The organism is Pseudonocardia abyssalis (assembly GCF_019263705.2).
Lineage (GTDB): Bacteria > Actinomycetota > Actinomycetes > Mycobacteriales > Pseudonocardiaceae > Pseudonocardia > Pseudonocardia abyssalis.
The window spans coordinates 1757174-1814104 of record NZ_JADQDK010000001.1 but is presented as its reverse complement, the minus strand read 5'-3'; the positions used below and the strand labels follow the sequence as shown (position 1 = coordinate 1814104).

The following is a 56931-nucleotide window of genomic DNA, read 5'->3' as shown; positions in this document are numbered from 1 at the left end:
TGCGGATACCGGCGACGACGTCCTCGCCCTGGGCGTTGGACAGGTAGTCGCCGTACACGCCGGGCTGGCCGCTGGCCGGGTCCCGGGTGAAGCAGACGCCGGTGCCGGAGGTCTCACCGAGGTTGCCGAACACCATCGCGCAGATGTTCACCGCGGTGCCGAGGTCGTGCTGGATCCGCTCACGGCGGCGGTAGAGCCGCGCGCGGTCGGTGTTCCAGGAGTTGAACACCGCGCGCATCGCGAGGTCGAGCTGCTCGCGGGGGTCCTGCGGGAAGTCCCGGCCGGTGGCGTCGTGGACGATGTGCTTGAACTCCTCCACCAGCTCGATCAGCGCCGGTACGGGGATCTCGACGTCGGTGGCGACGCCCGCCCGCGCCTTGACCGCGTCGAGCTCGTGCTCGAAGCGTTCCGCGGGGATGTCGAGCACGGTGCGGCCGAACATCTGGATGAGCCGCCGGTAGGAGTCCCAGGCGAAGCGCTCGTCCTGCGCGGCCTCGGCGAGCCCCTTCACGGAGTAGTCGTTGAGTCCGACGTTGAGGACGGTCTCCATCATCCCGGGCATCGAGTGCTTGGCGCCGGAGCGCACCGACACCAGCAGCGGGTCGACGACGTCGCCGAGGCGGCGGCCCAGGTCGTTCTCCAGCCGGCGCAGCGCCATCGTGATCTGCACGCGCAGCGACTGCGGCTCCTCGCCGCGCTCCAGGTAGTACCGGCAGGCCTCGGTGGTGACGGTGAACCCGGGCGGCACCGGCAGACCCAGCTTGGTCATCTCGGCGAGGTTGGCGCCCTTGCCGCCGAGCAGGTCGACCTGCGTCCGGTCGCCCTCGGAGAAGTCGAACACCAGCGGTGCCCGTTCGGGCTGCCTGGACCGGGCCCGACCGGATCCGGGTTGCTGCACCATCGTCACGACGCCTCCCACAGGGTCGACGCCGGGGGTGGCCCGGCGCACATCGGAGCGACGCTACGTGTGACGTGCGCGTCAGCTCAATGGCCCGCCCGGGCCGTGATCGATTCCGGATGTCCCGGTCGGGTCGGGTGTATCGATTCCGAACCGGACGGTGCCCGTGTCGGGGTGCGGACGCTAGGGTCGTCCCCGACGGAAGTGACGAGTCTCAGGAGGCACGGCGTGACGGTGCGCGTAGGCGTGAACGGGTTCGGTCGGATCGGGCGCAACTTCTGGCGCGCGGTGGACGCGCAGCGCAAGGCCGGAACCAGCGACATCGAGATCGTGGCGGTGAACGACATCACCGACAACGCCACGTTGGCGCACCTGCTCAAGTACGACTCGATCCTGGGCCGCCTGCCCTACACGGTGTCCTCCACCGACGACGAGATCCTCGTCGACGGCAAGGGCTTCAAGGGTCTCGCCGTGCGCGACCCGGCCGAGCTGCCCTGGAAGGACCTCGGCGTCGACGTCGTGGTCGAGTCCACCGGCATCTTCACCAGCCGCGACGGCGCGTCGAAGCACCTCGACGCCGGTGCCAAGAAGGTCGTCATCTCCGCCCCGGCCTCCGGGGAGGACATCACGATCGTCAAGGGCGTCAACGACGGCGACTACGACGGCAGCCAGAACATCATCTCGAACGCGAGCTGCACGACGAACTGCCTCGCCCCGATGGCCAAGGTGCTCGACGACCTGGTCGGGATCGAGAAGGGTCTGATGACCACGATCCACGCCTACACCCAGGACCAGAACCTGCAGGACGGCCCGCACAAGGACCTCCGCCGCGCCCGCGCCGCCGCGCTCAACATCGTGCCGACGTCCACCGGCGCCGCGAAGGCGATCTCGCTGGTCATGCCGCACCTCAAGGGCAAGCTCGACGGTTACGCGCTGCGCGTCCCGATCCCCACGGGCTCGGCCACCGACCTGACGGCGACCGTCGGCCGGGAGACCACCGCCGAGGAGGTCAACGCCGCGATGAAGGCCGCGGCCGAGGGTCCGCTCAAGGGTGTCCTGCTCTACACCGAGGACCCGATCGTGTCCTCCGACATCGTCACCGACCCGCACTCCTGCATCTTCGACGCGGGCCTGACCAAGGTCATCGGCAACCAGGTCAAGATCGTCGGCTGGTACGACAACGAGTGGGGCTACTCCAACCGCCTCGTCGACATCACCGGGCTGGTGGCCTCGAAGCTGTGAAGACTCTCGACGACCTCATCGACGAGGGCGTCGAGGGCCGTCCGGTCCTCGTGCGCTCCGACCTCAACGTCCCGCTCGACGACGCCGGTGAGATCACCGACGACGGCCGGATCCGGGCCTCGGTCCACACGATCTCCGAGCTCTCCGGGGCGGGTGCGCAGGTGATCATCGTCGCGCACCTCGGCCGTCCGAAGGGCGGGCCGGACCCGGCGCTGTCCCTGGCGCCGGCCGCCTCCCGGCTCGGCGAGCTGCTCGGCGCCCCGGTGCGGCTGATCAGCCAGAAGCACTGGGACGCCGGCCGCGGCGACCTCGGCATGGCGGCGGGCGACGTCGTGATGCTGGAGAACATCCGGTTCGACCCGCGCGAGACGTCGAAGAACGACGACGACCGGGCGGCGCTGGCCGACGAGCTGGTCGCCCTCACCGGCGACGACGGCGCGTTCGTCTCCGACGGCTTCGGCGTCGTGCACCGCAAGCAGGCGTCGGTCTACGACGTGGCGCAGGACCTCCCCGCCTACGCGGGCGGGCTCGTGCTGTCCGAGGTCGGGGTGCTCCGCGCGCTCACCGAGGCGCCGAAGCGTCCCTACGTCGTGGTGCTCGGCGGGTCGAAGGTCTCCGACAAGCTGGCCGTGATCGAGGCGCTGCTGCCGAAGGTCGACGCGCTGCTCGTCGGCGGCGGGATGTGCTTCACGTTCCTCGCCGCGCAGGGCTACGGCGTGGGGGACTCGCTGCTCGAGCGCGAGCAGATCGGCTCCTGCCGCACGCTGCTGGAGTCCGGGAAGATCGTGCTGCCCACCGACGTCGTGGTGGCCGACGACTTCTCGGCCGAGGCGAACACGCGGACCGTCGCGGCCGACGCGATCCCCGACGGCTGGAAGGGCCTCGACATCGGCCCCGAGTCCGTCGCGGCGTTCGCGGAGGTGCTCTCCGGGGCGGCCACGGTGTTCTGGAACGGGCCGATGGGCGTGTTCGAGCTGGCGCCGTTTGCCGAGGGCACCCGCGGGGTGGCGCAGGCGATCGTGGACTCGAGCGCCTTCTCCGTCGTCGGCGGTGGCGACTCGGCCGCGGCGGTACGCGCGCTGGGCCTGCCCGAGGACGGCTTCTCGCACATCTCGACCGGCGGCGGCGCGTCGCTGGAGTACCTGGAGGGCAAGACCCTCCCCGGCATCGCGGTACTGGAGCAGTAGATGGCACGCAAGCCGCTGATCGCCGGCAACTGGAAGATGAACCTCAACCACCTCGAGGCCCTCGCGCTGGTGCAGAAGTTGGCGTTCGCGCTGCCGGAGAAGTACTACGCGAAGGTCGAGGTGGCGGTGCTGCCGCCGTTCACCGACATCCGCTCGGTCCAGACGCTGATCGACGGCGACAAGCTGCTGATGGTGCACGGCGCGCAGGACCTCTCGCCGCACGACTCCGGTGCGTACACCGGCGACGTCTCCGGCGTCATGCTCGCGAAGCTGGGCTGCCGCTACGTCACCGTCGGGCACTCCGAGCGCCGCGAGATCCACGGTGAGGACGACGCGGCCGTCAACGCGAAGGTGCGGGCCGCGATCAAGCACGGCATCGTGCCGATCCTCTGCGTCGGCGAGGGCCTCGAGGTCCGGGAGTCGGGGGAGCACGTCGCGCACACCACGCGCCAGCTCACCGCCGCGCTGGTGGGCGTCGACGCCGGGCAGGCCGCCACGCTGGTGATCGCCTACGAACCGGTGTGGGCCATCGGCACCGGTCGAGTCGCGAGTGCGGCCGACGCGCAGGAGGTCTGCGCGGCCCTGCGCGAGGCGGTCGCGACGAAGTACGGGGCGGAGACCGCCGGGCAGGTCCGGGTGCTCTACGGCGGCTCGGTGAAGGCGAAGAACGTCGGCGAGATCGTGGCGGAGGCCGACGTCGACGGAGCGCTGGTCGGCGGAGCGAGCCTCGATGCCGACGAGTTCGCCCAGCTGTGCGCGATCGCGGCGGGCGGCCCGCTCCCGTAGCGTTCTCCGGGCCTTGTACCCTCGGTCAGGTCGTTCCGCGAGGTGAAGAGGATGGGATGAGGATCGCTCTCCAGATCGTGCTGATCGTCACCAGCGTTCTGCTGGTCACGTTCATCCTGTTCCAGCGGGGCAAGGGCGGTGGCCTGTCCAGCCTCTTCGGTGGCGGCGTGCAGTCGAGCCTGTCCGGTTCGACGATGGCGGACAAGAACATCCAGCGGATCACGTTGTTCACAGGGCTGGTCTGGGTGATCGCCATCGTCGGCACCGGCCTGCTGGTGAAGGTAGGGGTCTAGATGGCGATGTCCGGTGGCAACGCGATTCGCGGCACCCGGGTGGGTGCCGGTCCGATGGGGGAGTCCGAGCGCGGCGAGACCGCCCCGCGCGAGCACATCCCCTACTACTGCGCCAACGGCCACGTGACGACGCCGTCGTTCGCGTCCGAGGCGGAGATCCCCGACTCGTGGGACTGCCCGCGCTGCGGCCTGCCCGCCGGTCGCGACGGGCAGAACCCGCCCGCCGCCCCGCGCACCGAGCCGTACAAGACGCACCTCGCGTACGTGAAGGAGCGCCGCTCCGACGCCGACGGCGCGGCCATCCTCGACGAGGCACTCGGCCGCCTGCGCGCCTCCCGCGAGCTGTAGGACCGGCGATGGGCCTGCGCGCAGCGTTGCGCGCGAGGATCGTCAGCGCGGTCGACGAGGTCGTCGCCCGGCACCGGGCCGAGCAGAACGCCGAGCTGCGGGCCCAGATCGACGCGTCCGTCCGGGCCGAGGTCGACCGGATCGTCACCGAGATCCGCGACGTCGAGAACCGCGACCGGCGCGACACGATCGCCGCGGCCGAGCGCGAGGCCGTGAGGTCCACGGCCCGGTTCGTGCAGCAGACGATGCAGCAGGCGCGGTCCTTCCCGCACCCGGTGGCCACCCTGGAGCACGCGCTGACGCTCGCGCCGTCCGGCGGGCTCGCGCTGGAGTTCGGCGTGTTCACCGGCAGCACGCTGACGATCATCGCCGCGGCCCGCGACGGCGGCGTGTACGGCTTCGACTCCTTCGACGGCCTGCCGGAGAACTGGCGCTCGGGCTTCGACGCCGGCGCGTTCGCCGTCGACGGGCCGCCCGAGGTCCCCGGGGCCGAGATGGTGGTCGGCCTGTTCGCCGACACGCTCCCGGGTTTCCTCGCCGGGCACCCGGGCCCGGTCGACCTGCTGCACCTCGACGCCGACCTGCACAGCTCCACGGCCTGCGTGCTCGACGCCGTCGGCCCGCGGCTGCGGCCCGGCAGCGTCGTGGTCTTCGACGAGTTCTTCAACTACCCCGGCTGGGAGCAGCACGAGGCCCGGGCGTGGCGCGAGTACACCGCGGCCCACGACGTCGCGTTCCGGTACGAGGCGTTCACGCACGACAACGAGCAGGTCGTCGTCCGCGTCCTCTGATCGGCGGGCCGCGCACCTTTCGGACGTGCGCGGGCGGCGAACGGGTGCGCGCACCCGTCAGCGCGGACGGTCAGCCGACGAGCGTGAGCTGTGCGTCCAGGGCCGTCGCGAGTCGGTCGGCGGTGGTCGCCGCGGGCACCGCCGCGGCGGCGAGGGTCAGCAGGTCGCCGTCGCGCTCCGTCGCGGCGAACACGCCGCCACCGGGCAGCCCGCACACGAACCCGGTACCCGCCGGTGTCCGGCTGCCGGCGGTACACACCGCGGCGACGTCGTCGAGAGGGACGGCCGGCGCGATCTCGACGACCAGGAACTCCCCGCCGCCACCGTCGGCGTCGTAGATGCAGCGGGTGTCGCTCGCGGCGATCTCGTCCGGCGCCCAGGCGACGCCGGACGCCATGGTGAGGGCGTCGGCGTCGAGCAGGCACGCGGCGGGCGGGGCAGGGGGCTGCGTGGTGACCGGCGCCGCCTCGGGCGCGGGCGCGGCGGTGCAGCCGGCGAGGACGGCCGCACCGGCGAGCACCCCCAGGAGTCTCATTGCGGCAGGGCCGCCTCGACCGCCGCCACGACCTCGTCGGACCCGGGCTCGGTGCGCGGGCGGAACCGGCGCAGCACGGTGCCGTCGGTGCCGATGAGGAACTTCTCGAAGTTCCACAGCACGTCGCCCGCCGCGCCGGTGTCGTCGGGCAGCGTCGTCAGCTCGGCGAAGAGCGGGTGGCGGTCGGGCCCGTTGACGTCGACCTTCTCCGTCAGCGGGAAGCTCACGCCGTAGGTGGCCGAGCAGAACGTCGCGATCTCCTCGGGGGTGCCGGGCTCCTGCCCGCCGAACTGGTTGCACGGCACGCCGAGCACGGTCAGCCCGCGGTCGCCGAAGCGCTCCTGGAGCTGCTCGAGCCCGGTGTACTGCGGGGTGAGCCCGCACTTCGAGGCGACGTTCACGACGAGCACGACGCGCCCCTCCAGCGAGGGCAGCGGGGATCCGTCGAGGGCGGACAGGGGCGTGTCGAGCGGCGTGGGAAGGGCGGGTTCGGCCATGTCGTGCACCTTACGACCGCGATATCCTCCGCCGATGACGCGGTGGACGCTGCCCCCTGACGAGATCCCCGGCGCCTGGTTCAACGTGGTGCCGCACCTGGCGACACCCCCGCAGCCGCCGTTGCACCCCGGCACCCGCGAGCCCGTCGGCCCCGACGACCTGGCTCCGCTGTTCCCGATGGCGCTGATCGGCCAGGAGGTGAGTGCGGAGCCGTGGATCGACATCCCGGGCGAGGTGCTCGACATCCTCAAGCTGTGGCGGCCCACCCCGCTGGTCCGCGCGACCCGGCTGGAGAAGGAGCTGGGCACCCCGGCCCGGATCTACTTCAAGGACGAGTCGATCTCGCCGTCGGGCAGCCACAAGACCAACACGGCGGTGCCGCAGGCGTTCTACAACAAGGCCGAGGGCATCACCCGCCTGACGACGGAGACCGGTGCGGGTCAGTGGGGCACCGCGCTGGCGTTCGCGACCGCGCAGTTCGACCTCGACCTCAAGGTCTACATGGTCCGCGCCTCGTTCGACCAGAAGCCCTACCGGCGCATCGCGATCGAGACCTGGGGCGGGGAGGTCGTGCCGTCGCCGGTCGACGACCCGAGCCACCCCGGCTCGCTCGGCAGCGCCATCTCCGACGCCGTGCGCGACTGCGCCGGCCGTGCGGACACGCACTACTCGCTCGGCTCGGTGCTCAACCACGTGCTGCTGCACCAGACCGTGATCGGCCTCGAGGCGAAGGAGCAGCTGGGGCTGGCGGGGGAGGGGCTGCCGGACGTCGTCATCGCGCCGTGCGGCGGGGGGTCCAACCTCGGGGGCATCGCGTTCCCGTTCGTCCCCGACGCCGGCGTGCGGCTGCTCGCCGTCGAGCCGCTGTCGTGCCCCACGCTCACGCAGGGCGAGTTCGGCTACGACTTCGGCGACGTGGAGGGGCTCACGCCGCTGCTGCCGATGTACAGCCTCGGCGCGACGTTCATCCCACCGTCGATCCACGCGGGCGGGCTGCGCTACCACGGCGACTCCCCGCTGATCTCCCAGCTCGTCCGCGACGGCCGGATGGAGGCCGTCGCGTACCCGCAGGGGAAGGTGTTCGAGGCCGCGATCCAGTTCGCGCGCACCGAGGGCAAGATCCCGGCGCCGGAGTGCGCGCACGGCATCCGCGCCGCGATCGACGAGGCGCTCGCCGCGAAGGAGACCGGTGAGGAGAAGGTCATCCTGTTCAACTACTGCGGGCACGGCTTCCTCGACCTCGCCGCGTACGACGAGTACAACCACGGCCGGCTGCCCGACGAGCAGGGCTCCTGATCAGCATCCGCCCCGTCAGCATCCGCCCCGTCAGCATCCGCCCCGTCAACATCCGCCCCGTCAACATCCGCCCCGTCAACATCCGCAGGGTGCCGTGAGCGGGTCGGGCGCGCGCTCCACGCGCCCGGCCGCCGTCTCCACCGGGAACCCCTCACGGATCCAGTACTCGATCCCGCCCTGCATCTCGCGCACCGCGAACCCGCGCCGCGCGAGCGCGAGGCCGGCGCGGGTGGCGCCGTTGCACCCCGGTCCCCAGCAGTAGACGACGACGGGCGTGCCCGGGTCGAGCGGCCCGGGCAGCTCGGCCGTCGGCAGGTGGACCGCCCCCGGCACGCGGCCCTGGTCCCACGCGGTGCCGCTGCGGGTGTCGACGAGGACGAACCCGCCGTCGGGCAGGTCCCGGTGCACGTCGGAGACGTCGGTGAGGAACTCCAGGCGGGCGGCGAAGAAGGCTGCGGCATCGAGTGCCGAGGCGTCGATCATGGGGCCGATGCTAGGCGGCCTGTGCCCGTGCTGACAGACACGATCCACGGTAGATTCAGTGCGTGGCCATGGATTCCCTGGACGATACGGACTGGCGCCTGCTGGAAGCCCTGCAGGCCGACGGCCGCGCGAGCTACGCCGACCTCGGCCGCACCGTCGGTCTCTCACCCAGTGCGGTCACCGAGCGGGTGCGCAGGCTCGAGGAGTCCGGGGTGATCACCGGCTACACCGCCGAGGTCGACCCGGAGAAGCTCGGGCTCGCGATCACCGCCCTGGTCCGCCTGCGCTACCCGCACGGCAACTACAAGCCCTTCCGCGACCTGCTCGCGACCACCCCGGAGATCGGCGAGGCCCACCACGTCACCGGGGAGGACTGCTTCGTGCTGACGGTCCGGGCCCGGTCGATGCGGCACCTCGAGGAGGTCACCGGGCGGATCTCGGGCCTCGGTGCCGTCACCACCAGCGTCGTCTACTCCAGCCCGCTGCCGCGGCGCTCCGTCGTCGCGAGCGCGGTCGGGGCGTCCGGCGCCGCGGCGAGCACGTCCCGCCGCCGGACCTGAGCCCGCTCCTCCGCGCCACCTGAGCCCGCTCATCCGCGCCACCTGAGCCCGCTCATCCGCGACGCAGCGCGCGGCGGTAGTGGAACAGCACACTCAGGGCGATCCAGAACAGCGGCCAGACGGGCCAGAGGCGGGGTCCGTCGCCGTCGATCCCCGGGCCGTCGAATCCCGGGCCGAGCGCCCAGCGGAGCAGCAGGAGCACGGCGACCACCGCACCGACGGCCACGTGCACGGTCAACCGGCGGCGGGCCGACGGGCTCAGCCCGCCCCAGCCGCGGGGGGCGGGCTCCGGCTCCGGGCCGGGCAGGTCCGCGGTGAGCGGGGCCAGTTCGTGGCGGAACTGCGCGGCGTACGCCGACGCCTGGCGCTCGTCGGCCTCGGCGAGGGTCAGGCGGCCGTCGGCGGCGGCGTCGCGCAGGCGCTGCGCGACCACCTCCCGCTCGGTGTCGGAGACGCGGAGGGAGGAGACGCGGAGGGAGGAGACGCGGAGGGAGGTGGCGGGGACATCGCTGGTGGTCATGAACGCTCCGGTGGGCCGGTCGGGGTGGGACGCGATCCAGCCTCGCGGTCCGGACGGCTCGTGTCGTCCGGTCCACGGGGGCACCGCGGCTGCGCCCTGCGGGGTAGCCGACCCGAACGGCGTACGCCCGCGGGCGCAGGCCGGGCTCCGCCCGGCGCGGGATCCGTCGGGTGCCGGACCTGGCTACCGTGGACCGGTGCCGCCGACCCCCAGTTCCCGCGCGTGGTGGGGCGGCTCCCGCGCGTGGTGGGGCGGCGTGTGGTCGACGGTCGTCGTGCCGCTCCTGGTGGCGGGGTTCACCCTCGGCGGCACCCAGTGGTCAGACCGGTACGGGCAGCCCGCCGCGCGTCCCGTCGACGCCCTCGCGGTCGTGCTGCTGCTGGCCGGACCGGCGCTGCTCGTGGTGCGCCGTGCCCGGCCCGGCCTCGTCCTCGGGCTGGTCGCCGCCGTCCTGATCACCTATCTCGCGCTGGGCTACCCGGTCGGGCCGGTGTTCGTCGCCTCGCTGTTCGCGCTGGCCGAGGCGGTGTCGGCCGGGCGCCGGGTCGTGGCGTACACCGTCACCGCGGTGACGTTCACCGCCGCGGTCTCGGCCTACGCGCTCACGCACCCCACGACCGCGATCCCGCTCTCCGCGATCGGGGGTTGGACGGCGTCGCTGGTCGCGTTCGTCGCCGGGTGCGAGCTGCGCCGGTCGCGCCGCGAACGCCTGGAGCAGGCGCGGGAGGCGCGGCGGGAGGCCGAGCGCCGCCGCGCGGGCGAGGAGCGCCTGGAGATGGCGCGCGAGTTGCACGACGCGCTCGGCCACCACCTGTCGCTGATCAACGTGCAGGCCGGGGTCGCGTTGTACCTCATGGACGACGATCCCGAGCAGGCCCGCCGCGCCCTGGCGACGATCAAGAAGTCCAGCCGCGAGCTGCTGCGGGAGATGCGCGCGACCCTCGGCGTGCTGCGCGGCGTCGACGAACCGTCCCGCGAACCGGTCGCCGGGCTCGCCCGCCTCGACGCGCTCGTCGTGGAGAACGGGCAGGCCGGGCTGCCGGTCACCGTCCACACGCACGGATCGCCGCGGGACCTGCCGGCCGGGGTGGACCTCGCGGCCTACCGGATCGTGCAGGAGGCCCTGACCAACACCCGCCGCCACGCCGCGGCCGACTCCGCGACGGTCCTGCTGGGCTACGACGACGAGGGGCTGACCATCGAGGTCACCGACGACGGCACCGCGTCCTCGGCACCCGGGGGCGGGAACGGGCTGCCCGGGATGCGGGAGCGCGCCGCGGCACTGGGCGGCACGTTCACCGCGGGCCCCGGCCCCGAGGGCGGGTTCCGGGTCCGTGCCCACCTGCCGACGGCGCGGGAGGAGGCGACCCCGTGATCCGGGTGCTGCTGGCCGACGACCAGGCGCTCGTCCGCGCCGGGTTCCGCGCGCTGCTGTCCTCGACCCCCGACATCGCCGTCGTCGGGGAGGCCGAGGACGGGCACGCGGCCGTACTCCGGGCCCGGGACACCGCGCCCGACGTCGTCCTCATGGACATCCGGATGCCGGGCACCGACGGGCTCGACGCCGCCCGACAGATCGTCGCCGACCCGCGGCTGGCCGGCGTCCGCGTCGTCATGCTCACGACGTTCGCCGAGGACGCCTACATCTTCGACGCGATCCGGGCGGGGGCCAGCGGGTTCCTGGTCAAGGACATCGAGCCCGCCGACCTCATCGCGGCGGTCCGCGTCGTCCACCGCGGCGACGCGCTGCTCTCCCCGACGGTGACCCGCCGGCTGATCGAGGAGTTCGCCGCGCGGGCCCGGCCGCCCGGACGCGAGGTGGGGGCCCTGCTCGCCCGCCTCACCGACCGCGAACGCGAGGTCCTGGCCCTGGTGGCGACCGGGCTGTCGAACGACGACATCGCCGCGCGTCTGGTCGTCAGCCCGGCCACGGCGAAGACCCACGTCAGCCGGGCGATGGTGAAGCTGGGGGTCCGCGACCGCGCCCAGCTGGTGGTGATCGGCTACGAGTCCGGTCTGGTGCGGCCGGGCTGGCTGGGCTGACCGGTGATCACGGGCGTCCGCCACGGCCGAGGAGGGCGGCGAACAGGGTCGCGGGTCCGGTGCAGGTGGCCCCGAGGGCCCGGACGCGCTCGCGCAGACCCCGATCGGCGGTGACGACGACGACGCCGTGCCCACCGAGGTCCCGGGTGAGCGCGACGGTCGCGTCGTCGTCGTCGCCGTCGTCGTCGGCCCGCACCACGTGCAGCCGCGGGTGCGCGGGAGGGTCGGCGGCCCGGGCCGCTCCCTCCACCACCAGGTGCAGGGTGATGTCGTCACCGTGTACCCCGGTGCCCAGCAACCCGGTGTCCAGCAACCCGGCGTCCAGCAACCCGGCGTCCAGCAACCCGGCGTCCAGCACCCCGGTGTCCAGTGCCGTGGCGAGCTCCGCGGCCAGCCGTTCCGCCGCCCCGGCCCGGTCGCGCCACCAGCCGTCGGGACGGGAGCCGACGACGTTGGCCCCGTCCACGACGACGTGGGTCATCAGCCGATCGCGGGCACCAGGTCGCGCGGCAGCTTCGACGCCGCGGCGCGGTCGAGGAGCCAGCGGGTGCGCCTGCGGCCGCGCGCACCGGCGACCGGGATGGCGACCTCGCCCGCCTCGCCCAGGGCGAGCGAGACCGCGACGGCCTTCGCCTCGCCCGTGGTGATGATCCAGACCTCGGCGGCGCGGCGGATCGCCGGCAGCGTCAGCGACACGCGGGTGGGCGGTGGCTTGGGGCAGCCGTGCACGGCGACGACGCAACGTTCGGTCTCGTAGACGGCGGGGGAGTGCGGGAACACCGACGCGGTGTGGCCCTCCCCGCCCATCCCGAGCAGCAGGATGTCGAACGACGGCACCGGGCCGTGGTCCTCCGGGCGGGCCGCCTTCGCGAGCAGCTGGGCGTAGGTCTCGGCGGCGGCGTCGGCCCCGGACGGGCCGGTGCCGGTGTCGGCGCCCATCGCGAACACCTTCGCCGGGTCGACGCGTACGTGGTCGAGCAGAGCCTCGCGGGCCTGGGTCTCGTTGCGGTCGGGGTGCCCGGGCGGCAGGAACCGCTCGTCGCCCCACCAGAACTCGACCTGGCCCCAGTCGACGGCGTCTCGTGCGGGCGTCTGCCGGATGTGCTCCAGCATCGCGATCCCGACGCCGCCGCCGGTGAGCACCAGCTTGGGCACCGCGCCCGCGGCCTGCAGGTCGACCAGGCGGGTGAGGAGCCGGGCCGCGGCGGCCGCGGCGAGGACGTCGGGGTTGGCGTGGACGGCGATGTCGGCGGCCATCAGGACGACACCGCCAGCGCCGGCACCGTCACCGGCGTGCGCCCGCGGGTGGTCCGGGCGACACCGGCGAGCGCGGCACGGTAGATCTCGTCCGGGTCGAGCCGGCGCAGCTCCTCGGCGAGGCAGTCGCGCAGCTCCCGGCGGGGCAGTGCGACGAGCCGGTCGGGCTGCCCCGGCTGGCGCAGGCTGCCCACCTTGCCGTCGGGGCGCAGCAGCTCCACCGGGCCCGACGGCCGTTCCAGGACGACCGACACGAGGCCGGGCCCGCTCGCGGCGGGGGAGCGCTTGACCTTCACCCCGAGCCGGGAGACGAGCCAGCCCGCGATCAGGTCGGTCGACGGCGACACGGCCTCGCCCGCGACCACCGCGGACGTGACGTCCTCGTGCGGCGGGGCGTCGAGGGCTGTCGCGAGCAGCGCGCGCCACGGCGTCAGGCGGGTCCAGGTGAGGTCGGTGTCGCCCGCGACGTGCTTCGCGCGGCGCTGCTCGAACGCCTTCACCGGGTTCTTCGACGACAGCGCGTCGGTGATGCGCCGCTGCGCGAGCCGTCCGACGGCGTCATCGGACGGCACGGCGGGGGCCTCGCCCGGCCACCACGCGACGACCGGCGCGTCGGGCAGCAGCAGCGGCGTGACCATCCCGGCCCCGGCCTCGGGCGCGGCGAGCGCACCGTAGCCGCGCAGCACGATCACCTCGCTCGCGCCCGCGTCGCCGCCGACCCGGATCTGCGCGTCGAGCCGCGGCGCCGCCTTGCGCTGGCCGCTGGCCAGCACGATCACCCGGCACGGGTGCTCGCGGCTGGCGGAGTTCGCGGCCTCGATCGCCCCCTCGACGGCGGAACCGTCGTCGGTGATGATCACCAGGGTGAGCACGCGGCCCAGCGCCTGCACCCCGCCGTCCTCGCGGAGCTCGACGAGCTTCTTGTTGACCGCCGATGTGGTGCTCGACGGAAGGTCGACGATCACGGGCGCCTCCAGGTGCGGCCGGTGCGGGCGAGCATGGCGTCGGCGGACTCGGGCCCCCACGAGCCGGCCGGGTAGGGATCGGGCCCGGTCTTCGCGGCGTGCCAGTGCTCGATCACCGGGTCGAGGATCTCCCAGGACCGCTCGACCTCGTCGTTGACCGGGAACAGCGACGGCTCGCCGAGCAGCACGTCGAGGATCAGGCGCTCGTAGGCCTCGGGGGAGGCCTCGGTGAAGGAGGTCCCGTAGCCGAAGTCCATCGTGACGTCGCGGACCTCCATGGTGGAGCCCGGGACCTTCGACCCGAACCGCATGGTGACACCCTCGTCGGGCTGCACCCGCACCACGAACGCGTTCTGGCCGAGCTCCTCGGTCATCGTCTCGTCGAACGGGAGGTGCGGGGCACGCTTGAAGATCACCGCGATCTCGGTGACGCGGCGGCCGAGGCGCTTCCCGGTGCGCAGGTAGAACGGCACGCCCGCCCAGCGGCGGGTGTCGACCTCGACGGTGATCGCGGCGTAGGTCTCGGTGCCGGACTCGGGGTCGAAGCCGACCTCCTCCTTGAGCCCGGGCACGTTCTCGCCGCCCTGCCACCCGCCGCTGTACTGCCCGCGGGCGGTGGTCTCCTCCAGCGGCCCGACGAGGCGGGTCGCCTTGAGCACCTTGGTCTTCTCCGCGCGCAGCTCGTCTGAGGAGAACGACGTGGGCTCCTCCATCGCGATGAACGCGAGCAGCTGCAGCAGGTGGTTCTGGATGACGTCGCGGGCGGCGCCGATGCCGTCGTAGTACCCCGCCCGCCCGCCGAGGCCGATGTCCTCGGCCATCGTGATCTGCACGTGGTCGACGTAGTGGGAGTTCCAGATCGGCTCGAACAGCTGGTTGGCGAAGCGCAGCGCCAGGATGTTCTGGACGGTCTCCTTGCCGAGGTAGTGGTCGATGCGGAACACCGAGTCCTCGGGGAAGACCTCGTTGACGATCCCGTTGAGCTCCACGGCCGACTTCAGGTCGTGCCCGAACGGCTTCTCGATGACGACCCGGCGCCACTGATCGAGGCCCTCCTGGGCGGCGAGCCCGGAGCGGGAGAGCTGTTTGCACACCACCGGGAACGCGTTCGGCGGGATCGAGAGGTAGAAGGCGTGGTTGCCGCCGGTGCCGCGCTCGCGGTCGAGCTCGCGGACGGTGTCCTCCAGGCGGTCGAACGCGTCGTCGTCGTCGAAGCTGCCCTGGACGAACCGGAACCCCTCCGCGAGCCGGTCCCACACGCTCTGCCGGAACGGGGTGCGCGCGTGCTCCTTGACGGCCTCGTAGACGACCTGGCCGAAGTCCTGCGCGGCCCAGTCGCGGCGGGCGAAGCCGGTGAGGGCGAAGCCGGGCGGCAGCAGCCCGCGGTTGGCGAGGTCGTAGATGGCGGGCATCAGCTTCTTGCGCGAGAGGTCACCGGTGACCCCGAAGATCACCAGTCCGCACGGTCCCGCGATCCGCGGGAGCCGCTTGTCGCGCGGGTCGCGGAGCGGGTTGCTCCAGCCCGCAGCCGGCGTGGCCGTCATCGTGTCTCCCAGTCGTTCGGTGTGGGGTGATCGTCCTACAGGTGCTGTACCGCGCGCACGACGGCCACCAGCCCGAGGAGGCGGTCGGGCAGGTGCAGCCGCAGTACCGGTCCGGGCTGGGCCGCGGCGTCGGCGTCGGCCTGTCCGACCTGGGCGTCGTCGAGCCCGGAGCGGCCGTCGCCCGCGCCGGTGATCTGGCAGACGGCCGCTCCCGGCCGCAGCGCCGGGCCCCAGTCGAAGGTGACGGTGCGGCCGGTCCGCCGGGCCAGCACGCCGCGCAGCAGCGCGATCGAGGCGTCGGACTCGCGGTCGAGGTGGGCGTGCAGCGCGACGTGGGTCCCGCCGGCGTCCATCAGGGCCAGCAGGGCGTCGCCGACGGTGGTGGTGCCCGGGGGCAGCCACGGCCCCGCGGAGACCTCGACGTCGTCGTCGGTGAACGCCGGACGCAGGTGGTCACCGGACGGGGCGGGCCGCCCGGGCTCCCGCAGGTGCGCGGCGACGGCCGCGGCGTGCTCCCACAGCAGGATCCGCGCGGCGACCGGGCCGGGCACGTCGACGTCACCGTCCGGGCCGATGCGCAGTGCCTGGTGGGTGTCCGGTCCGCCGTCGTGGACGACGGGCACCGGCTCGCCGCCGACCGCGTCGAGCAGCGCGGCGGCCCAGCGGTCCCCGACCTCCACGACGTCGTGCTCGGCCAGCAGCGCGCCCAACACGATGGCGGGGTTGGCCGGGTCGTCGGCGAGCAGGGTGTCGCGGGCCGCCACGGCGTCGGTGACGAGCGCGGCGACGTCGGCACCGGCGAGCCCGGCGGGCACCAGGGCGTAGGGGGAGAAGGCACCGGCGGCCCCACCGGTGACGGTGGCGTCCCGACCGGGTGCGACGACCACCGTGTGCGCGTCCGCGTCGAGCCCCTCCGCCCGGAATCCCGCGCGGATCTCCTCGACGACGCGGTCCAGCGCCCGGACCTCGACCGGGGCGGTGCCGGGCGGGACGGCGACCACGAGCACCGTGGCGTCGAGGTCGCCGTCGAGCGCGTCGGCCACCCGTACCGGGTCGGCGGTGTCGAGCACGAGGAGCCGGGCGCCGTCGCCCGCGAACGCCTCGGCGACCGCACCGACCTCCGGCGCGGCGACCAGCAGCACCTTGGCCAGCCCCGCGACGTGCAGCGACTCCCGCAGCGCCGTGATCTCGCCGACCAGCGGCCGCGCGGCCCGCACGCACGCGGCGCGCGGTCCGTCGGCGACCCGGGACGCGACGGCCCCGTCCACCAGCCGGTCGAGCAGCTCGGCCGGCTGGTGGACGGAGGTGGTCAGCACGGGCGCCCCATCTCGTCCAACTCAGCGGGCGCCGTCGAGCTGGCCCTGCACGGTCTCGCCGAGCTCGGCCCAGGACTTGTCGAACTTCTCGACGCCCTCCTCCTCCAGCACGAGGAACACGTCGGTGAGGTCGATGCCCACGCGCTCGAGGGCGTCGAAGACCTCCTGCGCCTCGGCTGCGGTGCCGGTGACCCGGTCGCCGTGGACCTCGCCGTGGTCGGCGAAGGCCTGCATCGTCTTCTCCGGCATGGTGTTGACGGTGTCGGCGACGACGAGCTCGGTGACGTAGAGGGTGTCGGGGTAGTCGGGGTTCTTGACCCCGGTCGAGGCCCACAGCGGTCGCTGGACGACCGCCCCCTGCGCGGCGAGTGCCTCCCAGCGCTCCCCGGAGAACACGTCCTGGAACGCCGCGTAGGCCAACCGGGAGTTCGCGACCCCGGCCTTGCCGCGCAGCGCCAGCGCCTCGTCGGTGCCGATCTTCTCGAGCCGCTTGTCGATCTCGCCGTCGACGCGGGAGACGAAGAAGCTCGCGACCGACGCGATGCCCGGCAGCGCGTGCCCGTTGGCCGCGGCGGCCTCCAGCCCTTCCAGGTAGGCGCCCATGACGGCGCGGTAGCGCTCGACCGAGAAGATCAGCGTGACGTTCACCGAGATGCCCTCGGCGAGCGTGCGGCCGACCGCGGGCAGGCCCGCCTCGGTGGCCGGGATCTTCACCAGCAGGTTGGGCCGGTCGACGGCCTTCCACAGGTCGATCGCCTGTGCGACGGTGCCGTCGGGGTCACGGGCCAGGCCCGGGTCGACCTCCAGCGACACGCGTCCGTCGACGCCGTTCGTGGACTCCCAGACGCCGCGGAAGACGTCGCAGGCCTCGGTGACGTCGGCGACGGTGATCTCGCGGACCGCGTCCTCGACCGACGCGCCGCGCCCGGCGAGCTCGCGGACCTGCTCGTCGTAGGCCTCGCCGTTCGCCAGCGCCCCCGCGAAGATCGTCGGGTTGGTGGTGACGCCGACGACGTGCGACCCGGTGATCAGCTCCTGCAGGTTGCCGCTGCGCAGGCGCTCGCGCGACAGGTCGTCGAGCCAGATGGAGACACCCGCGTCGGCGAGCGCCTTCAGACGGTCGTTGCTCATCTCGGAACTCCTCAGACTGCGTCGTCGGTGATGGCGGAGAGGCTGCGCTCGGCGGCCGCGACGACCGCCTCGGTGGTGAAGCCGAACTCGCGGAACAGGACGTCGGCATCCGCGCTCGCGCCGTAGTGCTCGATGGAGACGATCTCGCCCGCGTCGCCGGCGAAGCGGTACCAGGACTGCGCGACGCCTGCCTCGACGGTCACGCGCGCCCGGACGGCCTTCGGGATGACCGACTCGCGGTAGGCCGCGTCCTGCTCGTCGAACCACTCGACGCACGGCATGGAGACCACACGGGTGGGAACGCCCTTGTCCTCCAGTACCTTCCGCGCCTCGACGGCCAGCGACACCTCGGACCCGGTGGCGATGATCACCAGCTGCGGCGTGCCGGACGAGGCGTCGGCCAGCACGTACCCGCCCTTGGCGACGCCCTCGACGGAGGTGCCCTCCAGGGTCGGCAGGTTCTGCCGCGACAGCGCGAGGCCGCACGGGCCCTCGGGGCGCTCCAGCACCGCCTTCCACGCCGACGCCGTCTCGTTGGCGTCGGCCGGGCGCACCACGGACAGGCCCGGGATCGCGCGCAGCGCGGAGAGCTGCTCGATCGGCTGGTGCGTCGGGCCGTCGCCGCCCAGGCCGATGGAGTCGTGCGTCCAGACGTAGATGCCGGCGCACTTCATCAGCGCGCCGAGCCGCACGGCCGGGCGCATGTAGTCGGAGAAGATGAGGAACGTGCCGCCGTAGGGGCGGGTGGGCCCGTGCAGCGCGATCCCGTTGATGATCGAGCCCATCGCGTGCTCGCGGATGCCGAAGTGCAGCGTGCGGCCGTAGGGCTGCGCCTTCCACATCGACGTGGCGATCGAGGTGGGCCCGAACGAGTCGGCGCCCTCCATCGTGGTGTTGTTGCTCTCCGCGAGGTCGGCCGAGCCGCCCCACAGCTCGGGCAGCACGTCGGCGAGGGCCTTGAGCACCTCGCCGGAGGCCTTGCGGGTGGCGACGCCCTTCGGGTCGACGTCCCAGCTCGGCAGCGCCTTCTCCCAGCCCTCGGGCAGGGTGCGGCCCAGCATGCGGTCGAGCAGCGCCTTGCGGTCGGGCTCGCGCTGCGCCCACGCGTCGAAGGAGGTGGTCCACTCCTCGTGGGCGGCCCTCCCGGTGTCGCGCAGGGAGCGGGTGTGCGCGAGGACGTCGGCGTCGACCTGGAAGGACCGCTCCGGGTCCATCCCGACGATCTTCTTGACCGCCGCGATCTCCTCGGCGCCCAGCGCCGAGCCGTGCGCCTTGCCGGTGTTCATCTTCGTCGGCGCGGGGAAGCCGATGATCGTGCGCAGCAGGACGAACGACGGGCGGCCGGTCTCGGCCTTCGCCGCGGCCAGTGCGTCGAGGATGCCGGTGACGTTCTCGCCGCCCTCGACGACCTGCACGTGCCAGCCGTAGGCCTCGTAGCGCTTCGCGACGTCCTCGGACAGCGCGATGTCGGTGTCGTCCTCGATGGAGATCTTGTTGTCGTCGTAGATCACCGTGAGGTTGCCCAGCTGCTGGTGCCCGGCGAGCGAGGACGCCTCGGCGGTGACGCCCTCCTCGATGTCGCCGTCGGAGGCGATGACGAAGATCTGGTGGTCGAACGGGCTCTCGCCGGGGGCGGCGTCCGGGTCGAACAGGCCGCGCTCGCGGCGCGCGCCCATCGCCATGCCGACGGCGGAGGCGAGGCCCTGGCCCAGCGGACCGGTGGTGATCTCGACGCCGGGGGTGTGGCGGTGCTCGGGGTGGCCGGGGGTGGCCGAGCCCCACTGCCGCAGGTTCTCGATGTCGGCGAGCTCGAGTCCCCAGCCGCCGAGGAACAGCTGCAGGTACAGCGTCAGGCTGGAGTGCCCGCAGGACAGCACGAAGCGGTCGCGGCCGATCCAGTCGGCGTCGGTGGGGTCGTGGCGCATCACCTTCTGGAACAGGCTGTACGCCAGCGGGGCGAGGCTCATCGCGGTGCCCGGGTGACCGGACCCGGCCTTCTCGACGGCGTCGGCGGCGAGGACACGGACCGTGTCGACGGCCCGCCGGTCCAGTTCGGTCCAGTCGGCGGGCAGCGAGGCCTGCGTCAGGCGGGCGATGTCGGCATCGGTCACGGGCACGGCGGCTCCCTGGTCTTGGGCTTCTACTTCAGGCACTGGTCACGGGGCGGTACGCCACGACGCGTCGGCGCCAGCCTATCCACGTCGGACAGGTGGGTGTGCTCTGCGCACCCACGGTTCACGCCGGGTTACCCGACAGGCCGTCCCGTCATGCGCCGGGCTAGGATCGACGCGCTGTAGAAGAACCGCCCCACCACATCGCGGATCGAGGTTGTGCCGGTGAGTGTGCCCGTGTCCGACGTGGCACCGACGCAGGTCGGATTCGTGGCTCGTGCGCGATCCACCGTCGGCGCCTACCTGGGCCTCACCAAGACCCGGATCATCGAGCAGCTCCTGGTCGTCACGGTCCCGGCGATGTTCCTCGCGCAGCGGGGCATCCCGAGCGTCTGGCTGATCATCGCCACGCTGCTCGGCGGCGCGCTGGCCGCGGCGAGCGCGCACGCGCTCAACTGCGTCGTCGACGCCGACATCGACAAGGTGATGAAGCGCACCGCGCGCCGTCCGCTGGCCAAGGGTCAGGTGCCGCCGCGCAACGCGCTGATCTTCGGCCTGGTCCTGGGCGTGCTCAGCTCGGTCTGGCTCGGGTTGACGACGAACTGGCTCGCCGCCGCGCTGTCGGTCGCGGCCATCGCGTTCTACGTGCTGGTCTACACGCTGCTGCTCAAGCGCCGGACCTCGCAGAACATCGTCTGGGGCGGCGCGGCGGGCTGCATGCCCGTCGTCATCGGGTGGGCGGCGGTCACCGGCACCGTCGAGTGGCCCGCGCTGGTCATGTTCGCGATCATCTTCTTCTGGACTCCGCCGCACTTCTGGGCGCTCGCCATGCGCTACCGCGAGGACTACGCCGCCGCCGGGGTGCCGATGCTGCCCGTCGTCGCCACGCCGGTGCAGGTGTCGCGTCGGATCGTCGCGTACTCGTGGGTGATGTTCGTGGTCACGCTCGCGCTGCTGCCCGTCACGTCGTGGATCTACGCGGCCGTCGCGGTGCTGGGCGGGGCGTGGTTCGTCATCTCGGCCCACCGCCTGCACCACGACATCGTGGCGGGCGACGAGGTCAGCCCGATGAAGCTGTTCCACCTGTCGAACATGTATCTCTGCCTGCTGTTCGCCGCGATCGCGGTGGACGCGGCGATCGGCCTCCCGGTCCTCGGCCTGCCCTTCTAGCGGCCCGCCCCGCCGCGCTGCGACCCGTCGGGCCACGCGGCCCGGCGCGCGACCCCGCCGGCTGTACGTCCCGCCTGACCCACGCACGGCGCAGACCCCGCAGTACCGCACAGACCCACGGGCACGGCGCAGGCCGCCGGCGGTCTGCGCCGTGACCACCCGGTCTGCGCCGTGACCACCCGGTCTGCGCGGTGCCGCCGAGTTCCACCGTTCCGCCACGGGGACGACGACCGCCGCAGCATCCTCTCCCGGTGGATCCCCTCCTGCACCGGCACGCCCTGCTCGCGGCCGGGGCGGTCCCGCACGAGGTCCGTCGGCAGCTGCGGCTCGGTGAGCTCGCGGGGGTCCGGCGGGGCCGGTACGTGGCGGGCCCGCTCCCGTCGCGGCCGGAGCTGCGCCACCTGCTGAACGTGCACGCCGCCATGGCGGAGCTGGCCCCGGACGCCGTCGCGAGCCACCAGTCGGCCGCCGTCGTGCACGGCCTGCCCATCTGGGACACGGACCTGACCCGCGTGCACGCGACCCGGGACCGGCGGTCGGGCGCGCGCCGCAGCCCCGTCACGCACCTGCACGCGGCCCGGCTCGATCCCGACGAGATCGTGGTCGTCGCCGGCGTGCGGGTCACCTCGATCGCGCGGACGGTGCTCGACGTGGCGCGGTCGGTGTCGTTCGACGCCGCGCTGGTCGTCGCCGACGCGGCGCTGCACCGCCACCTCCTCACGCGTGAGGACCTGGCCGCGGCGCTGGTGCGGGCGCAGCGGTGGCGCGGCGCACCCGGTGCCGCCCGGGTGCTCGCGTTCGCCGACCCGGGCTCGATGAGCGTCGGCGAGACGCGCAGTCGCATCGCGCTGCGCGACGCCGGCCTCCCGGTGCCGGTGCTGCAGTGGCGGGTGCGCCGCCGCGACGGGACCGAGGTGGCGCAGACCGACTTCGGCTGGCCGGAACGGCGGACGGTGGGGGAGTTCGACGGCCGGGTGAAGTACGGCCGGTCCCTGCGCCCCGGGCAGGACGTCGCGCAGGTGCTGTTCGAGGAGAAGCGGCGGGAGGACGCCGTCCGGGCCGAGGACCTCGGGATGGTGCGGTGGGTGTGGGCCGACCTCGACCGGTTCGCGCCGGTGGCCGAGCGGCTCCGACAGACCTTCCGCTGACCCCGACCCGTCGCCGGCCGACGCGCGCTGACCCCGCTTCCACCCCGCCGGACGCCACCGCGCAGACCCTGATGTCACCGCGCAGACCGCCGGGGGTCTGTGCGGTGACCGGGGGTCTGCGCGGTCGGCGGTGGAACCGGACCGGTCAGGCCGTCGGGGTCGCCGGCTCCGGGGTCGCCGGTGACGTAGAGCCCGGGGATGCCGAGGCGCCGCCCGCGCGGGTCAGCGACATGATCGAGTCGAGCACCGCGGCCGGTTGCTCGCCCGCCCCGGCGCCGTGTCCGGTGGCCTCGAAGCCCACCGCGTCGACGGCGCAGTCGACCTCGTTCGTCCCGAGGATCTGGCCGATCTGGTCCTCCAGGGAGGCGCCCGCGGAGACGTCGACGGTCTCGCAGCCGAACGAGCGCGCCTGGGCGAGCCGGTCGGCGTTGAGGTCGCCGACGATGACGACGGCCGCGCCCAGCAGGTTCGCCGAGTACGCGGCGGCGAGACCGACCGGGCCGGCCCCGGCGGCGTAGCCGGTGGACCCCGGTCGTCACGCCCGCGGTGTGGGCGCCGTGGTGGCCGGTCGGGAAGATGTCCGACAGCATCGTGAGGTCGAGGACCTTCTCCGGCGCCTGGTCCCGGTCGGGGAACTTCAGCAGGTTGAAGTCGGCGAAGGGGACCATGACGAACTCGGCCTGCCCGCCCTCCCAGCCACCCATGTCGAGGTAGCCGTACGCGGAGCCCGCCCGGATGTTCGTCGAGACCGTCCGCAGGATCACCGCGTGGTCGGCCTTGCGGGTCATCCCCATCGCCTCGGCCACCTGGGTCGGGACCTCGAGCTTCGGGTAGTCGTGGTCCTCGACCGCGACGACGCCGGGCTCCTTGTAGGCGACGATCTTGTTCCCACTCGTGCGTGCCTCCTCATGTGCGGAGGAGGGCCTACCCGTCGGCGGACGGGGGTGAGAACGGGGCTCAGCCGCCGTAGGTGGGCTGGGTCTGGGGGTTGAACACGTCGAACACCACGTCCTCGGCGCCGGCGATCGCGGGGTCGTCGACGGCGAGCACGTCGAGGCCCTTCTGGATGTCGGAGGAGAAGACGTGGCCGTTGTACCAGTACGCCGACCACGAGCCGCCCAGCGTCAGCTCGGTGCTCGAGAGCGGGCCGCGCTCCCAGAACCCGATCTCGACGGGGTTCGTGGAGTCGGTGAAGTCCCACACCGAGATCCCGCCCTGGTACCAGGCCTGCACCATGACGTCGCGACCCGGCACGGGGACGAGCGAGCCGTTGTGCGCGACGCAGTTCTCCTGCTCGGTCTGCAGGCGGGGGATCTTGTAGTAGCTGCGGAACTCGAGCTGACCGTCGACGATGTCGTAGATCCCGTCGGCGCCGCGCAGCGGACCGACCGCGGCGGTGCAGGTGGCCGCACTGCCGCCGCCGAGCTCGTCGGTGAAGACGACCTTCGTGCCGTCGTCGTTGAACGTGGCGCTGTGCCAGAACGCGAAGTTGGTGTCGTCGCGCACCCGCTCGATGACCTGCGGGTCCTCGCGGTCGGAGATGTCCAACAACACGCCGTCGCCCATGCACGCACCCGCGGCGAGGTTCGTCGCCGGGTGGACGGTGATGTCGTGGCAGCCGGTGGTGGTGTCGCTGCCCGGGCCGGGGTTGCCGCCGTCCGGGAACAGCACCGGCTCCGCGACGACGGCCGCGGCGGCCGGGTCGGCCAGCGGCACCTCGACGATCGAGATCCGGTCGTGCGGCGGCCGGCAGTCGAGCAGCTCCGGCGCGGGGGAGTAGGAGGAGACGTAGAGGTAGACCGACTCGCCCGCGGTGTCGGGGACGAGCGTGTGGGTGTGCGAGCCGCAGGCCGTGGCCACCGACGTCACGTACGCCGGATCGGCCGGGTCGGACACGTCGAAGACCTTGATGCCCTCCCAGTACGGCAGCAGGCCCTGCGGCTGCGGCGCCGCGGAGCAGGTGTCGTCGCTCCAGCGGGAGTCGGTGGACAGGAACAGCAGGTCACCGCTCACCGACACGTCGTTCTGCGAGCCCGGGCACAGCACCTGGCTGACGATCTGCGGCGCGGTGGGCTCGCTGATGTCGTAGACGACGAAACCGTCGTAGTTGCCGACGTAGGCGAGCTCGCCCTGGAAGGCGATGTCGGTGCCGTAGGACGCCTCGCCGGTGAACGGGTCCCGCCGCGGGACGTTCGCGAGCTGGGTGAGGTTGTCGCTGCTCACGATCTCGTCGACGCCCGGCCCGACCGGTGGCGGCCCCGGAACCGTCGCCGAGGCAGGCAGCGGTGTGACCAGCGCGAACGCCGCCACCACCGCCGTGACCAGTACGGTTCGCAGCCGTCCGTCCATCGCTGATCGTCCCCCCGACGTGTCCCCCGACTGCCACGCACTGTGCCAAGGGAACCGGACGGAACCGAACCCCCGCGCGGGAGGATCACTCGACCGGATCAGCGGGGCGTCGGTAGCGTCACCGGCATGCGACGCGCACTGGTGACCGCTGCGCTGGTCCTCGCGCTGGCCGGGTGCGGCGCCGCGCCGGAGGGCCCACGGGTCGTCGTGCCGGGTGCGCCGGGGGAGCCCGCGCAGATCATGGACGGGGCGGAGGTGGCGCAGCGGCGCTCACCGGTGCCGGTGTCGCCCGCCGACGTCGAGTTCGTCGAGCGGATGGTCCCGCACCACGAACAGGCGCTGGAGATGGCGGTACTCGCCCCGGCCCGGGCCGCCGACCCGGGGGTGCGGGCGATGGCCGAACGCATCGCCGGCGTCCAGGGGCCGGAGATCGCGGTGCTCGAGTCCTGGCTCGCCCGCCAGGACGCCCACCCAGCGCACGGGGACCACGGGGATGGCGGGGATGGCGGGGATGGCGGGGACCACACCGGCATGCCGGGTATGGCCACCCCCGCGCAGCTCACCGACCTCGCCACCGCCACCGGGCCCGCGTTCGACCGGCTCTTCGTCACGCTGATGATCGCCCACCACCAGGGCGCGCTGACGATGGCGGGGCAGGTGCGCACCGCCGGCACCGACCTCCTGGTCGCGGAGTTCGCCGACGACGTCGTCGCAACGCAGAGTGCCGACATCGACCGCCTGCGCGGGCTACTGCAGTAGGTCCGGGGTCTCCCAGTCCTTCCCGAGCACGTGATGGTCCAGGAACGCGAGGACGGTGGCGTACCAGAGCGCGGCGTTCTGCGGCGTCAGGATCCAGTGGTTCTCGTCGGGGAAGTACAGGAACCGGTGCGGCAGGTCGTCCGGGTCCCCGTCGAACCGGCTGACGAGGTCCCACCACAGCCGCAGCGCCTCGCCGACGGGCACGCGGTGGTCGCGGTCGCCGTGGATCACCAGCATCGGTGTGGAGACGGCGTCGGCGAAGCGGTGTGGGCTGTTGGCCTGCGCCATGTCCGCGGTCATCTCACGCTGCCAGTACCAGGGCGCGTCGGTCGTGGGGCCGAACTGGTCGAGTGCCCACAGGCTCGCGTGCGTGACGACCGCGGCGAACCGGTCGGTGTGTCCGGCGATCCAGTTGGCCATGTAGCCGCCGAAGGAGCCGCCCATCGCCGCGGTGCGGGTCCCGTCGACGTCCGGGTGCGCGACGGCGGCGTCGGTGAGCGCCATCAGATCGGTGTACGGGGTGCCGCCCCACTCGCCCCAGCTGCGGGCGACGAAGTCGAGACCGTAGCCGGTGGACAGCGCCGGGTCCGGGAGCAGCACCGCGTACCCGCGCGCGGCCATCAACCACGGGTTCCAGCGCCACTGCCAGGCGTTCCAGCTGCCCAGCGGACCACCGTGGATCCACAGCACCAGCGGCGCGGGCTCCGACGACTCCGGCAGCACCAGCCACGCCCGCAGCGCGGTGCCGTCCTCGGCGGTCGCGTGCACCTCGGTGAGCGTGCCGGGCACCTCCGGGGCCGCTTCCGGGGAGGGGAGCAGGACGGGGCGCTGATCGGGCGTGCGTGCGTCGAGGCGGACGGGGGCGGGCGGGGCGCCGATCGCGCTGCGCAGGGCGTAGACGTGCGCGCCGTCCGGCGACACCCGCACGTCGGTGTACGCGCCGTCGTCGCCGGTCAGGCGCGTGACGACACCGTTCTCGATGCGGAACACCGGCGAGCGGCCCCCGTCGTCGGCGGTGACGACGAGCGCGGCGCCGTCGGGCGTCCACTGCGACCCGGACACCCAGCGGTCCCACCCCGGCGCGACGTCGACGGGCTCCCCGCCCGCGAGCGGCAGCACGACGAGCCGGATGTCGACGGCGGTGTGCGGCGTCGAGAGGCTCTCCCGGACGCAGGCGACGCGCGTGCCGTCCGGGCTGATCACCGGGCCGTGGAACTCGTGGCCGGGGTCGTCGGCGAGCACCCGCCGCTCGCCGGTCGCCACCTCCACGACGACGAGCGTCGACCGCGTGCCGCCACCGCGCTGCGGCACCGCCCAGGTGCCGACGACGTGGTGGCCGTCGGGGGTGACGTCGTGGGAGCCCTCGACGAGTGCGGCCCCGGGGGTCGGCGTGAGGTCGGTCCACGGCTCGCCCGGTGCGGACGCGCCGAGCAGGCGCGGCGCGTCCGGACCCAGGTCGTGGTCCCAGAACCGGACGGGGTGCGCGGTGTGCAGGATCCCGCTCACCTTCTTCTCCCGCCGTGCCTTCCGGCGGGACCCGTCGTCCTCACCGGAGGTCGAGCCCGGCAGCGTCATCGACGTCACCACGACGGTGCCGGCGTCCCGGGCCACGGCGACGCCGGAGATCCCGCCGGGCCGGGTGCCGACCACCTCGGCCTCCCCGCCGCCCGCCGGCAGCCGCCACAGCGCGTCGGGGGAGTCGGTGGCCTGTTCGGCGACGGCCGGGTCGGGCCGCGCAGAGGTGAAGAGCACGTCGCCGTCGGGGGTGAACACGGCCCCGGCCTCGCCCTTCGCGCTGTGGGTGAGCCGGCGGGCGGGCCGCTCCCCGGCCGGGTCGATCTCCCACAGCGCGGTGCCGAACCGGGTGCGGTCGGGCCCCGGGGTCGCCACGGACGTGACGAGGCGGGTGCCGTCGGGGGAGAGCGTGAGCCCCGAGAGGCGCGGCAGGTCGAGGTAGTCCTGGAGGTCGTCGAACCGGCTGCTCATGGACCCACCCTGGACCAGCATCCGGCCGACCGTCGACTCGGACCCCTGGCTAGGTTAGCCTGCGCTCAACTGAGTGAAAGGGACCTTCCGTGCATCTGCCCAGTAAGTACGTGAGTCGGACGATCGCCCTGCTGACGGTCGGGGCCGCGCTCGTCGCGTGCGGGGGTGCGCCCGCCCCGGCGCCTGCGACGGCCGCGGAGGGCGACGGCGTCCTGACGATCTACTCCGGACGCAACGAGGAGCTCGTCGGCCCGCTGATCGCGCAGCTCGAGGCGGCCGTCGGCACTCCCGTCGAGGTCCGCTACGGCAGCACCGGCGAGATGGCCGCCCAGCTCCTGGAGGAGGGAGCCGACTCACCCGCCGACCTGTTCTTCGCCCAGGACGCCGGTGCGCTCGGCGCCGTCGCGGGCGCCGGGCTGCTCGCCCCGCTCCCCGCCGACGTGCTGGAGCCCGCCCTGGAGCGCTACCGCGCCACCGACTCCACCTGGGTCGCCACCTCGGCGCGCGCCCGGGTCGTCGCCTACAACACCGCCCTGGTCCCCGAGGCCGACCTGCCGACCTCGCTCGACGCCCTGCTCGACCCCCGGTGGGCCGGGCAGATCGGCATCGCGCCGTCGAACGCGTCGTGGCTGTCGTTCGTGACCGGCCTGCGGCTGATCCGCGGCGAGGACGGTGCCCGCCAGTGGCTCACCGCCTTCGCCGCGCAGAACCCGCAGCGCTTCGACGGCAACGGTGCCGTCGTCGACGCGGTGGCGGCGGGCACCGTCGCGGCCGGCCTCGTCAACCACTACTACCTCTTCGAGAAGATCGCCGAGCTCGACCCGGCCACCTACCCGGTGCGCAACCACTACGTCGCGAACGACCCGCTGGGCCTGGTCAACGTCGCCGGGGTGGGCGTCACCGCGGCCGCCGACGACCAGGGGCCCGCGCTGGAGGCCGTGCGCTACCTGCTCTCCGCCGAGGGCCAGCAGTACCTCGTCGACCGGACGGCCGAGTACCCGGTGATCGACGGCGTCACCCCGGCCCGTGCCGACGTCGACCTGGTGGCGCTGGAGTCGCTGTCCGCGCCGGACGTCGACCTGGCGGACCTGTCGTCGCTGGCCGAGACCGAGACCCTGCTGCAGGAGGTCGGCCTGCTGTGACGGCGGTGGCGCAGCGCCCGGTCACCACCACCCCGGCCGGGCGCGCCACCCGGTCGCGGCGGCACCGGGCCCCCGCGTTGCTCCTGGGCTGGGGTGCGGTGGCCGGCATCGTCGCCGTCGTCCCGTTGGCCCACCTGGTCGTCCGGGCCCTGGAGGGCGGCCCCGGCCTGTTCCTGACCGTCCTGGGTCGCCCGCGCACCTTCGACCTGCTGGTCGCCAGCGTGCTGCTGGCCGCGTCGGTCACCGCGGTGTGCGTCGTCGTCGGCTCGCTGGCGGCGTGGCTCGTCGTCCGCACCGACCTGCCCGGTCGGCGCGTGCTCGCGGTGCTGTTCGCACTGCCGCTGGCCGTGCCGTCCTACGTCGCCGGGTTCACCTGGATCTCCGAGTGGCCGACGTCGGCGGGGTTCTGGGGGGCGTTCGGGGTGCTCGCGACCGTCAGCTTCCCCTACGTGTACCTGCCGGTCGCGGGGGCGCTGCGGGCGGCCGACGGTGGGCTGGAGGAGGTCGCGCGGTCGCTCGGGCACGGTCCGGCGCGCGTGCTGCTCGGCGTCACGCTGCGGCAGGCGTGGCCCGCGGCGACCGCGGGTGGGCTGCTGGTCGCGCTGTACGTGCTGAGCGACTTCGGTGCGGTCTCGCTGATGCGCTACGACACCTTCACCCTGGGCATCTACACGAGCTACCGCGGCACGTTCGACCGCACCCCGGCCGCCGTGCTCGGCTGCGTGCTGGTGGTCCTGGCCGCGCTGGTGACGCTCGGCGAGGCCAGGGCGCGGGGGCGGGCGGCGCACCGGATCGCGCGCGGCGCGGCCCGGCCGCCGGCCCCGGTCCGGCTCGGTCGCGCGCGGGCGCCGTGGCTCGCGTTCTCCGCGGGGGTCGTCGGGGTGTCGCTCGGGATCCCCGCATGGAACCTCACGCACTGGATGGTCGTCGGTTCCTCGCTCGGCATCGACGCGGCCGACCTCGGCGCATCCGGGCTGGTCACGCTGCAGGTCGCGGCGCTCGGTGCGCTCCTGACGACGGTGCTCGCGATCCCCGTCGGCGTGCTCGCCGCCCGGTACCGTGGCCGGGCCACCGCCGCGCTGGAGACCTCCACCTACGTCGCGCACGCGCTGCCCGGCATCACCGTGGGACTCGCGCTGGTGTTCCTCGGGATCCGGGTGCTGCCGGGGATCTACCAGGAGACGCCGCTGCTCGTGCTCGCATACACGGTGCTGTTCCTGCCGCTGGCCGTCGGCTCGATCCGCGCGGCCGTCGCGGCCACGCCGGCCCGGCTGGAGGAGGTGTCGCGCTCGCTGGGGCACGGCCGGGTCGCGACCCTGGCCCGCGTGACGGTCCCGCTCGCCGCGCCCGGCGTCGCCGCCGGGGCCGCGCTGGTGTTCCTCACGGCCGCCAAGGAGCTACCGGCCACGCTGCTGCTGCGCCCCACCGGCGCCGACACGCTCGCGATCCGGCTGTGGACCCACACCGGCGCCGGTCAGTACGCGGCCGCGGCTCCCTATGCGATCCTGCTCGTCGTGCTCGCCGCCGTCCCCGTCCTGCTGCTCGACCGGGCCGTGCGGCGGTGACGCCGGCACTCGTCGTCCGGGGGGTGCGGGCCTCCTACCCGGACACGCCGGTCCTGCACGGGATCGACCTGACGGTGGCCGCGGGTGAGCTGGTGGCCGTGCTCGGCGGCTCGGGCTGCGGCAAGACCACGCTGCTGCGCACCGTCGCCGGGTTCCACCCGCTCGACGCCGGGTCCGTCGAGCTCGACGGACGGCTCGTCGCCTCCGACGGCGTCGACGTCGCCCCGGAGCGCCGCGGCGTCGGACTGGTGCCCCAGGACGGTGCGCTGTTCGGGCACCTCACCGTGGCGGGCAACGTCGGGTTCGGCCTCGACCGCGCGGGCCGTCGCAACGGGCGCGTCGAGGAGGTGCTGGAGCTCGTCGGCCTGCCCGGGTACGGCCGGCGCCGCCCCGACGAGCTCTCCGGCGGCCAGCAGCAGCGCGTCGCGCTGGCCCGGGCGCTGGCCCCGGCCCCGGCCCTGGTCCTGCTCGACGAACCGTTCACCGCCCTGGACGCCGGGCTGCGCGCCGAGGTGCGCGAGCAGGTGTGCGCCGCGCTGCGGGCCGCCGGGGCCGCCGCGGTCCTCGTCACCCACGACCAGCAGGAGGCCCTCGGCGTGGCCGACCGGGTCGCGGTGCTCGTCGCGGGCCGGGTCGTGCAGGCCGGGCCGCCGCACGAGCTGTACCGGGCCCCGGTCGACCTCGACGTCGGCACGTTCGTCGGCGAGGCCGTGGTGCTGTCAGCGCGGGTCAGCGCGGGCCGGGCCGACACCGCGCTGGGCCGCCTCGCCGTCGACGGCCCTGACGGGCCGGGCCGGGTCCTGCTGCGCCCCGAGCAGCTCCGGCTGCGCGGTGGGTCGGCCGCCACGGTCCGCGAGGTGATCTTCCACGGGCACGACTCGACGGTGCTGGTCGAGCACGGCGGAACCGTGCTGCGCTGCCGCACCGCCGACGCCGACCTGCCGCACGTGGGGCAGCGGGTCGACGTGGAGGTGGCGGGGCCGGTGCTGTTCTACCCGTCCTCAGGGGACCAGTAGCAGCTTCCCGGTGGTGCGCCGGGCCTGCAGGTCCTCGTGGGCGGTGCGGGCCTCGGCGAGGGGGTAGCGGTGCCCGATGCGGACGTCGAGGGTGCCGTCGGCGACCGAGGCGTAGACCGCCGCGGCCCGCTCCCGCAGCGCCTCGGGGGTCGGGAGGTGGTGGAACAGCGTGGGGCGGGTGAGGTAGAGCGAGCCGCCGCGGTTGAGCCGCTGCGGGTCGACCGGCGGCACCGGGCCGCTGGCCGCGCCGAACAGCACGAGCATCCCGCGCACGCGCAGGGAGTCGAGGCTCGCGTCGAACGTCGTCCTCCCGACGCTGTCGTAGGCGACGGCCACGCCGGTGCCGCCGGTGAGGTCGCGCACCGCGGCCGCGAGGTCGTCCACCTCGGTGTACCGGATCACCTCGGCCGCCCCGGCCCCGCGGGCCAGCTCCTCCTTCTCCGCGGTGGAGACGGTCGCGATCACCCGGGCGCCCTTCGCGGCGGCGAGCTGGGTGAGCAGCAGCCCGACCCCGCCCGCGGCCGCGTGCACCAGCACGTCGTCACCGGGCCGCACGGGGTAGGTGTCGTTGACCAGGAAGTGGGCGGTCATGCCCTGCAGCAGCGCGCCGACGGCCAGGTCGTCGGCGACGCCGTCGGGGACGGGGACGGCCTTCGCCGCCTCGACCGCGACGAGCTCGGCGTAGCTCCCGAGCTGCTCGCACCACGCCACGCGATCACCTACGGCGAACGGGTCGACACCCTCGCCGAGCGCCCGGACCCGACCGGAGCCCTCCATCCCGGCGACGTAGGGCAGCGTCATCGGGTAGACGCCCTCGCGCTGGTAGGTGTCGATGAAGTTGACACCCGCCGCCGCCACCTCGACGAGGATCTCGCCGGGCCCGGGAGCCGGGTCGTCGAGCTCGGTCGGGGTCAGGACGTCGGGGCCACCGGCCTCGGAGATCTGGATCGCGCGCACGGCCCGATCATGGCGCGGCGAGGGCGGGTTCCGCATCCCGGGTGCCGACCGGGGCGCCCGAGCGCTCGACGGTGGCGGACCACAGGGTCGAGGCCGCGGCGGTGACCAGCCCGGCGCCGAGGACGTGCAGCACGACCAGCACCTCGGGGACGCCGATCGCGTACTGGATCCCGCCGAGTGCGCCCTGCGCGAGCACGACGACGACCAGCACGCGGAAGCGCCGGACCAGTGCGGTGGGGGCGGCGACGGCGTGCAGCGCGAACCCCAGCCCGACGAGCAGCCCGAGGTAGCCGAACAGCAGCTCCGCGTGCAGCTGCGCCATCGCCTCGACGCCCAGCCCGAGCCGCGGGGTCTCCGCGTCGCCGGCGTGCGGGCCGGCCGCGGTGACGAGCGTGCCCGCCACCAGCAGTGCCGCGAGCACCCCGGAGCTGACGCCGACCAGCCCGCGGATCGCCCGCGGCACCAGCGGCCGCGGCGGACCGTCACCCTCGCCGGTGGCGAGCACCAGCGCCGCGGAGAGCCAGACGAGCCCCGCCGAGACCATGAAGTGCAGCGCGACCCCGCCCCACGCCAGGTCGGTGAGCACCGTGATGCCCCCGATGACGGCCTGCGCGACGATCCCCGCGGGCATCACCGCGGCGAGCAGCGTCAGCCGGCGCCGTCGCGGACGGGTGCCGAGCGCGGCGAGCAGGACCAGCCCGGCGACGATGACGATCACGAACGTCAGCAGCCGGTTGCCGAACTCGACCCACTGGTGCAGCGGGGCCACGTCGGCGTTCGAGACGGGCACCATGCTGCCGGGGAAGCACTCCGGCCAGCCCGGGCAGCCCAGCCCGGACCCGGTCACCCGCACGGTGACCCCGGTGACCATGATCCCCACCTGGGCCACGAGGTTCGCGATCGCGAGACGGCGCATCGTGGTGGCCGAGGTGACGGGGAGACGGTCGAGGACGCTCACCCCACGATCGTAGGCCGCTCCCCGCACACCCCGCCCCCGCACACCCCGCCCCCGCACACCCCGTGGCCCGGCGCACAGGGTGTGGCCCGTGCGAGAGCCCGACGGGCGTGCGACGACCGGGGGGCTGCTCGCTCACTGCTGGTACCGGAAGGTGCGCCGGAGGCGGGCGGCCGTCGGGGCGAAGGGGGTCAGGTCGGCCCAGCCCCAGCGGACCGCACCGAGGTCCTCGCCGCGCATCGCGTCCTCGCGCCGCTTCTCCGCGTACACGACGTCACCGGGTGTCCGCCCCGGTGCGACCGGCCGCCCGTACTTCTCCCGCCCGTCGAACTCGCCGAAGGTGCGCAACCCCGGCCAGCCGAAGTCGGCGTGCACGACCCCGGCTGCCGTCCGCACCTCCCACTGCAGCACCGGGTCCGGGATGCCCGCGCGCCTCATCGCGACGCGGCTGCGCGACTGCCCGACGCTCTCGCTGCCCCACCGCGCGAAGGCCAGTACGCGGCGCGCGGCCGGGACCCCGGGCCGTCCGCGGGCGGTGGCGAGGGCGCCGTCCAGCTCCTCCCGGGTCACGATCCGGCGCCACAGCGCCGCGTCCGCGACCACCACGGCCTGCTCGAACCCGATCTGACGCCCCACGTCGACGAGGGTGCGAGCGGAGAGGTGACCGCGATCCCGTCGACGACGACGGTCTCCCACGGTTCCAGCGGGGCGGCGTGGACGTGCAGGTCGGCGGTGAGTCGCCCGCCGGACCGACGGGTGCGGGTCAGCTGCACCCGGCGCAGCGGGTCGCCCCAGACCGGCAGCCCGTGCAGCACGGCCGCCGCGAGGTGGCTGACCACCGCGTCCGGGGAGACCTGCCCGACCGCCGCGCGGACCAGCACGGCGTGCCGGTCCTCGGGGCGCGAGGGCAGGACCCGGGCGTAGGCGCCGCGGCGCACCGTGCAGAGATCGCCGCGCCGTCGACGGGCCCGGATCTCGCCGTCGTCGAACCCGTGGGAGAGGAGCTCGCGGCGCGTCAGCAGCTGCGGATCGTCGATGTCCATGCCGCGCAGGATGGGGCCGGGAAGGCTTCCGGTGGGGCCGAACGCGACAACCTGTGGACGCCCCGGCCCTCGCGCACGGGTTCCGGACCGTCGCGGCCGCCGCACCCCGTGCGACGAGCCGCACCCTGTGCGACGGCGTCATACGGCCGGCGTCAGCGCAGCTTGACCAGCCGCGTCGCCGCCAGCCCGGCCGCCGCCGCCCACGCCACCAGCACGAGCACGGGGGTGAGGCCGGGGGGTGCGCCGGTGGTCAGGACCGTCCGCAGGCCCTCGGCCAGCGCGCCCGACGGCAGCGCCGACGCCACCGCGGCCAGCGGGCCGGGGAGCTGGGCCACCGGGATCACGATGCCGCCGGCGAGCAGCAGCACGAACCACACGACGTTGGCGACGGCGAGGGTGACCTCCGCCCGCAGCGTGCCGCCGAGCAGGATGCCCAGCGCCCCGAACGCCGCCGACCCGAGCAGTACCAGCAGCACCGCCCAGGCCAGCCCGGCGCCCGCCGGGCGCCAGCCCAGCACCGCGGCGATGACGCCCAGCACCACCATCTGCACGGCGACGATCCCCAGCACCGCGACGAGCCGGCCCGCGACGAGCAGCCAGCGGGGGAGCGCGGTGGCGGCGAGGCGGCGGATCACCCCGTAGCGGCGGTCGAAGCCGAACGCGATCGCCTGCCCGGTGAACGCCGTGGACATCACCGCGAGCGCGAGCACCCCCGGCACGACGAACGCGACCCGCGGCTCGGGCAGCGGCACGAGGTCGAGCAGCGTGAGCCCGACCAGCAGCACGATCGGGATGAGCAGCGTCAGCAGGACCTGCTCGCCGTTGCGCAGCGCCAGGCGCAGCTCCGTGCCCGCCTGGGCCGCGAGCATCCTCCCGGGCGTCCCGGCCCCGGGGCGCGGGGTGAACGTGCCGGGCACGAACCGGCCCTGCGGCGAGGAGTACATCGACGACGTCATGCCCGCAGTTCCCGTCCGGTCAGTTCGAGGAACACGTCCTCCAGGCTGCGCCGGGCGACCTGCACGTCGTCGGCGAGCGCGCCCTGCTCGGCGCACCACGAGGTGATCACCGACAGCACGGCGGGGTTGATCCGGCCCTGCACCACGTAGCGGCCGCCGACCGGCTCGACGGCGCCGTAGCCGTCGGGCAGGGCGGCGCGCAGGCCGTCGAGGTCCATGCCGGCGCGGGCGCGGAAGCGCAGCTCCTGCTGCTCGCCCGCGGTGAGGACGGCGGGCGTGCCGTGGGCGACGACGCGGCCGTGGTCGACGATCACGACGTCGTCGGCGAGCGCCTCGGCCTCCTCCATGAGGTGCGTGGTGAGCAGCACGGCGACGCCGTCTCGGCGCAGCGCGGAGATCAGGTCCCAGACCAGCCGGCGGCCCTGGGGGTCCATGCCGGCGGTCGGCTCGTCGAGGAACACCAGCTCCGGACGCCCGACCACGGCGCAGGCGAGCGCGAGGCGCTGCTGCTGCCCGCCGGAGAGGCGCTTGTAGGGGGTGCGGCCGCACGCGTCGAGGCCGAGGACCTCGGAGAGCCAGCCGACGTCGAGCGGGTGCGCCGCGCAGGCCGCGACGACCCGCAGCATCTCCCCGGCGTGGACGCCCGGGTAGGCGCCGCCGCCCTGCGGCATCACCCCGATCCGGGCGCGCAGCGCGTCGGGCGCCCCCGCCGGGTCGACGCCGAGCACCCGCACCTCGCCCGCGTCGGCGGTGGCGAACCCGGTGCACACCTCGACGGTGGTGGTCTTGCCCGCGCCGTTGGGCCCGAGCAGGGCCAGCACGGAGGCGGCGGGCAGCTCCAGGTCGAGCCCGTCGACCGCGGTCGTCCGGCCGTAGCGCTTGACCAGGCCACGGACGGACACGGCGGGGTGCGGACTCACGGAGGTGAGTCTAGAGAGGTGCCCCCGGGCTGTCCTGAGGGCGACCCGCCGGGACGCGCCCCGGCCACGCGTCGACGTCGACCCCGGTGCGTCCGGCCAGGCTGCGCCGCACCACGAGCAGGGACAGCGCGAGCACCAGCAGCCCGGCGATGATCGACATGGGGAGCTGGTAGGCGCGGAAGTTGAAGTCGGCCCCCGTCGGCGGCACGACGATCGCGAGGATGCCGGAGATCACCAGCATCGCCCGTCGCGCCTTGGGCATCGCCTTCGTGGCGGCCAGCGGGATCACCGCCCAGAGCAGGTACCAGGGGTGCACGATCGGGCTCAGCACCACCACCGCGGCCATCCCGGCGGCCATCCCGGTGATCGCGTCGAGCCGCCCGCGCAGCACGGCGAGCATCAGCCGGCCGGCCAGCAGCGCGGCCAGCACCAGTCCCGCGGCGCGGGTGAGGGAGAGCACGGCGTCGGTGTGGTCGCCGAGACCGCCGAGGATGATGCCGACCTGGCCGCCGAGCAGCCCGAAGTCGGTGGAGATCGACAGCCAGCTGCGGATCAGGCTGGGTGCGCCCAGCGCGTCGAGCCAGCGCAGGCCGAGACCGGTGAAGTAGCCGAAGGCCGCGTAGACCAGCACCGCGATCGCGGTGAACAGCGTGGCCGCGATCGCGACGTCGCGCACCCGCCCGCCGCGCCGCCGCGCCCACTCGATGCCGAGGAACCCCAGCGCGAGCAGCGCGGGCAGCTTGACCGCCGAGGCCAGCACGATCAGCACGCCGCCGCCGAGCAGGTACGGATCCCACCAGCGCTCGCCCGCGCGCAGCCCCACCTCGAACCCGACGAGCATCAGCCCGACCATCAGTGACTCGTTGTGCATGCCGCTGACCAGGTGGAACAGTACGAGCGGGTTGGCCACGCCGAGCCACATCGCGAGCCCGACGTCGAGCCCGCAGCGCCGCGCGAGCTTCGGCAGCACCCAGACGATCATCGCCACACCGACGAGGGCCAGTGCCCGGTGGGCGAACACCCCGGCGACGATGTCGTTGCCGGTGAGCGCGGTGATCCCGCGGCCGAGCACGAGGAAGAACGGGCCGTACGGGGCGCCGGTGTCGCGCCAGATCGTGGGGATCGACCGCACCAGGGGGTCGTCGACGCCGAACGCCTCGGCCGGGCCGAGCGTGTACGGGTCGAGTCCGCGGGCCAGCGTGGCGCTCTGCGCGAGGTAGCTGTAGACGTCGCGGGAGAACAGCGGCGGGGCCAGCGCGAGCGGGATCGCCCACAGCACCGCGGTGCGGCTGAGCTGGGCCCGGGTCGGGGCCGGGGCGACGGCCCCGTTCTCGCGCAGCATCTTGCCGATCCACAGCCAGGCCAGCACGACCATGCCGATGCCCGCGTAGGTGATCGCGATGGCGACCGTGGCGTTGCGGCTGGGCAGGCTGAGCACCCGGATGCCGAACAGCGGGTTGGGCACGGGCAGTGCGCCGGACCCGAGCGCGCCCCCCGCCATCAGCAGCGAGCCGACGAGCCCGAACAGCCGGGCGGTGCGGCTCGGGTCGCGCGCGGGCGGCGACGGCGGACCCTCGTCCACGATCGTGTCGTCCACCCCGGGTGCGGCCATGCCGGGAGCGTATCGACCGGCCCCGACGTGAAGCGCCTCACCCGTGGCGGGGGGTGCCTTTGCCGTCCTCGGCGATATAGGCAACACTGGCGTTGTGAAAACAACCGGTACCCCCGTTCTCGGGACCGCCGGTGTGCCCATCCAGGCGGGGGGGCCCACCGACGGCCGCACCCGCGAGTCGGTCGCCCGCCTGCTCATGGAGCAGGGGCCGATCACCGCGGCCGACGTCGCCGCGGCCCTGGAGCTGTCCTCGCCCGCCGTGCGCCGGCACCTCGACGCACTCCTCGCCGACGGCGAGGCCGACGTGCGCGACGCCCCCCGTCGGGGCCCGCGCGGCCGGGGGCGCCCCCCGAAGCAGTACCTGCTCACCGACGCCGGCCGGGCGCGCTTCGGCCACGGCTACGACGACCTCGCGGTCGCCGCGCTGCGCTACCTGGCGCAGCACGGGGGCCCGGACGCCGTCGAGGGCTTCGCGCAGAGCCGCGTCGAGGAGCTCCTCGGCGACGGCATCGCGCAGGTCACGGCGGCGCACGGCGCCGACGCCCGGGTCGAGGCGCTGGCCGACGTGCTCACCGCGCGCGGTTACGCGGCCCAGGCCCGGTCGGCGGGCACCGGACCCGGCGGGCACGGCGTCCAGCTGTGCCAGCACCACTGCCCGGTCGCGCACGTCGCGGCCGAGTTCCCGGCGCTGTGCGAGGCCGAGACCCACGCCTTCGCGGAGCTGCTCGGCACGCACGTGCAGCGCCTCGCGACCATCGCCCGCGGTGACTCCGCGTGCACCACCCACGTCCCTCTGGATCTTCCCGAGATCCGGCGGAGCACGACAACCACCACGATCCCGAGAGGGAGACAGCCCGAATGACGACCGCTCCAGAAGTACCGATGACGCAGGACGAGACGATCGACTCGCTCGGCCGCTACGACTTCGGTTGGGCCGACCCGGACACCGCGGGCGCCACCGCTCGACGCGGGCTGTCCGCCGATGTCGTCGCCGACATCTCCGCGCTCAAGAGCGAGCCGCAGTGGATGCTCGACTTCCGCCTCAAGGCGCTCGACATGTTCGACAAGAAGCCGATGCCGCGCTGGGGTTCCGACCTCTCGGGCATCGACTTCGACAACATCAAGTACTTCGTGCGCTCGTCGGAGAAGCAGGCCGCCACCTGGGACGACCTGCCCGCCGACATCAAGAACACCTACGACAAGCTGGGCATCCCCGAGGCCGAGAAGGCCCGCCTGGTCTCCGGTGTGGCGGCGCAGTACGAGTCCGAGGTCGTCTACCACTCGATCCGCGAGGACCTCGAGGAGCAGGGCGTCATCTTCCTCGACACCGACACGGCGCTGAAGGAGCACCCGGAGCTGTTCCGGGAGTACTTCGGCTCGGTCATCCCCAGCGGTGACAACAAGTTCTCCGCGCTCAACTCCGCGGTGTGGTCGGGCGGCTCGTTCATCTACGTCCCGCCGGGCGTGCACGTCGACATCCCGCTGCAGGCCTACTTCCGGATCAACACCGAGAACATGGGCCAGTTCGAGCGCACGCTGATCATCGTCGACGAGGGTGCCTACGTGCACTACGTCGAGGGCTGCACGGCGCCGATCTACAGCTCCGACTCGCTGCACTCCGCGGTCGTGGAGATCATCGTGAAGAAGGGCGGCCGCTGCCGCTACACGACGATCCAGAACTGGTCGAACAACGTCTACAACCTGGTGACCAAGCGGGCGAAGGCCTACGAGGGCGCCACCATGGAGTGGGTCGACGGCAACCTCGGCTCCAAGGTCACCATGAAGTACCCGGCCGTCATGCTGATGGGCGAGTACGCCAAGGGTGAGGTGCTCTCCATCGCCTTCGCGGGCGAGGGCCAGCACCAGGACGCCGGCGCCAAGATGACGCACCTCGCGCCGCACACGTCCTCGACGATCATCTCCAAGTCGGTGGCCCGGGGCGGCGGCCGCACGTCCTACCGCGGGCTCGTGCGCGTCAACCCGAACGCGCACCACTCCCGGTCCACGGTGAAGTGCGACGCGCTGCTCGTCGACACGATCAGCCGCTCCGACACCTACCCCTACGTCGACGTCCGCAACGACGACGTCTCGATGGGGCACGAAGCCACCGTTTCCAAGGTGAGCGAAGACCAGTTGTTCTACCTGATGAGCCGCGGGCTCACCGAGGACGAGGCCATGGCCATGGTCGTGCGCGGGTTCGTCGAACCCATCGCGCGCGAGCTGCCCATGGAGTACGCCCTGGAACTCAACCGGCTCATCGAGCTGCAGATGGAGGGTTCGGTCGGATGACCGACGTAGTTTCCGGTCTGGCCCCTGAGCTGGCCGGCGCGAAGAAGGGCATGGGCTCCAAGCCCCTGGCCAGCGCGAGCGAGCGCTTCACCGCCTACGACGTGGGCGCCTTCGAGGTCCCCAGCGGCCGCGAGGAGAACTGGCGCTTCACGCCGAAGCGGCGGCTGCGCGGGCTGTGGGAGACCACGACGTTCGAGGCATCGGCCACCGTCACGGTGAGCGACGCCGGTTCGGCGGGCGTGGCGGTCGAGACCGTCGGCCGCGACGACGCCCGGATCGGCGAGGGCGGCGTCCCCGCCGACCGCATCGCCGCCGCGGCGTGGTCGGCGTTCACCGAGGCCACCGTCGTCACGCTGGACGGCACTCCCGAGCCGGTGACGATCTCGGTCACCGGCCCGGGGGAGGGTGCGGTCGCGGTGGGCCACGTGCAGATCCGCACGACCCCGCACACGGTCGCCACCGTCGTCGTCGAGAACGGCGGCTCCGGCACGCTGGCCGACAACCTCGAGGTCGTGGTGGCCGACGGCTCCACGCTGCACCTCGTGGTCACCGAGGAGTGGGCCGACGACGCCGTGCACGCGGGCTCGCACCACTTCTCGATCGGCCGTGACGCCACCCTGCGCGGTGTCGCCGTCCAACTCGGCGGCGACCTGGTGCGCATCGTCTCGACGGTGAACTATCGCGGCCCCGGCGGCGACGCCGAGCTCCTCGGGCTGGGCTACGCCGACGCGAACCAGCACCTGGAGCAGCGCCTCCTCGTCGACCACGGCGTGCCGCAGTGCACGAGCAACGTGCTCTACAAGAACGCGCTGCAGGGCGACGGGGCGCACACCGTCTGGATCGGCGACGTGCTGATCCGCGCGGCCGCGGAGAACACCGAGACCTTCGAGTTCAACCGCAACCTGGTGCTCACCCCCGGTGCCCGCGCCGACTCGGTGCCGAACCTGGAGATCGAGACCGGCGAGATCGTCAGCGCCGGGCACGCCAGCGCCACCGGCCGGTTCGACGACGAGCAGCTGTTCTACCTGCAGAGCCGCGGCATCCCCGAGGACGCGGCCCGGCGCCTGGTCGTGCGCGGCTTCTTCGGCGAGATCCTGTCCAAGATCACCCTTCCCGACCTGCGCGAACGGCTGGAGGCGGCCGTCGAGGCCGAGCTCGCCGTCGTCGGCGTCTGACACCACCACACGGAGCGATTCACACATGTCCACCTTGGAGATCAAGGACCTGCACGTCTCGATCGCGGTCGACGGCGGCACCAAGGAGATCCTCACCGGGGTCAACCTGACGATCAACGCGGGCGAGACCCACGCGATCATGGGCCCGAACGGCTCGGGCAAGTCCACGCTCGCCTACGCGATCGCCGGCCACCCGAAGTACGACGTCACCTCCGGGGAGATCCTGCTCGACGGCGTCGACGTCCTGTCGATGACCGTCGACGAGCGCGCCCGCGCCGGCCTGTTCCTCGCCATGCAGTACCCGGTCGAGGTCCCCGGCGTGTCCACGGCCAACTTCCTGCGCTCCGCGGCCACCGCGGTCCGCGGCGAGGCGCCGAAGCTGCGCACCTGGGTCAAGGAGGTCAAGGGCGCGATGGCCGACCTCGACATCGACCCCGCGTTCGTCGACCGCAACGTCAACGAGGGCTTCTCCGGCGGTGAGAAGAAGCGCCAGGAGGTGCTGCAGCTCTCGCTGCTCAAGCCCAAGTTCGCGGTGCTCGACGAGACCGACTCCGGCCTCGACGTCGACGCGCTGCGCGTCGTGTCCGACGGCGTCAACCGCTACCGCGCGGGCGGCGAGACCGGCGTCCTGCTGATCACGCACTACACGCGGATCCTGCAGCACATCACGCCCGACTTCGTGCACGTGTTCGCCGGTGGCAAGGTCGTCGAGTCCGGCGGCCCCGAGCTGGCCGACGAGCTGGAGAAGAACGGGTACGAGCGCTTCACGAAGGCCCCGGCGGCCTGATGGACGTCCAGAAGATCCGGGCGGACTTCCCGATCCTCGCGCGCACCGTGCGCGGGGGTCGGCCCCTGGTGTACCTCGACTCCGGGGCCACCGCGCAGCGGCCGCGGCAGGTCCTCGACGCGGAGCGCAGCTTCCTCGAGCAGCACAACGCGGCCGTGCACCGCGGCGCGCACCAGCTCGCCGAGGAGGCCACCGACGCCTACGAGTCGGCCCGCGCGCGGATCGCCGCGTTCGTCGGGGCCGACCCGGGCGAGGTCGTGTTCGTCAAGAACGCCACCGAGGGCATCAACCTCGTGGCGTACGCCATGGGTAACGCCGCGGGCTTCCCGGGCGCGGAGCGCTTCGAGATCGGCGCGGGCGACGAGATCGTCGTCACCGGGCTCGAGCACCACGCCAACCTGGTGCCGTGGCAGGAGCTGTGCCGCCGCACCGGAGCCGTCCTGAAGTGGTTCGAGGTCTCCGAGGACGGCCGCATCGACCTCGACAGCGACCCGATCACCGAGCGCACGAAGATCGTCGCGTTCGCGCACCAGTCCAACGTGCTCGGCACGATCCTCCCGGTGGACGAACTCGTCCGCCGGGCGAGGGCGGTCGGCGCGCTGGTGCTGCTCGACGCGTGCCAGTCGGTGCCGCACATGCCGGTCAACCTCACCGAGCTCGGCGTCGACTTCGCGGTGTTCTCCGGGCACAAGATGCTCGGGCCCTCCGGCGTCGGCGTGCTCTACGGGCGCGCGGAGCTCCTCGCCGCGATGCCGCCGTTCCTCACCGGCGGGTCGATGATCGAGATGGTGCGGATGGAGGGGTCGACGTACGCCCCGCCGCCGCAGCGCTTCGAGGCCGGGGTGCCGATGACGTCGCAGGCCGTGGGCCTCGCGGCGGCGGTCGACTACCTCAACGAGATCGGCATGGAGAACCTGCACGCCCACGAGCTGGAACTCACGGCTCTGGCGATCGAGGGCCTCTCCGCGATCCCCGGGGTCCGGGTGCTCGGCCCGGTCACCACCGACGACCGCGGCGGTGCCGTGGCGTTCGTCGTCGACGGGGTGCACGCGCACGACGTCGGGCAGGTGCTCGACGACCGCGGCGTCGCGATCCGGGTGGGCCACCACTGCGCGTGGCCGCTGCACCGGCGATTCGGGGTGGCCGCCACCGTGCGGGCGTCCTTCCACGTGTACAACACGCCGGACGAGGTCACGGCTCTGGTCGAGGGCGTGCAGGCGGCCCGCGAGTTCTTCGGGGTGGCGTAGACATGCAGCTGGAGCAGATGTACCAGGAGATCATCCTGGACCACTACCGCACGCCGCACGGCGCCGGACTGCGCGAGCCGTTCGACACCGAGTCGATGCAGATCAACCCGACCTGCGGCGACGAGATCACGCTGCGCGTGCGGCTCGACGGCGACACGGTCGCCGAGGTCTCCCACGAGACCCTCGGCTGCTCGATCAGCCAGGCATCGGCGTCGGTGCTCACCGACCTCGTCGTCGGGCGGTCGGTCGGCGACTCGATGAAGATCCTCCAGGCGTTCCAGGAGATGGCGCAGGGACGCGGGAAGGTCGAGCCCGACGAGGACGTGCTCGGCGACGGCGTGGCGTTCGCCGGCGTCGCGAAGTACCCGGCGCGGGTCAAGTGTGCGCTGCTCGGGTGGATGGCGTTCAAGGACGCGGTCATCCGGGTCGGCGACTCCAAGGAGGCAACAGCATGAGTGAGACCACCGAGACCACCGAGACCACCGAGCCCACCGAGCCCACCGAGGACGTCGTCCGCGGCGCCGCCGGGATGCCCGAGCCGCCCGCGGCCGCCGACACGAACCCGTCTGTCGACGACCTCGAGGAGGCCATGCGCGACGTGGTCGACCCCGAGCTCGGGATCAACGTCGTCGACCTGGGCCTGGTGTACGGCATCGCGGCCACCGACGGCGTGGCCACGATCGACATGACGCTGACCAGTGCGGCCTGCCCGCTCACCGACGTCATCGAGGAGCAGACCCGCTCCGCGCTGACCGGGGGCGGCACCGGCGGCCTGGTGAACGACATCAAGATCAACTGGGTCTGGATGCCGCCGTGGGGCCCGGAGAAGATCACCGAGGACGGCCGCGAGCAGCTGCGGGCGCTCGGCTTCCGCGTCTGACGGTGGCGCTCGGGGCGATGCTGCGGCGGGAGGTGCTCCCGGAGCACACCGCCGCCTACGCGCGCGGGGTCGAGGACCTCGGCTTCGACGAGCTGTGGGTCGTCGAGGACTGCTTCTACGCGGGCGGGATCGCGGCGGGGGCGGTCGCCCTCGCCGCGACCGAGCGGATCTCCGTCGGGCTCGGCGTCCTGCCCGCGGTGATGCGCAACCCGGCCACGACCGCCCTGGAGATCGCCGCGCTCGCCCGGATGTTCCCCGGTCGAGTGCGACCGGGCATCGGGCACGGCGTCACGTCGTGGATGCACCAGATCGGCGCGTTCCCCTCGTCGCAGCTCGCGGCGCTGCAGGAGACGACCTCGGCGGTGCGGGCCCTGCTGCGCGGTGAGCGCGTCACCGTCGACGGCCGGCACGTGCACCTCGACGACGTCGTGCTGGAGTTCCCCCCGCCCGTCGTGCCGCCGGTGGCCACGGGGGTTCGGGGGCCGAGGTCGCTGCGCGTCTCGGGCCGGGTCGCCGACGGCACGGTGCTGACCGAGCTGTCGGTGCCGGCGTACGTGCGGTGGGCGCGGGAGCGGATCGACGAGGGCCGCGCGGAGGCGGGGCGCACCGACGCCCACCACGTCACGGTGTACGCCTACGCCGCGCCCGACCGCGACGCCGTGCGCCCGCTCGTCGCCGACGGGGTGCGCAGCGGCGGGTCGTCCGGGCAGTGGGGTGCGCTCACCGACGAGCTGTCGGCCCTCGAGGACGCCGCGGAGCTCCCCGACGCCTGGCTCGACGAGCTCACGATCTCCGGCGACTCCGCCCGCCGCTCGTTCGACGCCCTGCGCGACGCCGGAGCCGACTCGGTGGTGCTCATCCCCGCGGCGGAGGACCCGGTCGCGGCGCTGGACCAGCTCGCAGCCCTGCGCAGCACGCTGACCTGATCCCACGGGCCCGCACAGCTCGCGCACGCGCCCGGACGACACCCCCGGCGGCGTACCCACCGCCACCGAGGGAGATCGATGGACGACGACCGCGGGATCGTGCAGTTCAGCACCGTCTTCCCGGGCTGGTACCGCGTCCGCACCACCCACATCCAGGTCACGGTGCACATCGACCGGGCCACGGTGCTGGCCACCCAGGGCTACGTCGACGACGCCCTCGCCGACGCGGCCTACGCCGTACTCCGGCCACACCGGCCGCGACACCGACAACGCCGAGGACCCGATCTACGAGGCGAGCGGACTGCTCACGGCCCGACGGACCGCCACCGGCCACCTCGGCGTGATCAACCTCGGCATCGACGTCCGATCGCCACGAGGTGCACCTCGGAACGATCACCGGGGCTCGGGCTCGGACTCGGGACCGGGGGCTAGGGCTGCACCGCGTTCGCCCGGATCACGTCGGCGTAGAACAGGGCGCTGTCCTTCACGGTCCGCTCCTGGGTGGCGTAGTCGACGTGCACGATCCCGAAACGCTTGCCGTACCCCCACGCCCACTCGAAGTTGTCGAGCAGCGACCACACGCAGTACCCGACGACCGGTGCACCGGCGGTGATCGCGGCGTGCACCGCGGCGATGTGGGTCCGCAGGTACTCGCGGCGGTCCGGGTCGGCGACGCGGCCGTCGGGTCCCACGACGTCGGGGAACGCGGCCCCGTTCTCGGTGACCAGCAGCTCCAGGCCCGGGTGCTCGTGCGCCATCCGCACCAGCAGCTCGGTCATGCCGCGGGGGTCGATGCCCCAGCCCATGTCGGTCTTGCGGCCGGGGCGGAACGGGAACTCGACGTCCTCGCACGCGATCCACGGGCTCGCCGCCCCGTCGCCGTGGCCGTCGGCGTACTCCTTGGGCCGCTCGCGGGTCCAGTGCCGCACGACGGTGGGGGAGTAGTAGTTCACCCCCAGCACGTCGACGCCCCCGGCTGCGATGGTGGCGAGGTCACCCGGCCGCACGAACCCCCAGTCCGTGACGGCGGCGGTGTCGGCGAGTACGTCGGCGGGGTAGGAGCCGCGCAGCAGCGGGTCGAGGAACACGCGGTTCTGCAGGCCGTCGACGCGCCGGGCGGCGTCGACGTCGGGCGCCGCGTCCGTCTCAGGGCGCACCCACACCAGGTTGAGGCTGATCGAGATCCGCGCGTCCGGGACGGCCGCCCGGACCGCGGCGGCGCCGAGACCGTGGGCCAGGTTGAGGTGGTGCACGGCGGCGAGCGCCGCGGCGTCCTCGGTGCGGCCCGGCGCGTGCACGCCGCTGGCGTAGCCGAGGTAGGCGGTGCACCACGGTTCGTTGAGCGTGATGAACAGCCGCACCCGGTCACCCAGCGCGGCGGCGACGACCCCGGCGTACTCGCCGAACCGCTCCGCCGTCGCGCGGGCCGTCCAGCCGCCCGTGTCCTCCAGGGCCTGCGGGAGGTCCCAGTGGTACAGCGTGACGGCCGGGGTGATCCCGACGGCGAGCAGCTCGTCGACCAGGTCGGAGTAGAACGCGAGCCCCTCGGCGTTCACCGGGCCGAGCCCGTCGGCGGTGACCTGCGGGGTGATCCGCGACCAGGACACCGAGAACCGGTACGAGGTGAGCCCGAGCCGGGCCATGAGTGCGACGTCGGCGCGGAAGCGGTGGTAGTGGTCGACGGCGACGTCACCGGTGTCGCCGTTGCTCACCCGGCCCGGGGTGTGGGCGTAGGTGTCCCAGATCGACGGCGTGCGCCCGCCCTCGGCGACGGCCCCCTCGATCTGGTAGGCGGCGGTGGCCGAGCCCCACAGGAACCCGGTGGGGAAGGTCAGCGGGGTGGTGGCCGCGGCTGCGTGTGTGGCGGTCGCTGGGTGCGTGGTGGTCAAGCGGGTCATCCCTTCACGGCGCCGGCGATGATGCCGCCGACGATCTGACGGCCGAGCAGCAGGAAGACCACGATCACCGGCAGCGTCCCGACGAGGGTGCCCGCCATGATCACCGAGGTGTCCGGGACGTACCCGCTGCCGAGGTTGTTCAGCGCCACCTGCACGGTGGGGTTGGACGAGTTCAGCGTGATGACCGGCCAGAAGAAGTCGTTCCAGGCCGTCATGAACGTGAGCATCGCGAGCACCGCCATGCCCGGGCGGGCGACGGGCAGGACGATGGACCAGAACGTGCGCAGCGACGTGGCTCCGTCGACCTTCGCCGCGTCGAGCAGCTCGTCGGGCAGCGTCTGGATGAGGTACTGGCGCATGAAGAACACCCCGAACGCGGCGACGAGCGACGGCAGGATCACCGAGCTGAGCTCGCCGGCGAGCCCGAGGTTCGCCATGAGCGCGTAGAGCGGGACGACGCCGAGGCTGGGCGGGATCATCATCGTGCCCAGCGCGACCCCGAACAGCGCCGCGCGCCCGCGGAAGCGCAGCTTGGCGAACGCGAACCCGGCCAGCGTGCACAGCAGCACCGTGCTCACGGTGATCACGCCGGACACGATCGTCGAGTTGACCAGCGCGAGCCCGATGTCCTGCGAGTCGATCGCCTTGACGACGTTGGACCACAGGTCCGGGCCCGGCGTCAGCGGCGGCGGGGTCCGGTTCATCTCCGCCATCGGCCGGCTGGCCGCGACGATCATGTAGTAGAAGGGCACCAGGAACACCAGCGCGGTGATCCCGAGCAGGACGTAGGCCAGGGGGCCCGCCGTGTCGTTGCGGCGCAACCGCTTCCGCGACGCCGGGGGCGGCACCGGGGTGACGGGCGGGCGTTCCAGGGTCGCGGTCACTTCGAGGCCCTCCGCTTCGCCAGCCGGGTGTTCACCAGGACCAGCACGATGATCAGCAGGAACGTCACCCAGGCGACGGTGGCGGCGCGGCCGAGGCTGCCGTAGGTCCAGCCCTGCTGGTACATGAACAGCCCGAGCGTCTGGTACTGCCCGAGCGCGCCGCCGTCGGGTTTCCCGCCGCCGAAGATCAGCGGCTCGCCGAAGAGCTGGCTGGCGCCGATCGTGGAGACGACGATCGTGAACAGGATCGTCGGGCGCAGCCCGGGCAGCGTGACGTGCCGGAACTGCTGCCAGCGGCTCGCCCCGTCCAGGGCGGCGGCCTCGTAGAGGTCCTGGCTGATCGACTGCATGCCGGCCAGGTAGATCAGCGCGTTGTAGCCGGTCCAGCGCCAGATGACGATGACGGAGATGGCGACCTGGGCCGTCCAGTCGCCGTTGCGCCAGTCGACCGCGTCGACCCCGACGATGCCGAGCAGCCAGTTGACGGCCCCCGCGTCGCGGCCGAACAGCTGGGCGAACACCAGCGCCGCGGCCGCCACCGAGGTGGCGTACGGCATGATCATCGAGACGCGGAAGAACGTGCGGCCCCGCATCCGGTAGTTGAGCAGGTGCGCGAGGCCCAACGCGATGGCGAGCTGCGGCACCGTCGACAGGACGCCGATCGTGACGGTCTTCCACAGCGCGTTGTAGAACTCCGGGTTGGACAGCAGCCAGGTGTAGTTGTCCAGGCCGAGCCACTCCATGTCGGAGCCGAGCTTGTAGGAGTGCAGGCTGATCCACGCCGTGTAGACCAGCGGGAACAGCCCGAACGCGGCGAAGAGCAGGAAGAACGGCGCGATGTAGGCGTAGGGGGCGGTGCGCTCCTCCACCTGGAAGAGCCGGGTGCGCCACGGGGTCCCGGCCCGCGGGGGCGTGCGCACCCCGGGAGCCGGACGCAGAGTGGTCGGCACGCTCAGCCGACCTGGTTGTTCACGTCGGCGAGTGCGGAGTTCCAGGCGTCCGCGGGGGTGACCCCGTTGGCCTCGACCGACAGCAGCGCCTGCACCATCGCGCTCTTGATCACACCGTCCTCCGGGCCGAGGATCTGCACCGGTGCGTTGGTGGAGGAGTCGGAGAAGATCTGCCCGATGGGGGCTCCGTTGAACCACGGGTCGGTGGCGTCGCCGACCATCGCGATCGCCGCCGTGGTCGACGGGAAGTTGCCGACCGAGGCGAACACCTCGGCCTGCTGCTCGGGGGCGGTGAGCCAGGCGATCAGCTCGGCGGCCTCCTCGACGTGCTCGCTGGAGGCGGGGATGCCCAGGTAGGCGCCGCCCCAGTTGCCACCCGCGCCGCCGGGCAGCGTCGTGACGTTCCACAGGCCGGAGCCCGCGTCGCCGGCCTTGCCCTTGATGTAGCCGATCATCCAGGACGGGCAGGCGATGGTCGCGAAGCTGCCGGAGGCGAAACCGGCGTCCCAGCCCGGGTCGACGAACTGCTCCAGGCGTGCGGTGAGCCCGGCCTGGCCGGCCGCGGCGGCGGTGTCGAACGCCGAGCGGACGGCGGGGTTGGACTCGTGCACCAGGTTGCCCGTGGCGTCGTAGTAGATCTCCTGCTCGGTGGAGATGATCGCGTTGTAGAACCCGCCCGCGGAGTCCATCCACGCGCTGCCCGCGGGGGCCGCGGCCCGGTACTCGGTGCCGAGAGCGACGTAGTCGTCCCAGCTGGTGAGGCGGGCCGACAGGGCGGCCGGGTCGGTGGGCAGGCCGGCCTGGGCGAGCAGGTCGGAGCGGTAGCAGATGCCCATGGGGCCGATGTCGGTGCCGAGACCGAGCACGGCGCCGTCGGCGGTGGTGGCCGCCGGTTCCTTCCACTCGACGTAGCCGTCGATGGACGGGGCCGCGGCGGTGTTGCGCAGGTCGGTCCAGAGGTCCTGCTGGTTGGCGACGACGTCGGCGATGCGCGCGACCTCGATGCCCTGGACGTCGGCGACGCCGCTGCCCGAGGCGAGACGGGTCTGCAGTGCGGGCCAGTACTTGTCCTCGCCCTGCGTGGACTCGTAGGTGATCGTGATGCCGGGGTGCTCGGCCTCGTAGCGGTCGAACAGCCCGAGCTCCTCGTAGCCGAACGTGCCGAAGAGGCCGACGGTGAGCACCGTCGTGCCGTCGTCGGGCGCGGACCCGCCGCCGCCCCCGCAGGCGGCGAGCAGCAGCGTGCCCGCCACGGCGGTGGTGAGTGCGGCGGTGGACGTCTTGCGGATGTTCTTCACGTGTTCTCCCGGGCCGGCGTCGTCGTCGGCGGTGGGCGAGCCCGTGAGAGCGCGCTCACACCGTGCGGAGAGAGTGTCCCCGATCGTGCGAGAAGTCAAGAGAGCGCTCTCACGAGCGTCTACGCGGAGTCGCGGCGCACGATCTCCGTCGGCAGGATCACGGGGGCCTGCGGTTCGCCGCCGTGGGTGATCTGGTCGAGCAGCAGCGTGGCCAGGGTGCGACCCATCTCGACCATCGGCTGGCGGACCGTCGTGAGCGCGGGCTGCGCGGACGCCGCGATCGCGGAGTCGTCGAAGCCGACGACCGCGAGATCCTCGGGCACGCGACGGCCCAGCTCGCGCGCGGCCTGCAGCGCCCCGGCCGCCATCAGGTCGTTCGCGGCGAAGACGCCGTCGATCGCGGGGTCGGCGGCGAACAGGTCGAGCATCGCGCGCCGCCCCCCGGCGATGCTGAAGTCGCCGTCGGCCGCCCCGGCGTCGACGATGTCGTGCGCGGCGAGCTCCGCCCGGAACCCGTCGACGCGGTCGACGGACGCGGCCATGTCGAGCGGGCCGGTGATCGTCGCGATCCGCCTGCGCCCCAGCTGCGCGAGCAGCCGCACCGCGGCCATCGCCCCGCCCACGTTGTCGGCGTCGACGTAGGTGAGCGGGGTGCGCGACTCGTGGGCGAACGGGCGCCCGGACAGCACGACCGGCACCCCGGCGTCCTGCAGGCGGTGCGGCAGCGGGTCGTCGCCGTGCAGGGAGACCAGGATCGCACCGTCGAGGTGGCCGCCGAGCGCGAACCGCTCGAAGCGCTGCCGCTCGACGTCGTCGCCGCTGACCACGGCGAACACGAGCTGCATGTCGTGGCGCGCCACGACCCCGTGCGCACCGTGCAGGACCTGGGAGAAGTAGGGGTCGGCGAAGAAGCGGTCCTCGGACTCGGCGACGACGAAGCCGATCGAGTCGCTGCGCCGCGTCATCAGCGAGCGGGCCGCCCGGTTGGTGACGTAGCGCAGCTCGGCGGCCGCGGCGAGCACCGCGTCGCGGGCCTCGGGGCCGACCGTCGTCGACCCGGACAGCACGCGGCCGGCCGTGGCCCGGGAGACCCCCGCGCGTGCCGCGACCGACTCCAGTGTGGGCGCCCCGCGCCCGTCCCGCACCGCCATCGGCCTCGCCTCCGTCGTCCGCCGCACATCGTCGCAGGTGGCCCGGCGCCGGACCGACCGCGGGACGATCGGCAGCGTGACGTGCGAGGGCCGCGCGGCGTGGTGGAACACCTCCTGGCGGGCCGGCGCGAACGCGGTGGCGCGCACCGCCTCCTCACCGGTCTGCGGGTAGCGGACCCAGCGCGGGAAGCAGCTGGATGCGATCTCCACCCGCAGCCGGTGCCCCGCAGCCACCACGCAGGAGGTCGCCCACAGGTCGATCTCGTAGGCGTGCGCGCGGCCGGGCTCGATCGTCGCGGCCCAGGCCACGGCGTCGGCGTCGTCGGGTCCCTGCTGCGCGAACGGGTCGAACACGCCGTCGGACCTCCCGCGCCCGCGCACGTCCCGCGGGTGCTCATCTCGACGTCGGGCTCGGTCGCGATGGGCACGTGATCACCCTGTGCCGTGGGGACCCGGGGCGCAGCGGTCAGCCGGTGGCGATCCGCTGCGCCCCCGCGTAGACGTTCATGGTCTCCCCGCGCAGGAATCCGACGAGCGTGACGCCGGTGTCGTCGGCCAGCTCGACCGCGAGCGAGCTGGGCGCGGAGACCGCCGAGAGCATCGGCACCCCGGCCATGACCGCCTTCTGCACCAGCTCGAACGACGCCCGCCCGGACACCATCAGCACCGTGCCCGCCGCCGGGACCCGCCCGTCGAGCAGGGCCCACCCGAGCACCTTGTCGACGGCGTTGTGCCGGCCGACGTCCTCGCGCGCGACGAGCAGCTCGCCGTCGGTGGTGAACAGGCCCGCGGCGTGCAGGCCGCCGGTGGAGTCGAACAGTTTCTGTGCCGCGCGCAGCCGGTCGGGGAGGGCGCTGAGCAGGGCGGGGGAGACCGTCATCGGGTCGGCGGCGGGGGAGAAGCGGGTCTTGAGCCGGACGGCGTCGAGGCTCGCCTTGCCGCACACCCCGCACGACGACGTCGTGTAGAAGTTGCGCTCGATGCTCGCGTCCGGCGGCTCGACGCCCGGGGCGAGCGCCACGTCGAGGACGTTGTAGGTGTTGCGGCCGTCGTCGTCGAAGGAGTCGCAGTAGCGCGCGGTGGAGATGTCGGCCGCGCTGCCGAGCACGCCCTCGGTCAGCAGGAAGCCGTGGGCCAGCTCCACGTCGTGGCCGGGCGTGCGCATCGTGACCGACAGCGGCTTGCCGTCGACACGCAGCTCCAGGGGCTCCTCGACGGCCAGGGTGTCGAGCTCGCGCCGCGCACCGTCCGGGCCGATCCGGACCACCGGTCGACGGATGCTGAGCCGGCCCATCATTTCCTCCAGTGACCCAGGACACGAACGATCATCTATCGTGTCCCACGGTAGTCCTGTTCCCGTTGGAAGGACCGACGATGCGCCGCCGCCGTCCCCGTCACGTCCGGATCACCGAGCCCATGGTGCGCGAGAACGGCGTCCTGCGCCCCGCCACCTGGGACGAGGCCCTCGACCGCGCCGCCGCCGGGTTCCGCGGCGTGGCGCCCGAGGCGTTCGGCCTGTTCAGCTGCTCCAAGGCCACCAACGAGATGAACTACACCGCGCAGAAGTTCGCGCGGGTGGTCATGGGGTCCAACAACGTCGACTCCTGCAACCGCACTTGACACGCTCCCTCGGTCGTCGGTCTGACGGCCACGTTCGGAGCGGGTGGCGGCACCTCGTCCTACGTCGAGGCGGAGCACGCCGACCTGCTGGTCCTGTGGGGCTCCAACGCGCGTGAGACCCACCCGATCTTCTTCCACCACGTGCTGCAGGGGCTGAAGAACGGCGCCCGGATGTACTCGGTGGACCCGCGGCGCACGTCCACCGCGCAGTGGGCCGACGCGTGGCTGGGCCTCGACGTCGGCACCGACATCGCGCTGGCCAACGCGATCGGCCGGGAGATCATCCACGCCGGGCTGGTCAACGAGGCGTTCGTCAAGCGGTCCACGGAGCACTTCGAGGAGTACCGCGCCACGGTCGAGCCGTACACGCTGGAACGCGCGGCGGAGATCACCGGCGTCGACGCCGCGCTGATCAAGGAGCTGGCCCACGCCTACGCCAGGGCCGACCGCGCGCAGATCTGCTGGACCCTCGGCATCACCGAGCACCACAACGCCGCCGACTACGTCTTCGCGCTGATCAACCTGTCCCTGCTGACGGGTCACGTCGGGCGTTACGGCTCGGGGCTGGTGCCGTTGCGCGGGCAGAACAACGTGCAGGGCGGCGGCGACATGGGCTCGATCCCGGCCAAGCTGCCCGGTGGCTACGACGTCGGCGACGACGTCGCGCGCGCCCGCTACGAGCAGGCATGGGGCGCCACACTGTCGGTGAAGCCCGGCATGCACCTGTCGCAGATGTTCGAGGCGATGGAGACCGGTCAGCTGAAGGCCCTGTACTGCATCGGGGAGAACCCGGCGGAGTCCGAGGCCAACGCCACCCACTCCCGGCACCTGCTGGAGGGACTCGACCACCTCGTCGTCCAGGACATCTTCCGCACCGCCACCGCCGACATGGCCGACGTGGTGCTGCCCGCGGCGGCGGACTGGTGCGAGTACGAGGGCACGGTCACGAACTCGGAGCGGCGGGTGCAGCGCGTCCGGAAGGCGATCGACCCGCCCGGTCAGGCCCGCCCGGACACCCACATCATCTGCGCCGTCGCCGACCGGCTGGGGCAGAACTGGGGTGCGCCGACCGCCGAGCAGGTCTGGGACGAGCTGCGGTCGCTGTCGCTCAACTGGCACCACGGGATGTCCTACGAGCGGCTCGACGCGCTCGGCGGCCTGCAGTGGCCGTGCCCCACGCTCGACCACCCGGGCACGCCGCTGATGCACGCACGGCTGTGGGAGTCCGGCGAGGCGCGGGGGAAGGCGGCGCCGTTCACGCCGGTGGAGCACGTGCCGCCGGTCGACACGCTCACCCCCGAGTTCCCGATCCGGCTCACCACCGTCCGGGTCCTCGACGCCTACAACTCCGGGGTGCAGACCGGCGGGTACGCCTCTCCGCTGCGCCGCCGGGAGGCCCTGCGGATGGACGCCGCCGACGGTGCCGCCCTCGGCATCGCCGACGGCGACCTCGTGCGCGTCACGAGCAGGCGGGGATCGGTCCAGGCGCCGGTGGCGTTCGACCCGAGCCTGCGGCCCGGGCTGGCCAGCTTCACCCCGCACTTCTCCGAGGAGGTCGACGTCAACGTGCTGACGAACGACGCCTGGGACCCCAAGTCCGGGACCTCGGAGTTCAAGGCGACGGCGGTGCGCATCGAGCGGGTGGCGGTGACGCTCCCGGCGGCCGGCAGCTGATGGACGACCACCGTGCCCACCCTGCCGTCACCGTGCAGACGGCGAGACGTGTGCACGGCGACGGCAGGACGTGCACGGTCGACTAGGGAGCTTCGTGGATCTTCGTATTTCGTCGGCATCGCCGAGTGACGCCGAGCGGGCCGCCGTGGACGCGGTCCTGGGCGGGACCGGTGACCCGCACTTCGCCGACGCCGGGCACGCGGCCCGGGCGCGCCGTCACCTGCTGCTCCCCGCGTTGCACGCCGTCATGGACGCGGTCGGGTGGATCTCCCCGGGTGCGCTGAACCACGTGTCGCGCCGGCTGTCGGTGCCGCCCGCCGACGCCTACGGGGTGGCCACGTTCTACGCGATGCTCGCCACCGAGCCGCAGGCGCCACGCGTCGTGCACGTGTGCGACGACGTGGCGTGCGGTCCGTTCGGCGGGGAGGAGATCCTCTCCGCGCTCGACGGCGGGCCGGACGGCGTCGAGGTGGTCCGGAGCCCCTGCCTCGGGCTCTGCGAGCGGGCCCCCGCGGTGCTGTTCCAGCTCGCGGGCGAGCCCGACTTCTCGATCGCCCCGGCCCGGCCCGCTGACGTGACCGAGGTGGCGTCCGGGGTCGTGAGCGGCGAGGCGGGCCAGGGCGCAGGGCACCGTGCACGGGAGGCCGACGCCGCCTTCGCCGACGCCTCGGTCAGCGTCCCGCAGGTGGGGGACCCGGACCTGCGGCTGCTGCGCCGCGTCGGCGTCGTCGACCCGGACAGCCTCGACGACTACCGCGCCCACGGCGGCTACCAGGCCCTGCGCCGGGCCGTCGAGCTCGGGCCGACGCGGGTGATCACCGAGGTCACCGACGCCTCGCTCACCGGGCGCGGCGGCGCGGCGTTCCCGACGGGCGTCAAGTGGGACGGCGTGGCGAAGGCCCCGGAGCGGCCGCACTACCTGGTCTGCAACGCCGACGAGTCGGAGCCGGGCACGTTCAAGGACCGCGTGCTGATGGAGTCCGACCCGTTCGGGCTGATCGAGGCCATGACCATCGCCGGGTACGCCACCGGCTGCGAGCGCGGCTACCTCTACATCCGCGGCGAGTACCCGCTGGCCACGCGCCGCCTGGAGCAGGCGATCGCGGCGGCGCGGACGCGCGGGTACCTGGGCGAGGACGTCATGGGCGAGGGGTTCGCCTTCGACATCGAGCTGCGCCGCGGCGCGGGCGCGTACATCTGCGGCGAGGAGACGGCGCTGCTGAACTCCATCGAGGGGTTCCGCGGGGAGCCGCGCAACAAGCCGCCGTTCCCGTCGGTGAAGGGCCTGTTCGGCAAGCCCACCGTGATCAACAACGTGGAGACGCTCTACAACGCGCTCGACGTGCTCGCGATCGGCGGGCCGGCGTTCGCGTCGATCGGGTCCGGGCGGTCCACGGGTCACAAGCTGTTCTGCCTGTCCGGCGCGGTCGCGGTGCCCGGTGTCTACGAGGTGCCGTTCGGCACCACGCTGCGCGAGCTGCTCGATCTCGCGGGTGGGCTGCGCGGGGAGCTGCGCACGATCCTGCTCGGGGGTGCGGCGGGCGGGTTCGTCATGCCCGACCAGCTCGACGTCGTGCTCACCCTCGAAGGATCGCGGTCGATCGAGGCCACCCTGGGCTCGGGGGTGGTGATGGCGTTCGACACCGACGCCGACCTCGTCGGCACCCTGCGCCGGATCGCCGCGTTCTTCCGCGACGAGTCGTGCGGGCAGTGCGTACCGTGCCGGGTGGGCACGGTACGGCAGGAGGAGTCGCTCGCCCGGCTGGAGCGCGGCGCCCCGCGCGGGCCGGAGCTCACGCTGCTGGGCGATCTCGCCCGCGTCATGCAGGACGCGTCGATCTGCGGGCTCGGGCACACCGCGCCCGCCGCGGTGCAGTCGGCGCTGCGGCTGGGGCTGCTCGACACCCCGGTGGACGGGGCGCGCAACGGGAAGGTGTCGCACCGATGACCACCACGAACCCCGACGGGGCGCCCGAGGCCGACGCCGGGGGCGCGCCCGTGCCCGGTACCGACACCGTCGGCGACGGCCCGCCGGTCGGCGAGCACGCGGCGGAGTCCCGTGAGGCCCCGGCGGGGCCGGTCGGCCCCACCGCGGTCGATCCGGTCGCGCCCGACCGCGCCCCGGCCGCGGGCGGCGGGCCGGTGCTGCTGGGCCGGATCCGCCGGATGGTCACCCTCACCGTCGACGGCGACGAGCTGCGCGTGCCGGAGGACGCCACGATCCTCGACGCGCTGCACGCCGAGGGCACACCGGCGCAGGCCGACACCCCCACGCTGTGCTGGGCCCCCAACATGGACCCGATCAACGCCTGCCGCGTGTGCGTCGTGGAGGTCGAGAACTCGCGGGTCCTGGTCCCGTCCTGCGCGCGGAAGGTCGAGGACGGGATGGTGGTGCGCACCGATTCGGAGAAGGTGCGGCACAGCAGGAGGATGGTGCTGGAGCTGCTGGCGTCCTCGGCGGACATGAGCCAGGCGAGCGCCGACGTGGCGCGCTGGACGGCCGAGTACGGGGTCGACGCCGCGCGGTACGGGCCGCCGGCGCCCCCGTCGACCGACCGCGACACCCGCCACGCCGGGCACCACCACGCGCCCGACGGGGCCACCGCGGAGACCGTCGCGCAGCCCGTGAAGATCGACAACGACCTCTACGTACGCGACTACTCGCGCTGCATCATGTGCTACAAGTGCGTCAACGCCTGCGGGACCGACGCCCAGTTCACGTTCGCGATCTCCGCGGCGGGCCGCGGTTTCGACGCCCGCATCGCGACGG

At 73.4% G+C, this 56931-nt stretch carries 55 protein-coding genes (2 of these 55 only partly in view); 27 read left to right on the top strand and 28 right to left on the bottom strand.

What is annotated here, in order from left to right; genetic code table 11:
* Positions 1-901, bottom strand: the 5' portion of a protein-coding gene (ppdK, locus tag I4I81_RS08685) for a pyruvate, phosphate dikinase (RefSeq protein WP_218602892.1). It extends 1868 nt beyond the left edge of the window; only the first 901 of its 2769 coding nucleotides appear in the window; its start codon is at positions 899-901; its stop codon lies beyond the left edge, outside the window.
* 225 nt (positions 902-1126) lie between these two features.
* Between ppdK and gap the strand changes: the two genes are divergently transcribed.
* The 6 genes from gap to I4I81_RS08655 are packed head-to-tail and all read left to right on the top strand — an operon-like array spanning position 1127 to position 5545.
* Positions 1127-2140: a type I glyceraldehyde-3-phosphate dehydrogenase gene (gene gap, locus I4I81_RS08680; RefSeq protein ID WP_218602884.1), complete on the top strand. Its 1014-nt coding sequence runs from the start codon at positions 1127-1129 to the stop codon at positions 2138-2140.
* Positions 2137-3327, top strand: a complete 1191-nt coding sequence (locus I4I81_RS08675) for a phosphoglycerate kinase (RefSeq protein WP_218602885.1) — start codon at positions 2137-2139, stop codon at positions 3325-3327. The genes gap and I4I81_RS08675 overlap by 4 nt, the downstream gene beginning before the upstream one ends.
* Positions 3328-4113, top strand: coding sequence for a triose-phosphate isomerase (tpiA, locus tag I4I81_RS08670; RefSeq protein WP_218602886.1), 786 nt, complete (start codon positions 3328-3330; stop codon positions 4111-4113).
* Between the two features lie 56 nt (positions 4114-4169).
* The gene (gene secG, locus I4I81_RS08665) at positions 4170-4406 is read left to right on the top strand and encodes a preprotein translocase subunit SecG (RefSeq protein ID WP_218602887.1); all 237 of its coding nucleotides are present in this window, start codon (positions 4170-4172) and stop codon (positions 4404-4406) included.
* A 6-nt stretch (positions 4407-4412) separates the two neighbouring features.
* Entirely contained in the window at positions 4413-4754 is a 342-nt protein-coding gene (locus I4I81_RS08660; RefSeq protein WP_172162279.1) for an RNA polymerase-binding protein RbpA, read from the top strand.
* Between the two features lie 8 nt (positions 4755-4762).
* On the top strand, positions 4763-5545 hold the full coding sequence (locus I4I81_RS08655; protein WP_218602888.1) for a class I SAM-dependent methyltransferase: 783 nt from the start codon (positions 4763-4765) through the stop codon (positions 5543-5545).
* 70 nt (positions 5546-5615) lie between these two features.
* Here I4I81_RS08655 and I4I81_RS08650 read toward each other — a convergent pair whose 3' ends face one another.
* Both I4I81_RS08650 and I4I81_RS08645 read right to left on the bottom strand, forming a co-directional pair.
* Positions 5616-6080, bottom strand: coding sequence for a hypothetical protein (locus I4I81_RS08650; RefSeq protein ID WP_218615948.1), 465 nt, complete (start codon positions 6078-6080; stop codon positions 5616-5618).
* Positions 6077-6577: a glutathione peroxidase gene (locus I4I81_RS08645; RefSeq protein ID WP_218606076.1), complete on the bottom strand. Its 501-nt coding sequence runs from the start codon at positions 6575-6577 to the stop codon at positions 6077-6079. The genes I4I81_RS08650 and I4I81_RS08645 overlap by 4 nt, the downstream gene beginning before the upstream one ends.
* 34 nt (positions 6578-6611) lie before the next feature.
* Here I4I81_RS08645 and I4I81_RS08640 point away from each other — a divergent pair, with 34 nt between their 5' ends.
* The gene (locus I4I81_RS08640; protein WP_218615947.1) at positions 6612-7874 is read left to right on the top strand and encodes a TrpB-like pyridoxal phosphate-dependent enzyme; all 1263 of its coding nucleotides are present in this window, start codon (positions 6612-6614) and stop codon (positions 7872-7874) included.
* A 75-nt stretch (positions 7875-7949) separates the two neighbouring features.
* On the opposite strand, the gene I4I81_RS08635 is transcribed toward I4I81_RS08640, so the two are convergent.
* Positions 7950-8357, bottom strand: coding sequence for a rhodanese-like domain-containing protein (locus I4I81_RS08635; RefSeq protein ID WP_218606078.1), 408 nt, complete (start codon positions 8355-8357; stop codon positions 7950-7952).
* A 68-nt stretch (positions 8358-8425) separates the two neighbouring features.
* On the opposite strand from I4I81_RS08635, the gene I4I81_RS08630 reads away from it, so the two are divergent.
* Positions 8426-8917, top strand: coding sequence for an Lrp/AsnC family transcriptional regulator (locus I4I81_RS08630; RefSeq protein ID WP_225925233.1), 492 nt, complete (start codon positions 8426-8428; stop codon positions 8915-8917).
* Positions 8918-8969: 52 nt separating this feature from the next.
* Here I4I81_RS08630 and I4I81_RS08625 read toward each other — a convergent pair whose 3' ends face one another.
* Positions 8970-9437, bottom strand: coding sequence for a DUF1707 SHOCT-like domain-containing protein (locus I4I81_RS08625; protein WP_218615946.1), 468 nt, complete (start codon positions 9435-9437; stop codon positions 8970-8972).
* A 196-nt stretch (positions 9438-9633) separates the two neighbouring features.
* Between I4I81_RS08625 and I4I81_RS08620 the strand changes: the two genes are divergently transcribed.
* Positions 9634-10812, top strand: a complete 1179-nt coding sequence (locus tag I4I81_RS08620) for a sensor histidine kinase (protein WP_218606203.1) — start codon at positions 9634-9636, stop codon at positions 10810-10812.
* Positions 10809-11480: a response regulator gene (locus I4I81_RS08615; RefSeq protein WP_218606202.1), complete on the top strand. Its 672-nt coding sequence runs from the start codon at positions 10809-10811 to the stop codon at positions 11478-11480. The genes I4I81_RS08620 and I4I81_RS08615 overlap by 4 nt, the downstream gene beginning before the upstream one ends.
* Positions 11481-11487: 7 nt before the next feature.
* Here I4I81_RS08615 and I4I81_RS08610 read toward each other — a convergent pair whose 3' ends face one another.
* Genes I4I81_RS08610 through tkt form a run of 7 tightly spaced genes read right to left on the bottom strand, consistent with a single transcriptional unit; the run spans position 11488 to position 19810 of the window.
* Positions 11488-11961 (bottom strand): hypothetical protein, encoded by a 474-nt coding sequence (locus tag I4I81_RS08610; protein WP_218606201.1) that lies wholly within the window; start codon positions 11959-11961, stop codon positions 11488-11490.
* The gene (gene pgl, locus I4I81_RS08605) at positions 11961-12740 is read right to left on the bottom strand and encodes a 6-phosphogluconolactonase (protein ID WP_218616544.1); all 780 of its coding nucleotides are present in this window, start codon (positions 12738-12740) and stop codon (positions 11961-11963) included. Before pgl ends, I4I81_RS08610 begins: the two co-directional genes overlap by 1 nt.
* Positions 12737-13702, bottom strand: a complete 966-nt coding sequence (gene opcA, locus I4I81_RS08600; protein WP_218605141.1) for a glucose-6-phosphate dehydrogenase assembly protein OpcA — start codon at positions 13700-13702, stop codon at positions 12737-12739. The genes pgl and opcA overlap by 4 nt, the downstream gene beginning before the upstream one ends.
* Complete coding sequence (gene zwf / locus I4I81_RS08595; RefSeq protein ID WP_218605140.1) at positions 13699-15246, bottom strand: glucose-6-phosphate dehydrogenase; 1548 nt, start codon at positions 15244-15246, stop codon at positions 13699-13701. Before zwf ends, opcA begins: the two co-directional genes overlap by 4 nt.
* Before the next feature lie 35 nt (positions 15247-15281).
* On the bottom strand, positions 15282-16562 hold the full coding sequence (locus I4I81_RS08590; protein ID WP_218605139.1) for an amino acid adenylation domain-containing protein: 1281 nt from the start codon (positions 16560-16562) through the stop codon (positions 15282-15284).
* 21 nt (positions 16563-16583) lie between these two features.
* Entirely contained in the window at positions 16584-17693 is a 1110-nt protein-coding gene (gene tal / locus I4I81_RS08585) for a transaldolase (RefSeq protein ID WP_218605138.1), read from the bottom strand.
* Positions 17694-17704: 11 nt separating this feature from the next.
* Positions 17705-19810 carry a transketolase gene (gene tkt, locus I4I81_RS08580; protein ID WP_218615945.1) on the bottom strand — a complete coding sequence of 702 codons (2106 nt, stop codon included), beginning with the start codon at positions 19808-19810 and terminating at the stop codon, positions 17705-17707.
* 264 nt (positions 19811-20074) lie between these two features.
* Between tkt and I4I81_RS08575 the strand changes: the two genes are divergently transcribed.
* Both I4I81_RS08575 and I4I81_RS08570 read left to right on the top strand, forming a co-directional pair.
* Positions 20075-20974 (top strand): heme o synthase, encoded by a 900-nt coding sequence (locus tag I4I81_RS08575; protein ID WP_226363836.1) that lies wholly within the window; start codon positions 20075-20077, stop codon positions 20972-20974.
* A gap of 251 nt (positions 20975-21225) precedes the next feature.
* Positions 21226-22122, top strand: a complete 897-nt coding sequence (locus I4I81_RS08570) for a type IV toxin-antitoxin system AbiEi family antitoxin domain-containing protein (RefSeq protein ID WP_218605506.1) — start codon at positions 21226-21228, stop codon at positions 22120-22122.
* A 145-nt stretch (positions 22123-22267) separates the two neighbouring features.
* On the opposite strand, the gene I4I81_RS31740 is transcribed toward I4I81_RS08570, so the two are convergent.
* Complete coding sequence (locus I4I81_RS31740; RefSeq protein ID WP_443690196.1) at positions 22268-22567, bottom strand: MDR/zinc-dependent alcohol dehydrogenase-like family protein; 300 nt, start codon at positions 22565-22567, stop codon at positions 22268-22270.
* A gap of 512 nt (positions 22568-23079) precedes the next feature.
* On the bottom strand, positions 23080-24471 hold the full coding sequence (locus I4I81_RS08560) for an LVIVD repeat-containing protein (protein ID WP_218605507.1): 1392 nt from the start codon (positions 24469-24471) through the stop codon (positions 23080-23082).
* 126 nt (positions 24472-24597) lie between these two features.
* On the opposite strand from I4I81_RS08560, the gene I4I81_RS08555 reads away from it, so the two are divergent.
* The gene (locus I4I81_RS08555; RefSeq protein ID WP_218615944.1) at positions 24598-25230 is read left to right on the top strand and encodes a DUF305 domain-containing protein; all 633 of its coding nucleotides are present in this window, start codon (positions 24598-24600) and stop codon (positions 25228-25230) included.
* On the opposite strand, the gene I4I81_RS08550 is transcribed toward I4I81_RS08555, so the two are convergent.
* A complete protein-coding gene (locus I4I81_RS08550; RefSeq protein WP_218615943.1) occupies positions 25219-27216 on the bottom strand; it encodes a S9 family peptidase in 1998 nt (665 codons plus the stop codon). The genes I4I81_RS08555 and I4I81_RS08550 overlap by 12 nt on opposite strands.
* 89 nt (positions 27217-27305) lie before the next feature.
* Here I4I81_RS08550 and I4I81_RS08545 point away from each other — a divergent pair, with 89 nt between their 5' ends.
* The 3 genes from I4I81_RS08545 to I4I81_RS08535 are packed head-to-tail and all read left to right on the top strand — an operon-like array spanning position 27306 to position 30939.
* Positions 27306-28358, top strand: a complete 1053-nt coding sequence (locus I4I81_RS08545; RefSeq protein WP_218601364.1) for an extracellular solute-binding protein — start codon at positions 27306-27308, stop codon at positions 28356-28358.
* A 5-nt stretch (positions 28359-28363) separates the two neighbouring features.
* Positions 28364-29923: an ABC transporter permease gene (locus I4I81_RS08540; protein WP_226363835.1), complete on the top strand. Its 1560-nt coding sequence runs from the start codon at positions 28364-28366 to the stop codon at positions 29921-29923.
* Entirely contained in the window at positions 29920-30939 is a 1020-nt protein-coding gene (locus I4I81_RS08535; protein ID WP_226363834.1) for an ABC transporter ATP-binding protein, read from the top strand. Before I4I81_RS08540 ends, I4I81_RS08535 begins: the two co-directional genes overlap by 4 nt.
* On the opposite strand, the gene I4I81_RS08530 is transcribed toward I4I81_RS08535, so the two are convergent.
* From I4I81_RS08530 to mptB, 7 genes are all read right to left on the bottom strand, one after another.
* Positions 30925-31896 carry a quinone oxidoreductase family protein gene (locus tag I4I81_RS08530; protein WP_226363833.1) on the bottom strand — a complete coding sequence of 324 codons (972 nt, stop codon included), beginning with the start codon at positions 31894-31896 and terminating at the stop codon, positions 30925-30927. The two genes, I4I81_RS08535 and I4I81_RS08530, sit on opposite strands and share 15 nt — an antisense overlap.
* Positions 31897-31903: 7 nt before the next feature.
* Complete coding sequence (locus I4I81_RS08525; protein ID WP_308187754.1) at positions 31904-32854, bottom strand: COX15/CtaA family protein; 951 nt, start codon at positions 32852-32854, stop codon at positions 31904-31906.
* Between the two features lie 132 nt (positions 32855-32986).
* Entirely contained in the window at positions 32987-33487 is a 501-nt protein-coding gene (locus I4I81_RS08520; RefSeq protein ID WP_218602552.1) for a hypothetical protein, read from the bottom strand.
* Positions 33418-33894, bottom strand: a complete 477-nt coding sequence (locus I4I81_RS08515; protein ID WP_218602551.1) for a hypothetical protein — start codon at positions 33892-33894, stop codon at positions 33418-33420. The genes I4I81_RS08520 and I4I81_RS08515 overlap by 70 nt, the downstream gene beginning before the upstream one ends.
* Before the next feature lie 152 nt (positions 33895-34046).
* Positions 34047-34850 (bottom strand): ABC transporter permease, encoded by an 804-nt coding sequence (locus tag I4I81_RS08510; RefSeq protein WP_218602550.1) that lies wholly within the window; start codon positions 34848-34850, stop codon positions 34047-34049.
* A complete protein-coding gene (locus tag I4I81_RS08505) occupies positions 34847-35770 on the bottom strand; it encodes an ABC transporter ATP-binding protein (RefSeq protein WP_218602549.1) in 924 nt (307 codons plus the stop codon). The genes I4I81_RS08510 and I4I81_RS08505 overlap by 4 nt, the downstream gene beginning before the upstream one ends.
* 10 nt (positions 35771-35780) lie before the next feature.
* Complete coding sequence (gene mptB, locus I4I81_RS08500) at positions 35781-37382, bottom strand: polyprenol phosphomannose-dependent alpha 1,6 mannosyltransferase MptB (protein WP_218602548.1); 1602 nt, start codon at positions 37380-37382, stop codon at positions 35781-35783.
* Positions 37383-37515: 133 nt separating this feature from the next.
* Between mptB and I4I81_RS08495 the strand changes: the two genes are divergently transcribed.
* From I4I81_RS08495 to I4I81_RS08460, 8 genes are read left to right on the top strand one after another with little or no spacing between them, the layout of a single operon-like run.
* Positions 37516-38244 (top strand): helix-turn-helix transcriptional regulator, encoded by a 729-nt coding sequence (locus I4I81_RS08495; protein WP_372453562.1) that lies wholly within the window; start codon positions 37516-37518, stop codon positions 38242-38244.
* Positions 38241-39671 (top strand): Fe-S cluster assembly protein SufB, encoded by a 1431-nt coding sequence (sufB, locus tag I4I81_RS08490; protein WP_218602547.1) that lies wholly within the window; start codon positions 38241-38243, stop codon positions 39669-39671. The genes I4I81_RS08495 and sufB overlap by 4 nt, the downstream gene beginning before the upstream one ends.
* Positions 39672-39721: 50 nt before the next feature.
* Positions 39722-40846 (top strand): Fe-S cluster assembly protein SufD, encoded by a 1125-nt coding sequence (gene sufD, locus I4I81_RS08485; RefSeq protein ID WP_225925224.1) that lies wholly within the window; start codon positions 39722-39724, stop codon positions 40844-40846.
* Between the two features lie 25 nt (positions 40847-40871).
* Positions 40872-41633: a Fe-S cluster assembly ATPase SufC gene (sufC, locus tag I4I81_RS08480; RefSeq protein WP_218602545.1), complete on the top strand. Its 762-nt coding sequence runs from the start codon at positions 40872-40874 to the stop codon at positions 41631-41633.
* Positions 41633-42880, top strand: a complete 1248-nt coding sequence (locus I4I81_RS08475) for a cysteine desulfurase (RefSeq protein ID WP_218602544.1) — start codon at positions 41633-41635, stop codon at positions 42878-42880. Before sufC ends, I4I81_RS08475 begins: the two co-directional genes overlap by 1 nt.
* Before the next feature lie 2 nt (positions 42881-42882).
* The gene (gene sufU, locus I4I81_RS08470; protein WP_218602543.1) at positions 42883-43335 is read left to right on the top strand and encodes a Fe-S cluster assembly sulfur transfer protein SufU; all 453 of its coding nucleotides are present in this window, start codon (positions 42883-42885) and stop codon (positions 43333-43335) included.
* A complete protein-coding gene (locus I4I81_RS08465; protein ID WP_218602542.1) occupies positions 43332-43760 on the top strand; it encodes a metal-sulfur cluster assembly factor in 429 nt (142 codons plus the stop codon). Before sufU ends, I4I81_RS08465 begins: the two co-directional genes overlap by 4 nt.
* A gap of 2 nt (positions 43761-43762) precedes the next feature.
* Positions 43763-44686, top strand: coding sequence for an LLM class flavin-dependent oxidoreductase (locus I4I81_RS08460; RefSeq protein WP_226363832.1), 924 nt, complete (start codon positions 43763-43765; stop codon positions 44684-44686).
* A 428-nt stretch (positions 44687-45114) separates the two neighbouring features.
* On the opposite strand, the gene I4I81_RS08455 is transcribed toward I4I81_RS08460, so the two are convergent.
* From I4I81_RS08455 to fdhD, 6 genes are all read right to left on the bottom strand, one after another.
* Positions 45115-46575 carry a GH1 family beta-glucosidase gene (locus tag I4I81_RS08455; RefSeq protein WP_225924523.1) on the bottom strand — a complete coding sequence of 487 codons (1461 nt, stop codon included), beginning with the start codon at positions 46573-46575 and terminating at the stop codon, positions 45115-45117.
* Between the two features lie 5 nt (positions 46576-46580).
* Complete coding sequence (locus tag I4I81_RS08450) at positions 46581-47468, bottom strand: carbohydrate ABC transporter permease (protein WP_226363831.1); 888 nt, start codon at positions 47466-47468, stop codon at positions 46581-46583.
* Entirely contained in the window at positions 47465-48418 is a 954-nt protein-coding gene (locus tag I4I81_RS08445; protein ID WP_226363830.1) for a carbohydrate ABC transporter permease, read from the bottom strand. Before I4I81_RS08445 ends, I4I81_RS08450 begins: the two co-directional genes overlap by 4 nt.
* A 2-nt stretch (positions 48419-48420) precedes the next feature.
* A complete protein-coding gene (locus I4I81_RS08440) occupies positions 48421-49716 on the bottom strand; it encodes an ABC transporter substrate-binding protein (protein ID WP_218602540.1) in 1296 nt (431 codons plus the stop codon).
* 119 nt (positions 49717-49835) lie between these two features.
* Positions 49836-51221 (bottom strand): LacI family DNA-binding transcriptional regulator, encoded by a 1386-nt coding sequence (locus I4I81_RS08435; RefSeq protein ID WP_218602539.1) that lies wholly within the window; start codon positions 51219-51221, stop codon positions 49836-49838.
* Positions 51222-51333: 112 nt separating this feature from the next.
* The gene (fdhD, locus tag I4I81_RS08430) at positions 51334-52161 is read right to left on the bottom strand and encodes a formate dehydrogenase accessory sulfurtransferase FdhD (RefSeq protein WP_218615942.1); all 828 of its coding nucleotides are present in this window, start codon (positions 52159-52161) and stop codon (positions 51334-51336) included.
* Between the two features lie 80 nt (positions 52162-52241).
* On the opposite strand from fdhD, the gene I4I81_RS08425 reads away from it, so the two are divergent.
* From I4I81_RS08425 to I4I81_RS08415, 3 genes are all read left to right on the top strand, one after another.
* Entirely contained in the window at positions 52242-54161 is a 1920-nt protein-coding gene (locus I4I81_RS08425; RefSeq protein ID WP_218605455.1) for a molybdopterin oxidoreductase family protein, read from the top strand.
* Between the two features lie 94 nt (positions 54162-54255).
* On the top strand, positions 54256-56109 hold the full coding sequence (locus I4I81_RS08420; RefSeq protein ID WP_218605454.1) for an NADH-ubiquinone oxidoreductase-F iron-sulfur binding region domain-containing protein: 1854 nt from the start codon (positions 54256-54258) through the stop codon (positions 56107-56109).
* Positions 56110-56327: 218 nt separating this feature from the next.
* A protein-coding gene (locus I4I81_RS08415; RefSeq protein WP_218605457.1) for a 2Fe-2S iron-sulfur cluster-binding protein crosses the window boundary here: on the top strand, positions 56328-56931 show its 5' portion. Its footprint extends 311 nt past the window's final position; the window shows 604 of its 915 coding nt (coding positions 1-604); its start codon is at positions 56328-56330; its stop codon lies beyond the right edge, outside the window.

What these genes read in the sequence shown, in the direction of transcription:
- I4I81_RS08550 (WP_218615943.1), bottom strand. Translation starts at nt 27,216, where the DNA reads ATGAGCAGCCGGTTCGACGACCTCCAGGACTACCTCGACCTGCCGCGC.
- tpiA (WP_218602886.1), top strand. Translation starts at nt 3,328, where the DNA reads ATGGCACGCAAGCCGCTGATCGCCGGCAACTGGAAGATGAACCTCAAC.
- I4I81_RS08510 (WP_218602550.1), bottom strand. Translation starts at nt 34,850, where the DNA reads ATGACGTCGTCGATGTACTCCTCGCCGCAGGGCCGGTTCGTGCCCGGC.
- tal (WP_218605138.1), bottom strand. Translation starts at nt 17,693, where the DNA reads ATGAGCAACGACCGTCTGAAGGCGCTCGCCGACGCGGGTGTCTCCATC.
- I4I81_RS08475 (WP_218602544.1), top strand. Translation starts at nt 41,633, where the DNA reads ATGGACGTCCAGAAGATCCGGGCGGACTTCCCGATCCTCGCGCGCACC.
- I4I81_RS08630 (WP_225925233.1), top strand. Translation starts at nt 8,426, where the DNA reads ATGGATTCCCTGGACGATACGGACTGGCGCCTGCTGGAAGCCCTGCAG.
- sufU (WP_218602543.1), top strand. Translation starts at nt 42,883, where the DNA reads ATGCAGCTGGAGCAGATGTACCAGGAGATCATCCTGGACCACTACCGC.
- I4I81_RS08650 (WP_218615948.1), bottom strand. Translation starts at nt 6,080, where the DNA reads ATGAGACTCCTGGGGGTGCTCGCCGGTGCGGCCGTCCTCGCCGGCTGC.
- I4I81_RS08560 (WP_218605507.1), bottom strand. Translation starts at nt 24,471, where the DNA reads ATGGACGGACGGCTGCGAACCGTACTGGTCACGGCGGTGGTGGCGGCG.
- sufC (WP_218602545.1), top strand. Translation starts at nt 40,872, where the DNA reads ATGTCCACCTTGGAGATCAAGGACCTGCACGTCTCGATCGCGGTCGAC.
- I4I81_RS08465 (WP_218602542.1), top strand. Translation starts at nt 43,332, where the DNA reads ATGAGTGAGACCACCGAGACCACCGAGACCACCGAGCCCACCGAGCCC.
- I4I81_RS08660 (WP_172162279.1), top strand. Translation starts at nt 4,413, where the DNA reads ATGTCCGGTGGCAACGCGATTCGCGGCACCCGGGTGGGTGCCGGTCCG.
- I4I81_RS08515 (WP_218602551.1), bottom strand. Translation starts at nt 33,894, where the DNA reads ATGGACATCGACGATCCGCAGCTGCTGACGCGCCGCGAGCTCCTCTCC.
- sufB (WP_218602547.1), top strand. Translation starts at nt 38,241, where the DNA reads ATGACGACCGCTCCAGAAGTACCGATGACGCAGGACGAGACGATCGAC.
- secG (WP_218602887.1), top strand. Translation starts at nt 4,170, where the DNA reads ATGAGGATCGCTCTCCAGATCGTGCTGATCGTCACCAGCGTTCTGCTG.
- I4I81_RS08555 (WP_218615944.1), top strand. Translation starts at nt 24,598, where the DNA reads ATGCGACGCGCACTGGTGACCGCTGCGCTGGTCCTCGCGCTGGCCGGG.
- fdhD (WP_218615942.1), bottom strand. Translation starts at nt 52,161, where the DNA reads ATGGGCCGGCTCAGCATCCGTCGACCGGTGGTCCGGATCGGCCCGGAC.
- I4I81_RS08625 (WP_218615946.1), bottom strand. Translation starts at nt 9,437, where the DNA reads ATGACCACCAGCGATGTCCCCGCCACCTCCCTCCGCGTCTCCTCCCTC.
- I4I81_RS08645 (WP_218606076.1), bottom strand. Translation starts at nt 6,577, where the DNA reads ATGGCCGAACCCGCCCTTCCCACGCCGCTCGACACGCCCCTGTCCGCC.
- I4I81_RS08610 (WP_218606201.1), bottom strand. Translation starts at nt 11,961, where the DNA reads ATGACCCACGTCGTCGTGGACGGGGCCAACGTCGTCGGCTCCCGTCCC.
- I4I81_RS08640 (WP_218615947.1), top strand. Translation starts at nt 6,612, where the DNA reads ATGACGCGGTGGACGCTGCCCCCTGACGAGATCCCCGGCGCCTGGTTC.
- I4I81_RS08635 (WP_218606078.1), bottom strand. Translation starts at nt 8,357, where the DNA reads ATGATCGACGCCTCGGCACTCGATGCCGCAGCCTTCTTCGCCGCCCGC.
- mptB (WP_218602548.1), bottom strand. Translation starts at nt 37,382, where the DNA reads ATGGCCGCACCCGGGGTGGACGACACGATCGTGGACGAGGGTCCGCCG.
- I4I81_RS08655 (WP_218602888.1), top strand. Translation starts at nt 4,763, where the DNA reads ATGGGCCTGCGCGCAGCGTTGCGCGCGAGGATCGTCAGCGCGGTCGAC.
- zwf (WP_218605140.1), bottom strand. Translation starts at nt 15,246, where the DNA reads ATGACGGCCACGCCGGCTGCGGGCTGGAGCAACCCGCTCCGCGACCCG.
- sufD (WP_225925224.1), top strand. Translation starts at nt 39,722, where the DNA reads ATGGGCTCCAAGCCCCTGGCCAGCGCGAGCGAGCGCTTCACCGCCTAC.